Genomic DNA, 41887 nt, shown 5'->3' with positions numbered 1-41887 from the left:
CCAACAGACACCGGCACCCGACATGATCAGCCACCGAAGATCATCCTTGCCCGGACCGCTTAACTAAGCGCCATTGGGCCATGGCGGCAGCGCACGCCTGGGGGTCGAGATTTCAAGCGGGAAGGGGGGCCACTGCGGGGCTCCGGCATGATCGCGGCCTGGCTGGTTCTGGCGGTCTTTCACCCGCCGCCAGCGCAGGATCCGGACTGCCTGGACAGCGTGGACAGCACCGACAGCCGGTACGCACAGCGCTTGTTGTCGGTGGGCGTGCCACCCCTGGTCCTGTCGTTTGTCGGCGCCCGGGGGGGGGGCGGGGGGGGGGGGGGGGCGGCGGGGGGGGGGCGGGGGGGGGGGGGGGGGGGGGGGGGGGGGGGCGGGGGGGGGGGGGGGGGGGGCGGGGGGGGGCCCCCCCCCCCCCCCCCCCCCTCGACCGCTGCGGGCGGCGGCATCAGGTGGCCACGGTGCTGATACTCCCGTTGGTGCCGATGCGCCTGATCCGATGGTTGCCGTAATCGGCGATGAAGAGATTGCCTGCGCGATCGACGGTCATCCCGTCGGGCATCTTCAGGGTCGCGCTCGTCGCTGGACCGCCATCACCGGAGTAGGCGCCCTTGCCCGTGCCTGCGACTGTGCTGATCTCGCCAGCCGTGTTGATGCGGCGGATTCTGTTGTTGTGGGTGTCGGCGATGTACAGGGTGCCGTCCGGTGCCGCCGCAACCCGCCTGGGGCCGTGGAGCAGGGCCCGGGTGGCCGGTCCGCCGTCGCCGGAGAACCCCTCGACGCCGGCGCCCGCCACCGTGGTGATCTTCCCGCCGGTGCTGATGCGACGGATGCGGTTGTTCTGCGAATCCGCGACGTAGAGGTTGCCGGCGGTGTCGATCGCGAGCCCGCACGGCCCGTTGAGGGCCGCCCGAGTCGCCGGTCCGCCGTCCCCGGAGAACCCGGGTTGGCCGGTACCGGCAACTGTGCTGATCACACCGCCGCGGGTGATGCGCCGGATCCGGCCGGTGTCGAACTCCGCGACGTACACGGTGCCGGCAGCGTCGACGGCCACTCCCGTGGGGGCGGACAGGCCGGCATTGATCGCGGGTGCACCGTCGCCGGAGAAGGCCGGGTTCCCGTTGCCGGCCAGCGTCCCGATCACCCCCGTGGCGGAGACAACGCGCACCCGCTCGTTTCCGCCGTCGGCGAGAATCAGGCGGTCGCCGGCGGCGTCCACGCCTACCCCGTCAGCGTCCCGCAGCTGTGCGTGGACCGCCGGGCCGCCATCCCCGGAATATCCCTCCGTGCCGTCTCCCACCGCGCTGTCGACGCGACCGTCCGGACCGATACGACGCACCCGGCCGGAATCGTAGTCGGTCACATAGAGATTGCCCGCCCCGTCGACCGTCACGTCGTTGGGGCCGAGCAGTCCAGCGTTCACCGCGAAACCGTGGTAAGCCGCCGTAGTCCGTTCCGGCCGGAGGGTCGCCGCCGCCGTCGGCCGACCGGCCGGTTCCGCCGATCCGCCGGCACCGAGCGCCTCGAACAGAAGCACGCCCAAAGCCACCGCGGCGGCCGTGCCCGTCACCGCGCCCAGCCGCCTGGCGTGCCGGCCACCGATCAGTAGCCAGTTCCATGACGCGCGCGGATCGCCGAGCGGGTCGCGCCGCGCATGCGGCATCGGCGAAGTGGTGGCCTGCGTTCGGGGCTGTGATGACGAGCCCTGGGTAGCGGGGGGCGCGGCGGCCGAGCGCGGCGCGGGCACCGCGCTCGGCCCATCCCCCACGTCGGACGGTGGCTGACTGATGGCCGCAGGTGCGGCGCTGGCAGGGGCCGCGCTGGCAGGGACCGCGCCGACGGTACGGACGGCGTCGAGGACATCGTCGGGAAGCAGCAACCGGACGTCATTGCTGATCAGCCAGTCGCGGCCGAACACGGCGGCGGCGGCGCGGCCGAGTTCGATCGTGAACGCTCGGGCGGTCGGCGGCCGGTCGGTGGCCTTCTTGGCCAGCGCCCGCAGCACCACCGCGGCGACCGGTGCGGGGACGCCCGGCGGCGCTGCCGGAATGTCCATCAGATGGTGTCGCAACAGCGCCTCCGGCGACTGACCGGAGGGGAACGGCGGCCGTCCGGTGAGCAGTTCGTAGAGCACCGCGCCGAGCGCGTACAGGTCGGTGGCAGGCATCAGTCGGCCGGCACGCCACTGCTCGGGCGCCATGTACGTCCACGTCCCAATCACCGAGCTGGTGGCTCCACCGGAGCCGTCGAACAGCTTCGCAATACCGAAATCGGTGATTTTCGGCAAACCGTCGACGGTCAGCAGGACATTGCTGGGCTTGACGTCGCGATGCAGCACCCCGGCGGCATGCGCGCAGCCCAGTGCCTCCGAGACTGCCAGCGCGATCGCGCAGGACACCATGGGCGACCTGACGATTCCGCGGCGAGCGGCCAGCGTGCCGCCAGCGAGCTGCTCCATCACGATAAGCCGCAGGCCGGCCGACTCCACATATTCGTACAACCGGACGATATGCGGATGGTCGAGGCGGGCGAGAATCCGCGCCTCGGTGCAGAACCGATCCGGATCGCTGCCGGCGATGTCGGCCACCAGGATTTTTATCGCCACCGAGCGATCAAGCCGCCGATGCCGCCCGGCGAGCACCAGGCCGAACCCACCCCGACCCAGCTCGGCGCCGATCTCGTACTGCGGCAGAATCGCCTCGATCAAGGCACGATCAACAATCACCGAGCTCGTCGCTCCCGCGCTTCCCAGATGAGTTTCGCACGGTAGACCATACCCGTCCTTCCCAGCTACCGACACACGGCCGAAAGATTACCTCTCCGCATCCTGTCAAATAGTCGTCACGAACTCGAGTCGCAGCCGTCCGGACCCCGATCTAGGTTGGACGTGACGCCAAGGAAGCCACCTTCCTGACACTTTGATCGACACAGCACTGCCAGGGGAATGGGTGGCAACCAGGCGTCGTAATGCCTCGACAAGCCGTACAACAGATTTTGCTCCCACACCGCGGGAGTCACGTCCCACAGGGAGTTCGCCCGTTATGGCGGAAAATATGGTCGCAACGTTGTACCCGCCCGCAAACTACCGGCCGGTCTCCAACCGGTCGCCGGAGCCGTCGGAACAGAGTCCGATTGTGCTCAACCAGGGGTCCACCGGCTCGTTGTACCGACTTTTCAACCGGCCAAGCCAGAACATAAGCGCGCACCTGTGGCTGTCCCAGAACGGCAGGGTCGAGCAGTACATTCCGTTCGACGAGACCGCCTGGCCGCCGATCCCGGATGGTCCACCGAAGATCTACTGCATACTTGAGGGAGAGCGAGAGGATCTTCTGACCATCAGCCAGCAGTGGCGACTGAGCGAGCTTCTCAGGTGGGGGCAGGCCGAGCTGGGTTGGCCACTGACGAACATAGACGGCTCTGACATCAGCCGCACCGGAACCACCGGAGCCTGCCCCGACGGATTCTACCGCCTCAGCGGAATACAGGCTGGCCAGTACGACGCCGTCGTCAAAGGCGCGGAGAATCCGTGGCAGAGCCCCGATCGTGACGAACCGGATCCGGTGGGCGCTTGGACGACCCTCTATCCCAACTACGGCTCCAATCCCGTCGGCGCGGTTCTTACAATTCAGAGATGGTACAACGAGATCTATGCGAACTCCTCGCCGTCCAATCCAAAGTTCCTACATGTGAATGGAAGATATGATGACGATACCGTGAAGGCGATCAAGTTTCTTCAGGGGGACCCGAACAGGGGATATGCGCGGGTCAAGGTAGACGGCATCTGCGGGGATGCCACGTGGGACAAGGCATACTGGCTCTACACCCACCCCAAGCGCACGCAGCAGGAAAGCTCCACGGCGCGGACCGGGATGCCTGTCGGCGTCTGAGGTTCCGTGCCGGCGACACCATGTGATCGTCCGGGGCATGCGGGTGGGAGATACGGGCCGTACCCCAGCCGGCGCGGTCCCACCGGCATGCCCCTCCCCCGGGGGTCCCGACCCAGCCCAGCACACGACCGATGCTCTCCGCATGTCCGCCGCACATCGTCCCTCACGACTCTGCGTCGCCCACCCAGTCCGCTGACCAGCGAGGCCGGCTCCCCATCCTCCTGGCCCCATGGCTGGCCGCCCCGTCGAGCACATTGGCGCGGCGGGCCGGCTGATCTCATGGACGTCGAGGACGGGGCAATGATCGAGCAGGAACCGTTCGGCGTCACGATGCCGACATCGCAGCGAGCGGGACCGTCGCACGTCGGCGGCTCATGCCGCCAGGCTGCTGATCCACTGCCCAGGTCTCCGGCGGCCCAGGGACCGCGGATGAAGCCGAGCCTGCTCCACGCCTTTCGCTGCTCTCGCGGGCGCATACTGAAGTGATGTCGACGGGCCCGGGTGATCCGCACATCCACGTGGACAACAGGGTGCTGCAGACCGGAGCGGCGTACCGCAACCTGGTCGTCGCGTCGGTCGGCAGCGCACCGGACGCGCCGACCGTCGTCACCACCGGATGCGGTCTGCGCGTTGCCTACGCGATGACGTCCCGCCGGCCGGAAAGCGTCACCTGCCTGCCCTGCCGGAACCACGCCGAACGCGAGCACCTGCGCTTCGCCGAGCACGTGGAGCGCCTGGGCCGACTGCCGGGCAGCCCGATGGCCGCCGGACAGGCGACGGGCGCCGCCCGCTGGGCCCGGGACCTCGCCACCCGGTACTCCAGCCGGTGACCATCAGCGACCCAGATCAGTCGCCACCGCATCGTCAGAGCAGACAACCACGAGTCTCAACGCTTCCTGCCGCGGTACATGATGCCGTGGACGCCTACCTGCTGGCTGCCGATGCCACAGATCCCGATCTCGTGGAAGGCTTCTACGTGATCGGCTCCGCGGCGTTGGGCGATTTCCGGCCCGGGTCCAGCGACATCGACTTCGTCGCTGTCACCACTGTCCCCGCAGACCAGCAGGTCGCGGCGTTGACCCGCATCCACGCCGACCTGACCCACCACCCGCCCCTCGACGGGATCTACACCACCTGGCTCGATCTCGCCCGGCCTCCAGGACAGGCATCACCCGGACCGCATGCTCACGGCCGACGGTTGCATCCGCGCTGCGATCACCAACGCCACCCTGTCACCTGGCACAGCCTGGCCCGCCACGGCGCGGCAATCCGCGGCCCCAAGCCCGTCGAATGCGATATCGCGGCCAATCCCGAGGAACTCGCTCACTGGACGCGCGGCAATCTCGCAGGTCCCTCTACCGCAACCCCCTCACCCGACGAACCGAGGCGCTGGCGTTCGTGGACATGGTCATCGCCGACGCCCCCCCAACCCACGGGAACCAGCTAACCGCCCTGCCGCGCGGACCTCACTGCGCCCACGGAAGAGGGATCTTGTCCTCGCTATCGGGCAGCATCGCCTTGCCGTCGATCATCATGGCGACCAGCGCCTCGGCTGGGCCGCTCACGGCTTTGAGGCGCCGTACCGCGCCAGCGGGCACGACGATGGCCTGACCGGCCTTGGCCCGAGCCGCCTCGCGGTGGACCTCGACCTCGAACTCGCCCGACAGCGGCATCCACACCTGTTCGCGGTCGATGACATGCACGGGGGTGGACGAGCCCGCGGCGAGTTCCACGCGCCAGGTGCTGAGTTCGGCGCTGCCCTGGCTCGGTCCCGCCAGGGCGAACATCGAGCCGGCGGGGGTGGTGGTCGTCCGCTGCTCGCTCTGACTGATCACGTACATGGCGCCTCCCAAGTAAAGTTGCTTTACTACCGATGAGTAAAGTGGCTTTACCTTGAGGTGTCAAGATGTGCGGGTGACGACCCACGACCCACTCGAGCGCACCGAGATCACGTTTCTGCTCGGGATGGCCTTCCAGCTGGTCCTCGGCGAGTTCGTGGGCCGGCTCGACGCCGCCGGTTACGACGATCTGCGCCCGGTGCACGGGCTGGTCTTCCAAGCGCTCGGCGGCGCTGGCGCGACCAGCAGCGAGCTGGCCGAGCAGCTCGGCGTTACGAAGCAGGCCGCCGGCCAGATCATCGACGACCTGGAACGACGGTGCTACGTCGAACGCCAGGCACACCCCGCGGGCGGGCGGCGCAAGCTCGTCGTCCTGACCGACCGGGCCCGAACCCACCTCGCGGTGGCCGGCCAGACCCTGCACGAGCTGGAGGAACGGCTGGCCGCGCAACTGCGCGAGGTCGGCCTGGAGATGCCCCGCGCCGAACTCGCGGCGATGATCCGTGCCCTTGCGGGCGACTCCGTTCCGCCGCTGCGCCCTGTCTGGTGACGCGTGGCGCCACTGCGGGATCGCCGCGCCGGCTCGCGGAAAGGCCGGCTTCCCGCGAGCCGGCGTCGGGTATGGCGGGTCAGTGCGTGGCCGGCGCAAACAGCCGACCGCCGGCAGGATCAGCAGTACACGCGGTAGGCAGCCGGGAAGTAGGCCGAGGCGCAGCTGTACCAGACCCGCGGGTAGCCTTCCCAGTCCACCTGGAGGACACCCTGTGAACTGGAGTACGACAGCAGGGTGATGGTGCCGCGATGGCCACTCGGATAGTCGGTGGTGACCGTTGCGCCCGAGACGCTGTAGGTGAATGGATACGAGGCGGGATACGGCGCGAGCGTTCCCACCTTGACGTGGTCGGTGCGGAAGCCGGAGGGCACCGAGTGGCTGACCGGGTCGAACTTCCACAGCGCCGCCGGGGTGTACTGGTCGGGCGCCGGGCTGTACCAGATGCCCACCCGCCCCGAGCTGAGCGGCGCCGGGCTGCTGGTCGAGGCGACGGTGGTGGCCGTGATCGCGCCGGAGCGGGCCTGACCGGCCGCCGACGCCGCGGGCGTCCAGGTCGGGCTGGCCGGCAGCCTGATCGCACCCCCGGCACCACCCGCCAGGCCGGCCAACAGCAGGGCGGCGGCCAGGACCATCAGCGCCACCGCGGCGGCGACCAACCTCGAGGATTGGCGCGCGCCGACGGCGCCTGGGATCGGGCATGGCTGAGCAGAAGATCTCATAGTTCCCCCGAACGACGTGTTGCGCGATGGGGATCATCGTCGCAGCGGGAGGGCGATCGGGGACCGGTTAGCCGTCTGCGTGACGTGCTGACCGGCTTCCGTGGAGGTTGGTCCCGGTCTGCGCTGAACCGGCCCTGAATGCGCAGGCCCTCGCACCGCCCGACGATCCGGCGGCGCGCGGCCGTCCGGAACTGTCGGTACGGCCTGGCACCATGGCGGGCATGGGCAGCAGACCTGGGTCGGACGAGCAGCGGCTGCGTGACCTTGCCCGGTTACGGCGAGTGCGGGACCGGATCGACCGGGAGTACGCCCAGCCGCTCGACGTGGAGGCGCTCGCGCGCGGGGTGCACATGTCGTCGGGGCACCTCAGCCGGCAGTTCCGGGCGGCGTACGGCGAGTCGCCGTACGGGTATCTGATGACGCGGCGGATCGAGCGGGCGATGTCGCTGCTGCGCCGCGGCGATCTGTCCGTCACCGAGGTGTGCTTCGCGGTCGGCTGCTCGTCGCTGGGCACGTTCAGCAGCCGGTTCACCGAGCTCGTGGGCGTCCCGCCGAGCGTTTACAGACGCCAGCAGGCTCCAGGCAGTGGCGACGACGACGGCGCCAACCCCGTCGCGGAGCCGCCGACGTGTGTCACGAAGCAGGCGACCAGACCGGTCAGGAATCGAGAAGCGCAGGTCAGCGGCTCGACCGTAGCGTGACCGCCATGGACATCGCGATTCACTCCACGTTCCTCCCGCACACCGACCCGGAGGCGTCCCTGCGCTTCTACCGTGACGTTCTCGGCTTCGAGGTCCGCCTCGACGTCGGCGGCGGCACGATGCGCTGGATCACCGTCGGGCCCAAGGGCGAGAGCACCACGGCCATCGTTCTCACGCCGCCGGCGGCCGACCCGGGCGTCACCGACGAGGAGCGTCGCGTCATCACCGAGATGATGGCCAAGGGCACCTACGGCATGCTCCTGCTCGCCACCCATGATCTCGACGGGGCGTTCGAGCAGGTCCAGGCCGGGGACACCGAGATCGTCCAGGAGCCGACCGAGCAGCCCTACGGCGTGCGCGACTTCGCCGTGCGCGACCCCGCGGGCAACATGATCCGCATCCAGCAGCTGCGCTGAGCCACGCCGACGACCGACCGACAGCAGCGCCCGGCCGCACCGCCGGTCCGGGCGGAGGGAGACCACGCGATGAGCACGGCCGCCGACAGCCCCGCCGCGGACAGCCCCGCCGCCCCGAGCCATGCCGCCGACAGCCATGATCTGATCCGCGTGCACGGCGCGCGGCAGAACAACCTCAAGGATGTCAGCGTCGAGCTGCCCAAGCGCCGCCTCACCGTGTTCACGGGGGTGTCCGGCTCGGGCAAGAGCTCGCTGGTCTTCGGCACGATCGCGGCCGAGTCGCAGCGGTTGATCAACGAGACGTACAGCGCGTTCGTGCAGGGTTTCATGCCGACACTGGCCCGCCCGGAGGTCGACGTCCTCGACGGGCTGACGACCGCGATCATCGTCGATCAGAGCCGGATGGGCACGGACCCCCGGTCCACCGTCGGCACCGCGACGGACGCGAACGCGATGCTGCGGATCCTGTTCAGCCGGCTGGGCCAGCCGCACATCGGCCCGCCGAACGCGTACTCGTTCAACGTGCCGTCGGTGAGCGCCAGCGGCGCGATGACGATCGATCGCGGCGGCGCCAGCAAGGCGGTGCGCAAGACGTTCAACCGGCTCGGCGGAATGTGCCCGCGCTGCGAGGGCCGCGGGGCGGTCTCCGACATCGACCTGACCGCGCTGTACGACGACGCGAAATCCCTCAACGAGGGTGCGCTGACGATCCCCGGTTACAGCATGGAGGGCTGGTACGGCCGGATCTTCTCCGGCTGCGGCTTCTTCGACCCGGACAAGCCGATCCGGAAGTTCACGAAGCGCGAGCTCGCCGACCTCCTGCACAAGGAGCCGACGAAGATCAAGGTCGACGGGATCAACCTCACCTACGAGGGCCTCATCCCGAAGATCACCAAGTCGATGCTGTCCAAGGACGTCGACGCGCTGCAGCCGCACGTCCGCGCGTTCGTGGAACGGGCCGTCACGTTCGCCACCTGCCCCGAGTGCGACGGCACCCGCCTGGCCGAGCCGGCGCGCACGTCGAAGGTCAACGGGATCAGCATCGCGGATGCCTGCGCGATGCAGATCAGCGACCTGGCCGACTGGGTCCGCGGCCTCGACGACCCGTCGACGGCGCCGCTGCTCGCGACGCTCGGGCGCACCCTGGACTCGTTCGCGCGGATCGGCCTCGGCTACCTCAGCCTCGACCGGCCGTCGGGGACGCTCTCGGGCGGCGAGGCGCAGCGGGTGAAGATGGTCCGCCAGCTCGGCTCGTCGCTCACCGACGCCACCTACGTCTTCGACGAGCCCACCACCGGCCTGCACCCGCACGACATCGCCCGGATGAACGACCTGCTGCTGCGGCTGCGGGACAAGGGCAACACGGTGCTCGTCGTCGAGCACAAGCCCGAGGCCATCGCGATCGCCGACCACGTCGTCGACCTCGGCCCCGGCGCCGGATCCGGTGGCGGCACGGTGTGCTTCGAGGGCACCGTCGACGGACTGCGGGCCAGCGACACCGTCACCGGCCGTCACCTCGACGACCGGGCCAGTCTCAAGCCGACCGTGCGCACCCCCACCGGGACGCTGGAGATCCGCGGGGCGAACGCGCACAATCTGTGCGACGTCGACGTCGATGTTCCCCTCGGGGTGCTCGTCGTCGTCACCGGTGTGGCCGGCTCGGGAAAGAGTTCGCTGGTGCACGGGTCGATCCCGGCGGGGGCGGGGGTCGTGTCCGTCGGCCAGGGGGCGATCCGCGGCTCGCGGCGGTCCAACCCGGCGACCTACACCGGGCTGCTCGAACCGATCCGCAAGGCGTTCGCGAAGGCCAACGGGGTGAAGCCAGCGTTGTTCAGCGCCAACTCCGAGGGCGCCTGTCCGTCCTGCAACGGCGCCGGGGTCATCTACACCGACCTCGCGATGATGGCCGGCGTCGCGAACACCTGCGAGGACTGCGAGGGCCGGCGCTTCGACGCCGCGGTGCTCGCGTACCGGTTCGGCGGCCGGGACATCAGCGAGGTGCTGGCGATGCCGGTGACCGAGGCCGCGGAGTTCTTCGGCGCCGGCGAGGCCCGCGTCCCGGCGGCGCACGCCATCCTGGGCCGCCTCGCCGACGTTGGTCTCGGCTACCTCAGCCTCGGCCAGCCGCTGACCACGCTGTCCGGCGGGGAGCGTCAGCGGTTGAAGCTCGCGACCCACATGGCGTCGAAGGGCGGCGTCTACGTCCTCGACGAGCCGACCGCCGGCCTGCACCTCGCCGACGTCTCCCAGCTCCTCGGCCTGCTCGACCGTCTCGTCGACGCCGGCACGTCCGTGATCGTCGTCGAGCACCACCAGGCCGTGATGGCCCACGCCGACTGGATCATCGACCTGGGGCCTGGTGCCGGTCATGACGGCGGCCAGATCGTGTTCGAGGGCACCCCGACCGATCTCGTCGCCGACCGGTCCACGCTCACGGGCCAGCACCTCGCCAGCTACGTCGGCGCCTGACACGGCCGCCGGTGCGGGTGCGCTCGGGGACTGTGACTGCGGAAAGTGAAATAGCACTTACTGGCAATAGTCAGGGTTGATCGGACCCGCTACAAATGCCGGGTGATCCGGACACGATGCGTTTTCCCTGTCACCATCCTTTCCCGTTGTGGCGCCGCCTGCGTACTCGGCGTGACCATCGCCGCGGGCGTGCTGGCCATCGGGCCGGCCGCCGGCGCGGCGACCCCCGACGAGCCGGCCGCCGCAGTGGGACGTGCGGTGCAGCCGCTGTTACTCACCGGTGACAACCAGGTCACGCAGGCAACCGACATCTCGCCGGCGGGCGCGGTGGTCGGCACCTCCGGCCCGCTGCCGCCACCGGTGATCACCGGGCCGCTCGGACCGAAGAGCGGCTGGCGCTGGCTGGTGCCGCCGGTGGCCGGGCCGGCACTGGCGCAGCGGCTCACCGTGCCCGCGGGGACGGTCGGCGTGGAGGTCAACGGCGTCACCGACCTGGGTGAGGCCGGTGGTGTGGTGATCGGCCCGGCCAACTACGACCGCCAGCCGGTGCGCTGGTCGGTGGCGGGCACCCGGACGACCGCGCTGGCGCCAGGGCCCGACGAGGGCTCCCAGGTCACGACCGTCGGCCCCGCCCAGTGGGGCGTGTTCACCGGTGACTCGATCAGCGGCGCCTCGGCCATCGTCGCCCGCGACGGGACCCGCACCGAGCTGCACGGCACCCCCGACCTGGCGGACGCGCGGATCATCACAGCCCTGTCGATCGCCGGCCCGCGCACCGCGCTGCTGGGGACGATCAGCGGTGTCGGCCGGGGCTCGCGCGGCCGCACGGTGATCTGGCAGGACGGGGCGACGCTCGCGCTGCCCACGTTCGGCCAGCTCGACCTGCCGCAGCTGAACTGCGCGTCGGCGATCCAGCCGGACGGCACCGTCGCATACAGCGGCATCGTGTCCTACTCGCCGGACACCGGCTTCACCCGGGCGCTCACGGTGCGCCGCGGCGGCCTGGCCGGCGCGGACATCGCGCTGCCGACCGCCGGCCGCGTCGGTTCGCTGAGCTGCTCGTCGTTGGACGCCCTGTCCGGCGACGGGTGGGTCGCCGGCTACCTGTTCGACGCCTCCGCCACCCCGGCCCCGGAGGCCGCCGCGCTCTGGCACGTCGCCGGCGGTGCGACGCCGGCGCTGACCACGATTCCCGTGCGCGCCGGGGAGACGAAGAAGGGGACGCGAGCGGTGGCCGTCGCCAGCCGCGGCCGGGCCGTCGTCGTCGCCACCACCGCGGACGGTGTCAGCACGCCGTGGTTGTGGTCGAACGGCGCCCGCACCCCGCTGGCCCTCCCGGCCGGCTGGACGCTGCGCAACGTCGTCGAGATGACCGACTCCGGCCTGATCCTCGCGAACGTGCGTAACAGCGATGGCGCGGTCCGCCCGGTGGTGTGGCGCACGGGCGGCTGACCAGGACGGGCACCACCCCGATCGGACGGGTCCGCGGATGGCCCTCGTCGAGGCTGGCGAATCGGCGCTAGTTCGCTATAGCTTCCAATGCGGCCCGCAGGATGCGCGATGCTGACTGCGCGGCGGCGCCATCCGGGACGCGGTGCCGCGCGGAACGCGGTGCCGCGCGGAACGCGGTGCTGGCGGGATCACGAACAGGGAGCTGATGTGGACACTGTCCTCAACGAGCTGCGCGCCGAGGTCGCCCGGCTGCACGCCGAGCTGCTGCGGTGGGAGCTCGTCGTCTGGACGGCCGGCAACATCTCGGCCCGGGTGCCCGGCCGCGACCTCATGGTGATCAAGCCGTCGGGCATCAGCTACGACGAGCTGACGCCCGAGTCCATGGTCGTCACCGATCTGGACGGCAAGGTCGTCGAGGGTGATCGTGCGCCGTCCTCGGACACGGCGGCGCACGCCTACGTCTACCGGCACATGCCGCACGTCGGCGGGGTGGTCCACACCCACTCGACGTACGCGACGGCGTGGTCGGCCCGCGGCGAGGCGATCCCGTGCTCGCTGACGATGATGGCCGACGAGTTCGGCGGCGAGGTGCCCATCGGCCCGTTCGCCCGCATCGGCGACGACTCGATCGGCCAGGGCATCGTCGAGACCCTGACCGACCACCGCTCCCCCGCCGTGCTGATGAAGAACCACGGCGTGTTCACCATCGGCAGGTCGGCGAAGGCCGCCGTGAAGGCCGCGGTGATGTGCGAGGAGGTCGCGCGGACGATGCACGTGGCCCGTCAGATCGGTGAGCCGACGGTCATCGCGCCCGACGACGTCGACGCGCTCTACGCCCGCTACCAGAACGCCTACGGCCAGACCGGGAGCAAGTGACATGGCGCCCGCGACCTGCTGGTTCCTCACCGGCAGCCAGGGTCTCTACGGTCCGGAGACGCTCGCGCAGGTCGAGGCGCAGTCCCGGGCGGTCGTCGACCAGCTGGGCGATGCCGGGACGCTGCCCGTCCCGGTGACCTGGACGCCCGTGCTCACCGACTCCGGCGCGATTCACCGGATCATCCTGGCCGCGAACGCCGACCCGGACTGCCTGGGCCTCATCGCCTGGATGCACACCTTCTCCCCGGCGAAGATGTGGATCACCGGTCTGAACGCGCTGACCAAGCCGTTCCTGCACCTGCACACGCAGGCCAACGTGTCGCTGCCCTGGGCGGACATCGACATGGACTTCATGAACCTCAACCAGGCCGCCCACGGCGACCGGGAGTTCGGCTACATCCAGACCCGGATCGGCGTCCCGCGCGTCACTGTCGTCGGCCACGTCTCCGACCCGGTGACGCAGGCGCGGGTCGCCTCCTGGCAGCGGGCGGCGCGGGGCGTCGCCGCGACGCGCAGCCTCAGGCTCGCCCGCTTCGGCGACAACATGCGCGACGTCGCCGTCACCGAAGGCGACAAGGTCGAGGCCGAGCTGCGGTTCGGCGTCTCGGTGAACACCTACGGCGTGAACGACCTGGTCGAACGGGTCGACGGGGTCGGCTCGGGCGAGATCGACGCCCTGGTGGACGAGTACGTCGACGCCTACGACCTCGTCGACGACCTGGCGCCCGGCGGCGACCGGCACGAGTCGCTGCGCTACGGCGCGCGGATCGAGGCCGGGCTGCGCTCGTTCCTCACCGAGGGTGGCTTCGGCGCGTTCACCACCAACTTCGAGGACCTCGGCGGGCTGCGTCAGCTCCCCGGGCTCGCGGTGCAGCGCCTCATGGCCGCCGGCTACGGCTTCGGCGGCGAGGGCGACTGGAAGACCGCGGTGATGCTGCACGCGGTGAAGGCGATCGGCGCCGGCGCCCCCGGCGGCACCTCGTTCATGGAGGACTACACCTACCACCTCGGCCCGGGCACGCCGAAGATCCTCGGCGCGCACATGCTGGAGGTCTGCCCGAGCATCGCGGTCGACCGGCCCCGCCTGGAGATCCACCCGCTGGGGATCGGCGGCCGGGAGGACCCGGTGCGCCTGGTGTTCGACGCCGCCCCCGGGCCGGCGACGATCCTCGGCATCTGCGACCTGGGCGACCGCTTCCGCCTCGTCCTCAACGAGGTGACGGTGGTCCCGCCGGACGAGCCGCTGCCGAAACTGCCCGTGGCCCGCGCGGTGTGGGAGCCCAAGCCCAGCCTCGCCGGCTCCGCCGAGGCGTGGATCACCGCCGGCGGCCCGCACCACACGGTGATGTCCACCGCGGTCGACACCGACCAGATCGCCGAGTTCGCCACGATCCTCGGCGTCGAACTGCTGGTCATCGACGGCGCGACGAACCGCCGGGACTTCGCCGACCGCATCCGCTGGAACCAGGCGTACTACCGCCTCGCCCAGGGCTTCTAGGCAAGGGGGCGGCCGGACCGTGACGACACCATCAGCCGTCGGCGACGACATCGCCGCGGGCCGGACCGCCCTCGGCATCGAGCTGGGCTCGACCAGGATCAAGGCCGTTCTCACCGGCCCTGGCCATGCCGTGCTCGCCGTCGGTAGCCACACCTGGGAGAACCAGTTCGTCGACCGGGTCTGGACCTACTCCCTGGACGCGGTGTGGACCGGCCTGGCGGCGACGTTCGCCGCGTTGCGCGACGACGTGCGCCGCCGCCACGACGTCGAGCTCACCGGCGTCGGCGCGGTCGGGATCTCGGCGATGATGCACGGCTATCTCGCCTTCGACGCCGCCGGCGAGCTGCTCACGCCGTTCCGCACCTGGCGCAACACGAACACCGGGGCCGCCGCGGAGATCCTCACCGCCCGGTTCGGGCATCAGATCCCGCACCGGTGGAGCGTCGCGCACCTGTTCCAGGCCGTCCTCGACGGCGAGGAGCACGTCGCCCGCCTCGATCACCTGACCACCCTGGCCGGCTACGTCCACTGGCAGCTCACCGGCGAGAAGGTGCTCGGGATCGGCGACGCCAGCGGCATGTTCCCCATCGACCTCGCGCGGCGCGACTACGACCAGGCGATGATCGCCGCGTTCGACGACCTCGCCGCCGACCAGGGCGCGGCGCTGCGGCTCCGCCCGCTGCTGCCGGCCGTGCGGCTCGCCGGGCAGCCGGCGGGCGAGCTCACCGACGCCGGCGCGCGGCTGCTCGACCCGAGCGGCGCGCTGCGCCCCGGCGCTCCGCTGTGCCCGCCCGAGGGCGACGCCGGCACCGGCATGGTCGCGACGAACTCGATCGCGCCGCGCACCGGCAACGTCAGCGCCGGCACCAGCATCTTCGCGATGGTCGTGCTCGAACACGAACTCAGCCGCGTCCACCCGGAACTCGACCTGGTCACCACCCCCGCCGGGGACCTCGTCGCCATGGTCCACTGCAACAACGGCGCCAGCGAACTCGACGCGTGGGTCGGCCTGTTCGACGAGTTCGCCGCCGCCCGTGGCCTGGCCCCGGACCGGACGGCGGCCTTCGACACGCTGCTGCGCAGCGCGTTGGACGGCGCACCCGACGGCGGCGGGCTGATGGCCTACAACTATCTTTCCGGCGAGCCGATCACCGGCCTGGCCGAGGGTCGCCCGCTGTTCCTGCGCACCCCCGACAGCACCTTCGACCTCGCCACCTTCATGCGCACGCAGCTGTACTCGGTGCTGGCCACCCTGCGGCTCGGCATGAACGTGCTCCAGGACGCCGAGTCCGTCCAGCTCGACCGGATGTTCGCCCACGGCGGCCTGTTCCGCACCGCCGGCGTCGCCCAACGCTTCCTCTCCGCCGCGCTGCGCACCCCCGTCTCCGTCGGCGACACCGCCTCCGAGGGCGGTGCCTGGGGCGTCGCCCTGCTCGCCGCCTACCGCCTGCACCACGCGGAGAGCGGCGCCGACCTGGCCACGTTCCTCGATACCCAGGTCTTCACCGGCGGGGAGCTGACGACCGCGCAGCCCAAGTCCACCGACGTCGCCGGCTTCGACGCGTTCATCGCCCGCTACGTCGCCGCCCTCCCCGTCGAGCGCACCGCTGCCGCGATCGACCCGACCTGAACCACCCGGCTGTCGCCCCGCCACGGCGCAGGGCCGACCCGGGGGCCCGCCGCCCCCCGGCCCCCCGGGGGCGCCGCCCCCCCCCCCCCCCCCCCCCCCGGCGGCCCCCCCCCCCCGCGCCCGGGCCCCCCGGGCCGCCGGCCCGCGGGCCCGCCGGGCCGGGCCGGGTGCCGCCGTCTGCCACGAAGCCCCGCGCTCGCGTCCTGGTGTCACCGATAGTGAACGTGGCAGCCGACCATGCGTGGCTGGGATGGTCTGTGGGTCCCTCTGGGCGACAGATCGGGCGTGAACCCGACCAGAGGGACCCACATGCCTTCTCTCCCGTGCAGCCGGTCCGGATCCGTCACCGCGCTGCTCTCAGACCGTGACCATCGGCGGCGGAGCGCTCGATCTGATCACCCCGCCAGTGGGCCGCGCCGCCCCACCGCGCCGCCCCACCGCGCTGCCGCGGTGCCGCCCTGGCCGCCTTCCTGGGAAACGTCAGGATGCGGTCGACCGTTGTGGACGGTGCGCTGCCAGCCGGGCGCAGCCCGTCATGGTCAGGGCGCCGCAGTGGGCAGGCGGCCGCTGGCGAGGAGTTCGGCGCGGTTGGCGCAGCCCAGTTTCGCGAGGATGTTGCGGACGTGGCTTTCGACGGTGCGTTCGCTGAGCACCAGCGCGGCGGCGATCTGGCGGTTCGACTGGGCCTTCGCGAGCAGGGCGGCGACCTCGTGTTCGCGGGCGGTCAACGGGTCGACGGCGCGGCGGGTGGCGGCGAGGGTGGTCAGGAGGCGGTCGGCGCGGGCCAGCGGGCCGGGCATGTCCAGGCGGCGGGCCTGCGTCGCCGCCGCGCTCGCGATCGGCACGGCGGCGTCGGCGTCACCGCGGCGGCGCAGCACGTCGGCGAGCGCCAGCTGGCTGAGCACGACATACGGGCGGGCACCGAGGGCGAGGTCGGCGGCGATCGCGCCGCGCAGCGCCGCCTCCGCCTCGGCCAGCTCGCCCGCGTGCGCCAGTGCCCGCCCGTACGGGCCGGCCATCGCGCCGACGAACAGCACCGTCGGCAGGCCCAGCGCCCCCGGGTACGCCGTATACGGGCGGAGCTGGTCCGCCAGCAGCCGGGCGGCGGTCGCGTCACCGAACGCCTCGACGAGGTCGATGAGGTGCGCGAGGACCCCGCTCCAGCGCAGGTCGTCGGCGGGTGGGTCGCGCAGCAGCGGCCAGAGCTGCTCGTAGGCGGCCCGGGACTCCTCGGCGCGGCCCTCGACCAGCAGCGCGTTCGCCCGGAAGGCGGTCATCAGCGGCGCGGGCGGCGTGGCGTCGAGGTTCGGCCAGAACCCGGCCGACAGCTCGGCGGCGTCGCCGCGCAGCAGGGCGAGGTTCGCCTCCAGGGCGTGGCCGAGCCCGACGGCGAGCTGGTCGCCGAAGGCCAGGGCCAGCTCGCCGGCGGCCTGGCTGTGGGCGCGGGCCGCGGCGAACTGGCCTTCGAGGGCCGCGCGGGCCGCCTGGCCGCGCAGGAGGTGCCAGCGGGCCAGCGGGCCAGCGGGAGCCCGCCGCGCTCGGCGAGGCGGGCGATCTGTGCCGTCGCCTCGTCGGCGACGGCGCGCCAACCGAGCTGCAGGCCCGCGCGTAGTCGCCACTGCTCGGCCAGCACCCCCGACAGCGTCTGGTTCAGCTCCGCCGCCCGCGCCGCGGCGAGCCCGGCGAGGCGCAGCCGCTCGTGGACGCCGTCCGGGTCGGTCAGCACCATCTCCGCCGCCCGCGCGGCGTCCAGCAGCGCCTGGCCACCGCCGTCGCCGGGATTGCCGGCCGCCGGGGTGACGTCCCCGGCGGTGGCGAGCGCCATCGCCTCCCGGGCCAGCGCCCGGGCCTGCGCCGCGCCGCCGGCGAAGGCGAGGATGGTGGCGAGCTGGGCCAGCAGCTGGGCGCGGACCGGCGGTGGCTGGTCGACGGCGAGCGCCGTGCGGCACAGGTCGGCGACGATGCCGGCCGCCTCCGGGAAGGTCACCCAGCGCACGACCAGGGCCGCCTGCGCAAGCAGGCCGGCTCGCGCGGACGCCGCCACCTCCCCCGCGTCCGCGATGCCCGCCGCGGCCGTCGCGGCCAGCTCGCAGTGCGCCAGCGCCTCGGTCAGGGCGCCGGCCAGGTAGTGGGCACGGGCCAGGTCGATGGTGCGCGCGGCCAGCTCGTCCGGTTCGGCGCCGGCCCGGCGCAGCGCCGCGACCGCGACGGTCAGGTGCGCGGCCGCGTCGTCGAAGGCCAGCGCCCGGCGGGCGTCGGCTGCGGCAAGGGTCGCCCAACGCGCCACCGATGCCTGCGCGGCTCGGTCGTGGCGGCCGAGCCCGGCCCAGTGCGCGGCGATGTCCGCGGCCAGGCCGGTCTCGCTCCGCGCGCGGGCCTCGAGGGCAAGCGCGGCGCGGCGGTGCACCGCGCGGCGAGGCCCGTCCTCGCCGCCGGCGAGCGCCTCGGCGAGCAGTCCGTGGGCGAGGCGGAAGCACGGTTCGCCCTCACCTGGTTCGCGGGTCATCAGCCCGGTTCGGCCGGCGGCGTCGACCGCCCGGGCGGCGACCTGCTCGTCGACGTCCGCGGCGGCGGCGAGCAGGGGGAGGTCGACCGGGCCGCGCAGCAGCGCCGCCGCGACGACCACGGGGCGGGCCGCGTCCGGAAGCTGTGCCAGCAGCGTGCTGACCAGGTCCGCGACGGCCACCGGTGGCCCGTCGCCCGCGGCGGCCAGGTCGAGCAGCAGCGGCAGTCCCCCGCTGCGCCGCACGACGCGGCGGGCCGCCTCGATGTCCGCACCGGCCCCGACGGCGCTCAGGTAGTCACCGACCGCCGTGGTGGTGAGCGGGGCCAGCGGCAGGTGCCGCACGCCCGGCAGGCGCAGCAGCTCCTGGCGTGGCCGGCCGCCAGGCTCGGTGGGGTCGTCCCGCGAGGTGACGACGAGCGTCAGCGCGCTGTCCCCGATGCCCTGTGCGACCTGGCGGACGAGGTCGGCGGTGTTCGCGTCGGCCCAGTGGAGATCCTCCAGGACGATCACGACCGGACCGCCGGTGGGCGCGGTCGGCGCGGGCGCGAGGGCGAGGACGGCGTCGGCGACATCGGCGAGGACGGCGAAGCGAACCGCGGCGGCGCTCGCGGAGTCGACGCGCGCCTCGGTCCCGACCTCGGCGCGGCCGGCGGCGGCGATCGCCGCCAGCACCCCGCCGGCGCCGTCCGCCAACGCCGGGCGCACCCGGGCCAGCGCGCGCACGGCCTGCAGCCACGGCCACAGCGGCGGCGCGCTGTGGTCGGCCAGACAGTACCCCCGCCCCGCGGGCGGGCGGCCGGGCGCGCCCCGCAGGGCCTCCTCGACCAGACGGGTCTTGCCCATGCCGGCCGGGCCCGTGACGAGGGCGACCCCACCGCGGCCGGCGCCGGCCTCGGCCAGCAGAACACGCAGGACGGCGCTTTCCTCGTCACGTCCGACAAAGGGACGAGCCGGTCCGGACACCGGCCAATCATGGCGGATCGCCGACCCGGCCGGCGCCGAGTGTGCCGAACCCCGCCGATCTGGTCACCAGCGGTCTCGTCACCGGCGGTCTCGTCACCGGTGGTCGGCGCGGGAGTTCCGTGCCGGGAGCAGTACTGGCACTGAGGTTCGCGGGCCCGCCGGCCGGCATCGTCGATCCCGTCCACGTCACGGGCGGCGACGGACCCACCGCCCGGTGACGCCAGACCTCACCCACGGGAGATCCCGATGGACATCGTTCTTCATCCGATCACCGGCGCGCCGCCGCCGCACCTGCGCGCCTGGGTCGACGCTGTGCTCGCCACCGTCCAGGGCGAGGCCGGCGTGCTGGTCAGCCACGCGCTGGGAATGCCGAGCCGGCAGAGCGGCGTGCCCGGATACCTGCTGACCGCGTGGGCCGATCCGGCGGACGCGGACCGCGCGGCCGCCGCGCCACCGGTCGAGGTCGGCGACGGGGTGCGCGTCGGACCCGGCCGCCGTTACCCCGTGACGGCGAGCGGTCGGGGGTCCGCGGCGACCGGCCCGGCCCGTTTCCTCCAGGTGGCGATCTTCGACGGACCACGCGGCGCGGACTGGGTGGCGGCGTTCGCCGCCAGCGGCGCGCGGCGGGTCTGGCCGGTGATGCGCGCCGTCCCCGGCGTCGTGGCCGGCGCGACGGCGGTGGCCGAGGACGGCGCGGCGCTCGCGCTCGTGCTGGCCGAGAGCGTGGACGCGCTGGAGGAGACGCTGCGCCGGACGATGGCCACGCCCCTGCTGCCCGGCGAGGACCCGGCCCTGCTCACCGGCCCGGACCGGGTCGAGATCCACCGCCTGGCGCACGCCGGACAGCCCGAGGCGCTGCTGGCCGGGCAGGAGGTCCAGGCATGAGCACCGGGTTCGGCCACGAGCGCGTCGACGCCGGCGAGCGCCACCTCGACCTCTCGAAGGTCGACGTGGCGGACCTGACACGGGAGGCCCAGCAGGCATTCGACGGCGGGTTCCACTCCGACCCGCCGTTGTGGACCGTGACGCTCGACGACCGCCAGACGCGCGGGCTGGAGGCGGCCCTCGCGGCCGCCACGCCGTACACCGCCACGATCCCGGCGCCGTTCGGCGGCGGACGGCAGTGCCAGGCCGACCGGGGTGCCGTCGGCGACCGGGAGAAGTTCCGCCTGGAACATCTCGGCGGCGGCCGGGTGGCGCTGCGCACGGCGGCCCTCGGCAGATACGTCAGCGTCCAGCCCTGACCGCGTCGCCGCCAGCAGCCGTGGTCCTTCTGTACGGCCTTAACGCCCGTTCTATCCGTACAGAAGGACCACGACGTCCCCCAGGCATCGAGCCGACCGGCACCGGATGTACATCAGCCGACAACGATGCCCGTCGAGATGCGGGCCGCTGCAACTTCGGAGGCCCCTGATCCGTCACCAGAACCGAGCTAGTCCGTTCGAGACCGGTCACCCGCTGCGCGTCAGGCCGTAGGCACGGGCGGCGAACCCTGGCCTGGGCCAGGCCCGACAGCTACTCGCTCGGCTCGTAGCGGGTACGTCACCCGGCCAAAGAGCAGGGCATCGGCCTGAGCGAGGTTCTCGACCGCGTGCCGATGCAGCTCCTCGTCCGCCGGAATGGCACGGTGATCGCAGCACCCGGCCAGGGTGACGTTGATGGAGTACCGAAGGCATCGCATCGCGCGAGGGTACCGCCGCCGCGGCAGACCGCCGACGGTCCGCCTCACCGCCGATCTGTGTGCGGAGGGGATGGCCAGGGCCCGTGCATGGGAAGCCGCCGACCTGTCTGTTCCACAGGGTTCGGCGTCCGTTTCGTCCCAGCGGAAGGGACAGGAAGTCGTTCTCCCGTGCAGTGCGGTGGGGGCCGGAATCGGATCGGACGCGTGCCGGGGAGGGCGGCGTCGGTGGTGCGGGCGGGGGCCTATCGGGGTTGGGCGGCAAGGCCCCCGAAGTAGTGGGTGAACATGCGGATGCCGCCGGCGGCCTGGGTCCAGTCGAAGTGTTCGTTGGGGGCGTGGTAGCCGTGGCTGGGCAGGCTCAGGCCGAGCAGGGTGACGGGGGCCTTGAGGTACTGGTCCATCGTGAGGACGGCGCCGATCGAGCCGCCCTCGCGGACGAACGCCGGGCGGCGGCCGAAGGCGAAGTCGACGGCGTTGGCCGCGAGCTCGGCGTGCGGGCCGGTGCGGGGGCCGAGGTACGGCGGTAGCCCGGCTTCCATCTCGACGCGGGCGTCGGGGTGGCGGGTGGTGATGAAGTCGCGGACCAGCGCGAAGACCTCCGCCGGCTGCTGGTGCGGGACGATCCGGGCGCTGAGCTTCACCGTGGCGCGCGGCGGGACGACGGTCTTCACGCCGGGGCCGGTGTAGCCGCCGGTGAAGCCGTGCACCTCGAACGTCGGCTCGGCCATGATGCGGCGCACGACCTCGCGGGCGTCAGTGACGCGCAGCGCGGTCAGGCCGTGCGCGGCCATGAAGACGTCGACGTCGAAGCCGGACGCGACGAAGTCGTCGAGCTCGTCGGCGGAGACCGGCGCGACGGCGTCGGCGAACCCGGGGACCAGCACCTTCCCGGTGGCCGGATCGACGCATTCGGCGACTATCCCGGCGAGTTCGGTCAGCGGGTTGCGGGCGGGGCCGCCGGTGAGGCCGGAGTGCGTGTCCGCGGTACCGGTCTCGATCGTGACCTCGAAGGTGACCAGGCCGCGCAGGCCGTAGTCGATCGCCGGGCGGTCCGCGGCGATCCAGATCGTGTCGGAGACCAGCACCGAGTCGGTTGCCAGCCGCGGCAGTTCGGCGCGGACGAACGCCTCGAAGTTCGGGCTGCCGATCTCCTCCTCCAGCTCCCAGAGGAACCGGATGTTCAGCGGCAGCTCGCGGGCCGCCGCGTACTGGGCGGCCTGCAGCGCGGTCAGCGCCGGGCCCTTGTCGTCGGTGCTGCCGCGCCCGACGTAGCGGTCGCCGTCGACGGTGAGCTGGAACGGCTCGGTGACCCATTCGGCCGGGTCCGCGGGCTGCACGTCGAGGTGGTTGTAGATCGTCACGGTCGGCCGCGACGGCCCGGCGAGGTACTCGCCGACGACCACCGGGTTGCCGGCGGTCGGCACGATCCGCGCGGACAGGCCCGCCTCGCGCAGCTGGCCGGCGGCGAGCTCGGCGGTGCGGACGATGTCGGGGGCGTGCGCCGGGTCGGCGCTGACGCCGGCGGCCCCGACGAGCTCGCGCAGCCGCCGTTCGAACTCCGGGCGGCTCGCGGCGACATAGTCGTCCAGACCAGCGAGAAGGGCGTCCGGACCGGCGGCGGCGACGTTACGGTCACCGGGAGCGTGGCTGCCGCCGCGGGCAGGGATGTCGTCAGGCACGGAGAGATCGTACGGATGACGACGCGCACGCGGTCCTCAGCTCGCCGTCTTCGCATTTCGGGTGATGTGACAGACTTGTGCCCAACGCGATGGATCTGGCGCTCTCCGGATACGCGCGTCCGGGGCCGAGCTGGTCCGTTCTCGGGACGGACATGGGTGCATCGCGGGAGGACGGGCAGCCGGTGGACACGCCCCTCATCCCGGGTCCGCGTGTCGCGGACACCCCGCCGATCGTCGCGCGGCACAGTCGTAAGGACTACGCCCTGGAGCCGAAGCCCATCGCGGTGGGCGGGCAGGCGAAGGTCACCGGGGCGCGGCATAAAGCGACCGGGCGACGGGTCGCCATCAAGCAGTTGCGGCACCGCGATGCCGCGGCGTTGTCCCGCATGCGCCGCGAGATCGAAGCCGGCCGACGTTTCGGCGAACATCCCCACGTCATGCCAGTTCTCGACTGGGACGACACCTGGCTCGTCATGCCCGTCGCCAATGCCACGGCGGAGGGCCGCGCGGCCGCGCTGACCGACTCGGACGAGCTGCGCTCGTTGGTGACCGCCATCTGCGAGGCACTGCGGGAGCCACACCGACTCGGCTGGATCCACCGTGATCTGAATCCTCGCAACATTCTCGAGCTCGACGGCCACTGGGTGGTGGCGGACTGGGGACTCGGACGCCGGCCTCGGGGCCGCAGCAGCGCACCTCGCCACACCAGGACAGGCACCTCCTTCGGCACGGAGGGATTCGCGGCGCCCGAGATGCGCGACGACGCGCACGACGTCGGGCCGCAGGCTGACATCTACAGCATCGGCCGTATTGCCGCCTGGGCGCTGACGGGCAGCTGGCCACCGCGCAACGAGAGGATGCTGCCGCCGGACGGGCCCTGGCGGACCATCGTGTGGGAGGCGACCCACCCGTCGCCGGACCGGCGACCGGCCACCGTCGACGAGCTTCTCCTGCTGATCGCCGCCGAGCTGGACGCCGCGACCGCCAACCTGGTCGAGCGGGGACGTGACCTCCTTTCCACCGCCCTGGCCGGCGACGACGCCGCTCCCGGGCAGCTGCTCGAACTCATCGCTTACGGCGGTGATGAGCACACGGCGCTGACAAGCATGATCACACGTCTGACCGGCGCCCCGCTGCGTCAGGCGATCCGCACTGAGCCGCAGGCCGCGGCCGAGGCCGTGGCGGCGCTGCGGACATCGCGAGCCTTGGACGCGACGGCCGCCTCGAACGACGAGGTGATCGGCTGGCTGTTGGAGGTGGCCGACCACGCCGAGGGCCTCGAACGATGGGACCTCCTTGACCGGGCCGTTGACAGCCTTGCGGACAGCATCAGCGCCGGGACCGCGCCGCCCGTCAGGCAGGCGGTCACCGCCTGGTTCGCCAGTCGCGAGCTGCACAGCGCGTGGACAGTCGCGGCCGCGTTGCGGCGGCGGCCCGCGGCCGCGGCGCTGTTCGCCGGTCTCGCCCAGATGCCCACCACCGACCCGCGGATCCGCCGGGCGCTGGCCCCGCCCCCGTCCACCATCACCCGCGATGCCCGCGAGAACGCCGGCACCACCGCGAACGCGAACGCCAACGCGGGTTCCGAGGAAACCGCCCCGGCCGTCGAGGCCGCGAACTCCGCCGAGCTTCTGGACGCCGGCGCCAGCCTGGACCGACGCCGGGTATGGCTTCCGCGTCGCGTGACACGATGGCAGATCGCCGCTGGGGTCACTGTTGCTGTCCTGTTCAGCGCCGTCATCGCTGTCTGGGGAGGGCCATGGCGCAACGGCGCCCCCTCCCCCACCGACGCCATCCCGACCTCCTCGGCCACGGCCACCATCACCGGCCTGCCAACGACGCCGAGCCCGCTCGCCGACCTACCGGACCTCCGACGATTCGTCGCCGGCTGGGACACCTACCCAGGCTGGCAGGCCTGCCGGACCGGCATCCGGGACACGATGCTGACCGGCAGCTTCCCGGCCTCCCCGCGGGTTCCGATCACGCCCACGACCAGCCTCTACTGCACCAACGGCGGCAGCCTGACCGTCATGTTCGCCAGCTTCAGAAGGTACGAGGAGGTCGCGCCACGGTACTTCGACGCGCCCGCGCCAGGCAGCAGTCCGGCGGCATCCGAGGTGCCTCCAGCCGGTGCGCACCTCTTCGCGTGGAGTTCCACCGAACGCGCGCTGGTCTGGGCATCGCCCACCGACGGGCTGATCGGCGTACTGATGACCACCAGCGCCGAGACGGATCTCGTCAGGGTCTGGAACGAGTACAAGTCCTGACTCCGGCCTGCTCCTCAGGAGAGCGGATAGGAAAGTCGAACCCAGCCGCACCATTGTCGAGTTGTTTTCCCGGACTTCTTTTCGGCAAGTAACAGTACCCACCTTGTCGACTCCCCGGGCTCCAGGTACGGGCTGGCATCCACCCAGTTGACGAGAAGACGACTGAAACGCGTCGTCGCGGTGACGGCAGGCGATCTGTCGTCCTGCGAGGTCCGCAGCACCGTGGCGCCCTGCGGCCGCACCGGGTGGATCAGGTACCGCGGATCGCAGGTCTCGATCGGTCCGTAGGTAGGCTCGATCCGCACCGGCCATCCATCCCGGACCGCGGCGACATACGTGACGGGCAGCGACCCACCGGTGGCGCAGTCATCACCTCGGATTGCGACAAACGCGCGAACGCGGAAACCCGTCGGTTCGGCGGCGACGGATTCAATGGGCTTGTCACAACGGCTGGTGACAGCGATCGGGCGGCGGACCTGCAGGGGCCGTCCGTCCTGCCAGAGCCACACGGACCAGGAGTCGGCGACCAGCTGCTCGCCCACGCTGTGCAGGCCGGCCGCCGCGTCCTCGTCGCCATCGCCGTCGACATCGGCGTAGACGACCGGACCTGTCATGGTCGAGGTGATCCGCCCCTCCACAACGTCGGCCAACCGTTCGCCCCGGCCATTCGTGAGGCGGATGGTCGCCGAGGTCGCGTCGTCGAACCATTCGAGGTTGCCGAGATTCACCGCGCGGATCGCCCGGTTGATCACAGCTGGTCGGGCCGGGCTCGTAGCTGCCGGTGGGGGTGCCGCCGCCTTCCCCGAGCACCCGATCACCGCGGTGACCAGGGCAAGGGAGAAAAAGGTACGGAAGACTCTTTTCGCTGCACCACCTGCCGGTATCAGTGTCATCCCTCCAACGAATCCTGGCATCTCTCACGTAGCGTGACAGCCCGGAAATTCTCACACACCGGCGCCAACCGGACACCAGTGGGGCGACCCGACGAGTTGCCGGCGGGCTGGACCCTCCGCGCGGCCACGCCCCCTTCGCACCGAAGATCAACAGCGGCATGAGGAGACGTACGGACGCTCCTGCGCACACGGTCCTCACATCGCCTCCGTGATGGTGTGCGTCGTGCAGGCCCATGTCCGGGTTGACCCGGCCGGCGGCCGGCTGGCGTCCCTCCTACCCCCACCACCGGAAAGAGCACCCGATGCCACTGTCCCCGTCCCACCGGGCTCGTCGCCGGGAACCCCTCGCGGCCAAGGTCCCGGAGATCACGGCGCTGTTCTGGACCATCAAGATCCTCTCGACCGGGATGGGGGAGGCCACGGCGGACTTCCTCGCCGGGGTGAACCTGGTCCTCGCCGCGGCGGTCGGCGTCGTCGGGTTCGCCGTCGCCATGGCGCTGCAGCTACGCGCCCCGCGCTACCGGGCGTCGGTCTACTGGTTCGCGGTGGTCATGCTCGCCGTGTTCGGCACGATGGCCGCCGACGGGCCGCCGATCGGCCATGTCGGCTCCGCGGTGTTCTACGCGATCGTGCTCGCCGTGGTCCTGTGGCGGTGGCACCGTGTCGAGGGGACGCTGTCGATCCACTCGATCGTCACCCGCCGCCGGGAGACCTACTACTGGCTGACGGTGCTGGCCACCTTCGCCCTCGGCACCGCCCTCGGTGACGTCACGGCCAGCACCCTGCATCTCGGGTTCCTGCCGTCGGGCCTGATGTTCGCGGCGATCATCGTCGTGCCGGTGATCGCCCGGCGCTGGTTCGGCCTCGGCGAGGTGGCCGCGTTCTGGGCCGCCTACGTCGTCACCCGCCCGCTGGGCGCGTCGTTCGCCGACTGGCTCGGCAAGCCTGCGCACCGCCACGGCGTCGGCCTCGGCGACGGCGTGGTGAGCGCGGTCGCGACGGTCCTCATCATCGGCCTCGTCGCCTACGCCGCCCACTCCCGCCGCGACGTGCAGCGCCCCACGGTCACCGAACCGGCGACCGCCGCCCGCATCCCCCTGCCCACCCGGAGCGACACAGGCTGGCGCGACGCGCGGCGCGTCGCCCCCGGCGGAAACGAGTTCGGCGGGAACGAGACCGGCTGGAACAGGCCGGGCTGGACCGACGACGGCTGGACCGACGACGGGTTCGCCGACGCCGAGCGGACCGGTCCCCTGCGGGTTCGCCCCCTCGACGTCGATCCTGGCGGCCCGGGCCGTCACGGCCAGCAGGGCTGAGGCCGGCATGCCCGACATTCTCGCGCTCAATGTTCTCGACCCGTCGTCGATCGCCTCGTCGGTCGGCCTGCTCGGCCTCATGGTGGTGGTCTTCGCCGAGACCGGGCTGTTCGTCGGCTTCTTCCTGCCCGGCGACTCCCTGTTGTTCCTCGCGGGTGCGCTGTGCGCGGCCGGGTCGGCGTCGTCGGGGCCGCACCTGCACCTCGGTGCCGTTCTGCCGGGGGTCGTGCTCGCCGCCATCGCCGGGGCCCAGACCGGCTATCTGATCGGCCGGCGGGCCGGGCCGCGGCTGTTCGACCGTCCTGACTCGCGGTTGTTCCGGCGGGAGTACGTCGAGCGGGCCCGTGAGGTACTGGACCGGTACGGCTTCGGGCGCGCCGTCGTGCTGGCCCGGTTCGTGCCGGTCGTGCGGACGTTCATGAACCCGCTGGCCGGCGTCGTCGGGATACCCGCGCGGCTGTTCACCGCGTACAACATGCTCGGCGGGGTGCTGTGGGCGGCCGGGGTGACCCTGCTCGGTTACGCGCTCGGCCAGACGATCCCGATCGAGCGGTACATGATCCCCATCTCGCTGGCGATCGTGGCACTGTCCGCCATCCCGGTGGTACGCGAGTACCGCGGCCACCGGCGCGGCGGCCACCGCCGCGGCGACGCTCCGCCGCCGGTGGTGGTGACCGAAGCCGCCCCGGGGACCCCGACCAGCGGTGTCCGGATGCCCCCACCATGATCGGCCGGACACCGGCCAGGGCCGCGGGCGTCGTCGACCCTCACATCGGGCGCACACGCACGGTGTTCTACTGTGCGGTTCTGACCAGACCTCAGCCGGCTTGAGCGGGGGCGGGACGCCGGCGCGGCGGCCCGTGCCCGCCTGCCGCCGGCCTCCGACCGCGCGGGCCTGCCGCCGCGCCTGGACCACTTAGGGTAATGATCGCGTGAGTGTCATCAGCGTTGGCCAGGCCGTTCTCCTCGGCGTCGTGGAGGGGCTGACCGAGTTCCTGCCGGTCTCCTCGACCGGCCACCTGAAGATCACCGAGGGACTGCTGAACATCCCCGTCGACGACAAGGCGGTCGTCGGTTTCACCGCCGTCATCCAGGTCGGCGCGATCGCCGCCGTGCTGGTGTACTTCTTCACCGACATCAGACGCCTTGTCACCGCCTGGTTCCGCGGCCTGGCCCACGCCGAGGCGCGGCAGAACCGGGACTACACCTTCACCTGGTGGGTGATCTACGCGACCATTCCGGTGGTGCTGGTCGGTGTCGCGACGAAGCCGCTGATCGACGGGCCGCTGGCGTCGTTGTGGGTGGTGGCCGCGTCACTCGTCGCCGGCAGTGCCTTCATGTGGTTCGCCGACCGGTACGGCCAGCACAAGCGCGGCGAGGACGACATCACCCGCACCGACGCGCTGGTGGTCGGCGCGTCGCAGATCCTCGCCCTGTTGTTCCCCGGGTTCTCCCGGTCCGGAGCAACGATCTCCACGAGCCTCATCCGCGACCTGGACCGGGTCGCCGCGACCCGGCTGTCGTTCTTCCTGTCCATTCCCGCCCTGACCGGCGCCGGGCTTTACGAACTCAAGGACGCCGTCGGTGGCGGGGTGTCCGTGCTGCCGGTGGTCGTCGGCACCGTCGTCTCCTTCGTCGTCGCCTACGCGTCGATCGCCTGGCTGCTGAAGTTCGTCGCCCGGCACACCTTCGACGCCTTCGTCTGCTACCGCATCGTCGTCGCCGTGGCCCTCGCCGGCATGCTCGCCGCCGGCGTCCTCGACGCCTGACCCTGGCGGCAGCACTCCTGACGTCCTGATCCCGCGGCGCGACCGGCGCGCCGCCAGAACCCCCGGACCCGCGTGGCGCCCAGCCTGGACGCCACGACGGCGGCCGGGGGTTCGCCTTTTCTCGGGCCGCGCCACCCGGCCCGCCGGGCATCATCGCGGGGATGCGCCGGCCGGGAAACCGACGTCCGTCGAGACGTGGACGGTGGATCCGCGAATTCGCACACGGACGGTTTTGAATCCCACGTTCCGGGGCTGCCGCATTCGCGGTCATTCCGCACGGCCGGGCACACGGCGACGTGGCGGCGCCGGCGGAGTTGCCGCCGACCTGCGTTCTTCCTTTGGTCGTTCTTATCGGTGGCCGCCGGGGCGCCGCGGCGTAACGGCGCGGCCGACGACACCCGGACGGCACCCCTTGGTGCCATTTCTACAAAACGTCGAAGGCGCCGGCGTTTACAAACACCACTATCGCTGTCAGTTCGGCGTGAGAATGACCACGGCCCAGCCGGGTGAAGGTCGAGGAGAATCGTTCGGGAGAGGCCGGCCATACCCGGGTTGTGTGGTCTCTTCTGCGGGCCGCCACGACCGGCCGGCGGCGGAAAGGGTGGCTGGAGACGGATCGCGACCATCAACGGCACCCTCGGCCCGCCGCCGAAGTCCCGTCGCGGCCGGCCGCCGCGGATCGCGTCACCCGATCGCGATCTCTTCACGATCCACGATTCCCATCCGAGTCCCGAAGGCGGGCAATGACCCTCGTTGACCACAGCACGTCGCCTGATCTCGTGGGGCCGCCGCACTCCCACGGCCCGCGCCGGGACGCGGCGCCGTTGCTGCCCGACCCCGAGCCGGTCCGCGTCCTGGGCACCGAGGCCGCGGCCGCGTTCGATCCCGAGCTCGCGCGGGACCTCCACCGTCGGCTCGTCCTCGCCCGCCGGTTCAACCAGCAGGCCACGACGCTGACGCGGCAGGGCCGGCTCGCCGTCTACCCGGCGTCGACCGGGCAGGAGGCCTGCCAGGTCGGCGCGGCGATGGTGCTGCGCCCCCAGGACTGGCTGTTCCCGAGCTACCGCGACACCCTCGCCGTCGTCGCCCGCGGGGTCCGGCCGATCGACGCGCTGACGCTGATGCGCGGGCACGCGCACTGCGGCTACGACCCGTACGAGCACCGGATCGCTCCGCTGTCGACGCCGCTGGCCACCCAGGCCGCGCACGCCGTCGGGCTCGCCCACGCCGCCCGTCTGCGGGCCGCCGCGAACCCCGCCGCCGACGAGCAGCTCGTGGCGCTGGCCCTGGTCGGCGACGGCGGCACCAGTGAGGGCGACTTCCACGAGGCGCTGAACTTCGCCGCGGTGCTCCGCGCGCCGGTGGTGTTCCTCGTGCAGAACAACGGGTACGCGATCTCGGTCCCGCTGGCGCGTCAGAGCGCCGCGCCGACGCTCGCGCACAAGGCCGTCGGCTACGGCATGGTCGGCCGGCTCGTCGACGGCAACGACGCGCTCGCCGTGCACCAGGTGCTCTCCGATGCCGTCGAGCACGCCCGGTCGGGCCGCGGGCCCGTGCTGGTCGAGGCGATCACCTACCGGCTCGACGCGCACACCAACGCCGACGACGCGACGCGTTACCGCAGCGCCGGCGAGGTCGAGGCCTGGCGGGCCCGTGACCCGCTCACCCTGCTGGACGCGCACCTGCGGGCGCAGGGCCTGCTGGACGACGCCGGCGCGGCGGAGCTGGCGCGCGCCGCGGAGGAACTCGCCGGGCGGATCCGCGCCGAGTTCGAGGCCGCGCCGGAACCCGACCCGGCCACGCTGTTCACGCACGTCTACGCCGAGCCGACCAGCCAGCTGCGCGCGCAGGCCGCCGAGCTCGCGGCCCGCCTCGCCGACGAGGCGGACGACCCGGGCGACGACCCCTTCCACCTCGACGGCGACGAGTTCGACAGTGACAACCTGACGGCGAACGACCTGACCGCCGACGGGCTGGCCGCCGGTGGTGTCGACGACCGAGGTCCCGATGCCGGCGCCGGCACCACCCGGGGCGGTGCCGCATGAGCCCGACGACGATGGTGGGCGCCCTCAACGCGGCGCTGCGGGACTCGTTGCGCGACGACCCCGATGTGCACGTCCTCGGGGAGGACGTCGGCGCCCTCGGCGGCGTCTTCCGGGTCACCGACGGGCTGGCCGCCGAGTTCGGAGCCGCCCGCTGCCTGGACACGCCGCTGGCCGAGGCCGGCATCCTCGGCACCGCGATCGGGATGGCCATGTACGGGCTGCGCCCGGTCGTCGAGATGCAGTTCGACGCCTTCGCCTACCCGGCGTTCGAGCAGCTCGTCTCGCATGTCGCGAAGATGCGCAACCGCACCGGCGGTCGGGTCGGCCTGCCGATCACGATCCGGGTGCCCTACGGCGGCGGTGTCGGCGGCGTCGAGCACCACAGCGACTCCAGCGAGGCCTACTACGCGCACACGCCCGGGCTGCACGTCGTCACCCCGGCGACGGTCGCGGACGGCTACGGGTTGCTGCGGGCGGCGATCGCCTCGGACGACCCGGTGGTCTTCCTCGAACCGAAGCGGCTCTACTGGTCCGCGGACCCGCCCGGCGGCACCGAGCCGGCCGCGGGTGCGACGTCCGGTGCGCAGGACCAGGTGGCGCCGATCGGCCGGGCGGTCGTGCGGCGGGCGGGGACGTCGGCGACACTGATCACCTACGGGCCGTCGCTGCCGATCTGCCTGGCCGCCGCGCAGGCGGCCCGGGCCGACGGCCTCGATCTGGCCGTGGTGGACCTGCGTTCGCTGGTGCCGTTCGACGACGAGACGGTCTGCGCCGCGGTGCGTGCCACCGGGCGGGCCGTCGTCGTGCACGAGGCGAGCGGGTTCGGCGGGGTCGGCGCGGAGGTCGCCGCCCGCATCGGCGAGCAGTGCTTCCACCATCTCGCCGCTCCGGTGCTGCGGGTCACCGGCTACGACATCCCCTACCCGCCGCCGATGCTCGAGAAGCACCACCTGCCCAGCGTCGACCGTGTCCTCGACGCGGTCGCCCGACTCCAGTGGGAGCAGTAAGCCGGTGGCCGAGGTACGCGAGTTCGCTCTTCCCGATCTTGGCGAGGGCCTGGCCTCCGCCGAGGTGGTCCGCTGGTTCGTCGACGTCGGCGACGTCATCACGATCGACCAGCCGGTCGCCGAGGTGGAGACCGCCAAGGCACTCGTCGAGGTGCCCTGCCCGTATGCCGGGGTGGTGACCTCCCTGGCCGGCCCGGCGGGCACCGCCGTCCCTGTCGGGGCGGCACTGATCACGGTCGCCGTGGGTGACCAGCAGGGCGCCCCGGTGCCGGCGCGCGCCGAGGCGGGCCCGGGCAACATCCTCGTCGGCTACGGCGTGCGCGCCGAACCGCCCCGGCCGCGCCGCCGGCGCCTCGGCGGGGCCGCCATTCCGGCTCCCCGCCCGGAGGCCGCGCCGGCGGCACCGACCCGGCCGGCCGGCGCCCACCCGTCGACCCGCCCGGCCTCCTCGCCGGGTCCCCGGTCCGGCCTCACCGGTGCGCCCGCGGGCCGGGGCGGCGCCGTCGGTGGCGTGCCCACCGGGTCGGGGATGCCGGTCAGCTCCGCCGGGCCCGTACGGCAGGCCGGCGCGGACGGGACCGCCGTCGCGGTCGTCTCGCCGCTGGTCCGCCGGCTCGCCCGCGACCACGGCGTCGACCTGCGGGCGCTGCCCGGCAGCGGCCCGAACGGGTTGATCATGCGCCGGGACGTGGAGGCCGTGATCGACGGCTCCGTCGTCGAGGGTGTCGCGCCCGATCACGTCGGCGGTGGCGGTGGCGACCTCGGCGGGGAGTTCGAACCGTTCGACGCGCCGCGCCGGCGCGCCGCGGAGGTCTTCACCCGCAGCCGCCGGGAGGTGCCCGACGCCACCTGCTGGGTCGACGCGGACGCCACGGCCCTGCTGGCAGCGAAGAACGCGCTCAACGCCGGGGGCGCCGAGCCGCGCATCGGGCTGCTGGCGATCCTCGCCCGGGTGTGCGTCGCCGCGTTGCTGCGCGCGCCCGCGCTGAACTCCTCCGTGGTCACCGACGCCGCGGGACGGGCCGTCGGGGTGCGCCAGCACGACGCCGTCCACCTCGGCTTCGCGGCGCAGACGCCGCGCGGCCTGGCGGTGCCCGTCGTCCGCGACGCCCAGGACCTCACCACCGCCCGGCTCGCCGCCGAGATCACCGACCTGACCGGGACCGCCCGGGCGGGCCGGCTGAGCCCGGCGCAGCTCACCGGCGGGACGTTCACGCTGAACAACTACGGCGTGTTCGGCGTCGACGGCGCCACCCCGATCATCCACCACCCGCAGACGGCGATGCTCGGCGTCGGGCGGATCGTCTCCCGTCCCTGGGTGGTGGACGGCGCGCTGGCGGTGCGCAGTGTCGTGCAGCTGTCGTTCACCTTCGACCACCGGGTCTGTGACGGCGCGACCGCCGGGGAGTTCCTGCGCTTCGTCGCCGACGCCGTGGAGGACCCCACGGCGCTGCTGCGGCATCTGTGACGGCTGTGCCATCTGTGCCGCCCGTGACATCTGTGCCGCCTGTGCCGCCTGTGCCGCCGTGCCGGTGGTGACGTCCATGGCTCCGTGACCCCTGCTCCGTTGATCCCAGCCTCCACGCGGCGCCGGCGGGCGCCGCCCCATTCACCAGGAGGCCAGCTGTGCCCGCCCGGGCCCGTTACACCTACCTCGGCCCCGAGGGGACGTTCACCGAGGTCGCACTGCGGACGCTGCCGGAGGCGGCGGACGCCAGGCTGATCCCGTCACGTACCGTGACGGCGGCGCTGGACGCGGTGCGCAGCGGTGACGCCGCCGGGGCGCTGGTACCGATCGAGAACTCCGTCGAAGGCGCCGTCACCACGACGCTCGACGAACTCGCCACCGGCGAACCGTTGATGATCTACCGCGAGGTGGTGCTGCCGATCAGCTTCGCGCTGCTGGTCCGGCCCGGTACCACGCTCGACGACGTCAAGACGGTCACCGGGCATCCCGTCGCCCAGGCCCAGGTGCGGCGGTGGCTCGCGACGCACCTGCCGCACGCGGAGTGGGAGTCCGCCCCCTCGAACGCCGAGGGCGCCCGGCTGGTGCGCGACGGCCGGTTCGACTGCGCGTTCGCGGGCGCGTTCACCGCGACCCGCTACGGGCTGGAGGCGCTGATCACCGACATCAACGACGTCGCCGGCGCCACCACCCGGTTCGTGCTGCTCGGCCGGCCCGGCCGCATCGGGGCGCCGACCCGGGCGGACAAGACCTCCGCGGTGGCGTGGCTCGCCCACAACCATCCGGGCGCGCTGCTGGAACTGCTGCAGGAGTGGGCCGTGCGGGGGGTGAACCTGATGCGGATCGAGTCCCGGCCGACCGGCGAGGGCCTCGGCCAGTACTGCTTCTCGATCGACGTCGAGGGGCACGCCAGCGACCGCCGCGTCGCCGAGGCGCTGATGGGGCTGTATCGGCTGTGCCCGAAGGTCCGTTTCCTCGGCTCGTACCCGCGGGCCGGGCAGGCCCGGCCGAGCGTGCGCCCGGGACCCTCCGAAGTCCAGTTCGCCGAGTCCGCCGACTGGCTGACCCGCTGCCTCGACGGCGGCGCCCCGGACTGAGCGGGGCCCGCTCGCCTGTTCCGGTACCCCCGACGCCCGGTTCGCGGCGTCGCCTTTCGCACCGCCGGCCTCCCGGCCCGCCCTGACCCGCGCGGGCCGCCCCGGGCCGACGGGCCCCGCACGTGGCCGTGACGCAGGGCCCGAACGGCCCGGCCGGCCGCCCGATCCGGCCATCAGCGGCCCCGTTCGGGCCAGTCACGACGATGCGCCGCCGTGGTCCCACCCGCAGCCGTCACCCGTTCGGGCCAGCCGGTTCCGCACCGCCCTCCCCCATGCCGAACAGGGCGAAGGGCGATATTTCCCCCGGGCCGTAGTCTGCTTGTGAGCCGTGCACAGAGGGGACGCCCGTTCGGCCACAGAGCATTCCCACCATGCCGCGACCAGGCGGACCGCGCACGTCGGGAGGGAGGTTGCGGTGAAAGTCGTGGCGATCGCCAGCTACAAGGGCGGGGTCGGCAAGACCACCCTGACCGCGAACATCGGCACCGCCATCGCCCGGCTCGGCCGACGGGTGCTGCTCGTCGACCTGGACCCGCAGGCGAACCTCACCTTCTCCTTCTACCGGCCGGAGGTCTGGCGCGCGGACCTCGCCGACCAGCGGCGCACCATCAAGGCATGGTTCGAGACCTGGCGGCCCGACACGCTGCCGCCGCCGCTGGCCGGCTACGTGACCACCCCGCCCGACGCGGCGCTGGCCGTGGCCCCCGGCGGCGGCCGCCTGGACCTGCTGGCCTCGCATCTGTCCCTCGGTGACGTCGAGATGGACCTCACCGCCCGTCTCGGCGGGGCGCAGGCCCACCGGTCGACCCGGCACTACTTCGACGTCTACCAGCGGCTGTCGACCGGGCTGGCGTCGTTCGACATGCACGCCTACGACCTGGTCCTCATCGACTGCCCGCCGCACTTCGGGGTGGTCACCCGGGCGGCGATCGCGGCCTGCGACCACGTCCTCGTCCCCGCCCGCCCGGACCTGCTGTCCACGCTCGGCATCGAGCATCTGCTCGGCAAGCTCGGCCGGTTCGTCTGGGAGTACAACCGGGTCGCCGAACTGCAGTCCGGGCTGCATCCGGAGGTCAAGCAGCTCGACCCGCGGGTGCTCGGCGTCGTGCTCATGATGGTCCAGTACTACCGGGGGCGGCCGACGAGCTTCCTGCGCCGCCACATCGACCAGATCGCCGACCTCGGGGTGCCCGTGTTCGCCGCCATGATCCGGTCGAGCAACCGGGCCTTCGCCGGCAGCGCCGACGCCCAGCTGCCCGCGGTGCTCTCCACGGACACCCCGTACGACGTCGTGCGGGAACTGGTGGATCTCGTCGAGGAGTTCCTGCGCCGCATCGGCGCCTCGGGGCTGGGATCCGGTGGCCTCGGCGCCTGGCACGGGGACGTCTGACCTGGGCCCCGGCCCGCCCAGCGTCCGGCGGGCATCGCACGGATGCGGTCATTCCAATCCGGCGACCGATTCACCGCCGCCAGGCAAAAACCGGCAACCGGAAAAACGTGTTTGAAACGCGCTGTTTGCCGGATATAGTAGCGCCGCGGCGGCGAGTAGTTGTTGAGCCCCACCGGGGGCGCGTCCATGCTCGAGCTCCACTGAGACCTCGCGCCAGAACACCTTTGCGTTCGCGCTTGCATGGAAGGATAAAAATTCCTCGGGCCGCAGTCCCGCCGATCGTAGTAGATTCGTAGCAGCCGACGGCGCCTGGAAGGCAGACGCGAGCGCATCGACCTCGAATCCCATCAGCCCGAAACGGTTGGGATTTCCGTCAACTTCGGGTGGATTCGCCAGTAAATTACTGCCGGCAGCCTCGCGTCGCAACCTGATCCGCTCGACGGAAGTCCCCTTCCGAAGAGCCATCGACGCACCCCTCCAGGCGCCCTTCTTAACTAAAATCATACCGATAGGGACAAGAAATGCGGGCGCAAGTATCGGCAGCCCGATTTGCACGACTTTGACAGACCGGTTCGTCTTGCGAGTATCTCCCAGCCTTTCGACCGGAGCGGCAGCCTCTGGCAGCACGACTTTTATCGGTATACTGAAGTTCCAAGTCTTCAACGGAACATCCGTATCAGCCCGGTCGATCTCGACGGAAAGCGTTAGCTCAAAATATCCGGCTTTATTCGCCAGGACCGACCAGACCCAGGTACTGGAATCGTCGAGGCCAATGACGTTCTGAGCCTCCTCCGAATCCAGCCGTACAGCTATCCCTTGACCCATCGGAGAGCTGAGATGAAGACGGAACAGGCCGCCGACTTGGATTTGCCCAGACAAGGCACTCTGCAATTTTGACGCACATGAGATGTCTACCGCCCGACCCTCGCCGCTCGTGCAGGTCACTTTCTCGCCGGCGACCTGTACGGACACCATTTCCGCCGCACCGACATACAGACTGAGATACTCCGGATATCGGACGGATCCGTCGACCAACGCAGCCCTATCGTTTCCGATCTGGTTTTGATACGCCTGCTGAGATGGCGGCGAAATATTTCCGGGAAAGCATCCCATAATGCACACCGAGGCCAGTGGAGTAGCCGCCAAGGCTGCCATCATCAACAAGACACGGCTCGCGCGCACACCGAAGATGCGCCAGCGAGCTGCCCGCGGTTGGCTTTCCGCGGCACCCCAGATCTGCCGGCCCGCGTCACCGCGCGGAGCCAGCTCCTGCGCGGCTTTGATGCGGCGCAGACAGATAGGCAACAACGGACGGCAGCGCCGCCCGCGCATGCGATAGGACAAGTGCGCCGCTCCACGCCACGTCGGAAGATCCACCTATATTGAATAGTAGCAGTCCGTACGGATCGAATCTGGCTGCTGGAGTCGCTGGCCTTCCGACGTGGCGGGTGAGCCAAGACGGATCCGTGAACAGCAATACTGGGCCCGGGGGGGGGCGGGCGAACAGCGATCTGTCGACCTTCCCCGAGCAGGAGGATCTGCGCCGCAACATGCGTGACTTCCAGCGTTAAGATCGTAGTATTCGCCACGAATTTCACCAAGAGCTTCGAATCACTGCAAATCGGACGGCGACCCGGGTGGAATCGTTGGCATGCGCAGCAGTCGGTACCACTGACAACAGGCGACCCCTTCTCGTCCGCTGCGGCACGAACCTTGCTGGTCAGCCCACCTCTCGGCTGGCCGGGACCCTTCGTTTCCCGGGCAGTTTCGCGGGTGCGTGTGTTGATCGGGCCGTCCCCGTTTGGCCCTTCGGGACGGCGTGGGGGTACCGGCTGCGTGCGGGTGGACCCGCATGATCGACGGGTCGATCGACACCTCCCACTCGGCGGGCCCGACGAGTCGTCCTCGGCCACGACACAGCCGACCAGCACCGGGGAGCTCCAACCTTCACCTCCCTGCCGCACGCCTCCCTGCCGCACCGGGCCGCCCCCGCCCCGTGCAGATCACCCGCCCCAGGGCCGATCGGTCCCCAGCCGATCAGCCCGCTCCCACGAGCGGGTGCGCCGCGACATCATCGACGCCACCGGAGAAGCGGAACCCTGACCGAGACGGGGTCACCCTGGCTCTCCAGGCCGGCCGGTTGGGCATATCGGCAACTGGTGATCGACCCGGCGGCCACCGCATCGTCGTCGGCCGGCTCGTGCGCTCGAAGGCCCGGGAAGCGGAGCGCTCGGCCCGCGACGGCGCCGACGTCCCCTACCTGACGTCCCGCGACTCTGCGGTCACCCCAGGAACCTACTGTTCTGGGCACGTGCTGGACTGAGCATCAGCTGGTTACGGTCCGGGGGCCAGGCGCCCGATGCGGTGGCCGGGTGTCGTCGGCCGTCTGCCCGCGTCGGTTCCGTGGTTCGCCGACCGGCGGCCCGCGGAGAAGCGACTGTTCTTGCGTCGCGATCCCGACTTCTCTACGTTGAGGAAGCGCGGTCAGGACGTCCAGGAACGGTCCGGCTCGTGACCGTTGGCCGCGCGTTACGCGAACGCACTGACCGACGCCCGGAGGAGAAGACACGCATTCTGTCCGGGGTTCCCCGCCAACCCGCGGCATGGGCAGCGACGCACATTCCAGGCGGTCTGCGCATCATTCTGTCGTGTCCGTCTGCCGGGCGCGGACAGTGCCACGGAAGGACGGATTCATGCCAGAGGGAACAGTGCCGCTGACCGTTGCCGTCGTCGGCTCCGGCCCGTCCGGCTTCTACGCGGCCAGCTCCCTGCTCGAGCAGACTGCGGTGCCGATCCGGGTGGACATGTACGAGCGGCTCGCCACGCCGTGGGGCCTGGTCCGCTCCGGGGTCGCCCCGGACCACCCCAAGATCAAGACGGTGTCCGGGGTGTATGCGACGATCGCCGCGCACGAGAACTTCCGCTTCTTCGGCAATGTGCACATCGGCCGGGATGTCACCCGGGAGGAGCTGACCGCCCGCTACGACGCGGTGCTCTACGCGGTGGGCGCGCAGAGCGACCGGCGCCTGGGCATTCCCGGTGAGGACCTGCCCGGCAGCGTGTCCGCGGTGGACTTCGTCGGCTGGTACAACGGCCATCCGGACTACGCAGACCTCACGTTCGACTTCAGCGGCGAACGCGCCGTGGTGATCGGCGCCGGCAACGTCGCGCTCGACGTGGCCCGCATCCTCTGCTCACCGCACGAGCGGCTGAGCCGCACCGACATCGCCGACCACGCGCTCGCCGCGCTGAAGGAAAGCTCCACCACCGAGGTGATGGTCGTCGGCCGCCGCGGCGCCGCCCAGGGCGCGTTCACCACGCCCGAGCTGAAGGAACTGCCCGATTTCACCGAGTCCGGCGTGGACGTCGACCCCGCCGAGGTCGCCGACCAGCTCGGCGAGGACGCCCTGTCCCGCCCGGCGAAGCGGAACCTCGCGGTGCTGCGCGGCTACGCGGCCACGCCGACCGCGCAGGGAGCCCGCCACATCACGATGCGTTTCCAGCGCACGCCGGTGGAGATCCGTGGCGACGGGCGGGTCGAGGAGATCGTGTTCGCGCGCAACGCGCTGCGGATCGACGCCGACGGCTGGGTCAGCGCGGTCGACACCGGCGAGCGGGAGACCGTGGCGACGTCGCTGGTGCTGCGGGCGGTCGGCTACCGCGGGGTGGCGATCGAGGGCCTGCCCTTCGACGAGCGCCGCGGCGTGATCCCGAACGACGAGGGCCGGGTCCAAGGAGTGGAGCGCGAGTACGTCGCCGGCTGGATCAAGCGTGGCCCGACCGGCATCATCGGCACGAACAAGAAGTGTGCCGCCGAGTCCGTCGCCCGCCTGTTCGCCGATCTCGAGGCCGGCACGCTGCACCGCCACGAGCGCGGCATCGCCTTCGACCCCGACGGCGAGATCGAGACCTGGCTGCGCGGCCGTCAGCCACACCTGGTCACCGAGCAGGGCTGGCAGCTCATCGATGCCGCCGAGCGGTCCATCGGCAACTCCTCCGGCCGGCCGCGGGTCAAGCTGGTCGCGACCGACGAACTGCTCGACATCGCCCTGGAACGCCAGTCCGCGACGCGCTGACGGCCGGGGGGGGGGGGGGGCCCCCCCCCCCCCCCCCCCCGCGGGGGGGGCCCCCCCACCCCCGCACCGTCCAGCCCCGCGCAATCCAGCCCCGCCGCCCCCGCGGCCACGACCCCGTCGCGGGATCCCGTCGTCCCACCAGCGCATCGCGGCACCGGTGTGCCCGCCGCCGGGGCGACAACCGGTGGCGCCGCCGACGGCGACATCGTCGTCCTGCGCGGAGACAGCCTGTGGACGATCGCCGCCCGGCACCTCGGGGCGAACGCGACGCAGGAGCAGATCTCGGCGGAGTGGCATCGCTGGTGGTCCGCCAACATGGACGTGATCGGCCACGACCCGAACATGATCCTTCCCGGCCAACGCCTCACCCCACCATCCGGGCCCTGACCCCGCCCTCCCCCTCGGAGCCAGCCGTGACCGCCACCTGTACCCAGACCCTGCCGCGCCGATCATCGTCGGCCTCCAGCATGCGGCTGCTCCCCGTTCCCGCAACCGAACCGCCCTTCGACGACGAACGCGGTGCGCAGGCTGCCACGGGCGTCCCTGGCCGGGCGGCGCACAGCCGCCTCGGCCACGGCGCCTCGGGCGGTCGCCACGTCGGCACCGGCGGGCAGCAGGGCTCCTGCCATGGCCCCACCGCGCTGGTGGATCGCACCCCGCGCCGCCTGACCGTGCCGGACCAGCTCCACGCCGACTCCGGACGGCCGGTGCATCCCTCGACCGGTTCCCCGCCAGCCGGCGGTCAGCGGCCGAGGGCCGACGGGCGGCGGATCGCCCCGCCCGGGCAGGCGGCGGTCATCGTCGTCCGCGCGATCGTCGAGGCGCTCGGCGGGATCCGCCCGGTCTCCCACCTCGCCAACTGGACGACACCCCGGCTCCAGAGCGATCTCGAACGCACTGCCGCGCAGTTCGGCCGACGCCGCACACAGGTACGCAGCGTTCGGGTGAGCGAGCCCCGGCCCGGTGTGGCCGAGGTGTCCGCGGTGATCAACCGGGGCACGCGGGTGGCAGCGCTCGCCCTGCGGATGGAGTCGGCCAGTGGCCGCTGGCGGGTGACCACCCTGCAGGTCGGCTGAGCGCCGGCCACGGACCTCTGCCCGCGCGATCGGGTCCGGCCGGCTCCGTCGCCCGGCCGGACCCCACGGTCCCTATTCGGCGTTACGCCGGGCGGGATCACCGTGGCAGCGCTTGTACTTGCGGCCTGAGCCGCACGGGCAGGGCGCATTGCGCGCCGGGCGGTTGTTCGCATCCGTCGCCGAACCACCCAGGGCAGCGTCGCCCACTCCACCGCCCACCGGCCGTCCGGTGGTGGCACCGTTGTCGAGCATGGTGACCGGCCCGGAGCCACCGTCGACCGACGGTGCCGTGTAACGCAGCCCACCGGAAGGCCGCCGCGGCTCCAGTCCCTTGACGAACACCGGCGGCGGGCTGGACGGCGGCGGAATGTCCGGTACCGGCTGCTGTCGGGTGCGCCCCGCGGGGGTGGCCGGCTCGACCTCAGGCGGCGCCACGGGAGTCGGCAGGCTGGCGGCGTCGGCCGGTGCGGCCGGCGCCGCGGGGGGGGGGGGCGCCCCCCCCCCCCGCCCCCCCCCCCCCCGGCCCCGGGGGGGGGGGGGGCGCACGGGTCGGCCGGTGGTCGGGTCGATCGGTGTCGGGCCGGAGTGGCGGTTGGTGGCGTGGGACCGGGCCCCGGC

At 72.1% G+C, this 41887-nt stretch carries 36 protein-coding genes; 27 read left to right on the top strand and 9 right to left on the bottom strand.

The features are described from left to right. The first annotated feature begins 147 nt into the window (after window positions 1–147). The gene (locus MXD60_RS28945) at window positions 148–468 is read left to right on the top strand and encodes a hypothetical protein (protein ID WP_283098677.1); all 321 of its coding nucleotides are present in this window, start codon (window positions 148–150) and stop codon (window positions 466–468) included. Here MXD60_RS28945 and MXD60_RS20055 read toward each other — a convergent pair. Continuing rightward, complete coding sequence (locus MXD60_RS20055; protein ID WP_248820867.1) at window positions 449–2707, bottom strand: protein kinase domain-containing protein; 2259 nt, start codon at window positions 2705–2707, stop codon at window positions 449–451. The two genes, MXD60_RS28945 and MXD60_RS20055, sit on opposite strands and share 20 nt — an antisense overlap. A 346-nt stretch (window positions 2708–3053) precedes the next feature. Here MXD60_RS20055 and MXD60_RS20050 point away from each other — a divergent pair, with 346 nt between their 5' ends. The 3 genes from MXD60_RS20050 to MXD60_RS20040 all read left to right on the top strand — a co-directional run bounded on the left by MXD60_RS20050 (window position 3054) and on the right by MXD60_RS20040 (window position 5334). Then, the gene (locus MXD60_RS20050; protein ID WP_248820866.1) at window positions 3054–3887 is read left to right on the top strand and encodes a peptidoglycan-binding domain-containing protein; all 834 of its coding nucleotides are present in this window, start codon (window positions 3054–3056) and stop codon (window positions 3885–3887) included. A 485-nt stretch (window positions 3888–4372) separates the two neighbouring features. Beyond that, window positions 4373–4717 carry a hypothetical protein gene (locus MXD60_RS20045; RefSeq protein ID WP_248820865.1) on the top strand — a complete coding sequence of 115 codons (345 nt, stop codon included), beginning with the start codon at window positions 4373–4375 and terminating at the stop codon, window positions 4715–4717. Window positions 4718–4803: 86 nt separating this feature from the next. Further along, window positions 4804–5334: a nucleotidyltransferase domain-containing protein gene (locus MXD60_RS20040; RefSeq protein WP_248820864.1), complete on the top strand. Its 531-nt coding sequence runs from the start codon at window positions 4804–4806 to the stop codon at window positions 5332–5334. 19 nt (window positions 5335–5353) lie between these two features. Here MXD60_RS20040 and MXD60_RS20035 read toward each other — a convergent pair whose 3' ends face one another. Continuing rightward, window positions 5354–5728: a cupin domain-containing protein gene (locus MXD60_RS20035; RefSeq protein ID WP_248820863.1), complete on the bottom strand. Its 375-nt coding sequence runs from the start codon at window positions 5726–5728 to the stop codon at window positions 5354–5356. Window positions 5729–5801: 73 nt separating this feature from the next. Here MXD60_RS20035 and MXD60_RS20030 point away from each other — a divergent pair, with 73 nt between their 5' ends. After that, a complete protein-coding gene (locus tag MXD60_RS20030) occupies window positions 5802–6275 on the top strand; it encodes a MarR family winged helix-turn-helix transcriptional regulator (RefSeq protein WP_248820862.1) in 474 nt (157 codons plus the stop codon). A 119-nt stretch (window positions 6276–6394) separates the two neighbouring features. Here MXD60_RS20030 and MXD60_RS20025 read toward each other — a convergent pair whose 3' ends face one another. Further along, window positions 6395–6919, bottom strand: a complete 525-nt coding sequence (locus tag MXD60_RS20025; RefSeq protein WP_248820861.1) for a hypothetical protein — start codon at window positions 6917–6919, stop codon at window positions 6395–6397. Window positions 6920–7218: 299 nt separating this feature from the next. Here MXD60_RS20025 and MXD60_RS20020 point away from each other — a divergent pair, with 299 nt between their 5' ends. From MXD60_RS20020 to MXD60_RS29480, 7 genes are all read left to right on the top strand, one after another. Further along, window positions 7219–7698 (top strand): helix-turn-helix transcriptional regulator, encoded by a 480-nt coding sequence (locus MXD60_RS20020; protein ID WP_248820860.1) that lies wholly within the window; start codon window positions 7219–7221, stop codon window positions 7696–7698. 5 nt (window positions 7699–7703) lie between these two features. Beyond that, window positions 7704–8114, top strand: coding sequence for a VOC family protein (locus tag MXD60_RS20015; RefSeq protein WP_248820859.1), 411 nt, complete (start codon window positions 7704–7706; stop codon window positions 8112–8114). A gap of 69 nt (window positions 8115–8183) precedes the next feature. After that, window positions 8184–10583 carry an ATP-binding cassette domain-containing protein gene (locus MXD60_RS20010; RefSeq protein ID WP_248820858.1) on the top strand — a complete coding sequence of 800 codons (2400 nt, stop codon included), beginning with the start codon at window positions 8184–8186 and terminating at the stop codon, window positions 10581–10583. 171 nt (window positions 10584–10754) lie between these two features. After that, window positions 10755–12035, top strand: coding sequence for a YML083C domain-containing protein (locus tag MXD60_RS20005; protein WP_248820857.1), 1281 nt, complete (start codon window positions 10755–10757; stop codon window positions 12033–12035). Between the two features lie 207 nt (window positions 12036–12242). Beyond that, window positions 12243–12911, top strand: coding sequence for an L-ribulose-5-phosphate 4-epimerase (locus MXD60_RS20000; RefSeq protein WP_248820856.1), 669 nt, complete (start codon window positions 12243–12245; stop codon window positions 12909–12911). A gap of 1 nt (window position 12912) precedes the next feature. Continuing rightward, a complete protein-coding gene (gene araA, locus MXD60_RS19995) occupies window positions 12913–14409 on the top strand; it encodes an L-arabinose isomerase (RefSeq protein WP_248820855.1) in 1497 nt (498 codons plus the stop codon). 19 nt (window positions 14410–14428) lie between these two features. After that, entirely contained in the window at window positions 14429–16039 is a 1611-nt protein-coding gene (locus MXD60_RS29480; protein WP_248820854.1) for a xylulokinase, read from the top strand. 539 nt (window positions 16040–16578) lie between these two features. On the opposite strand, the gene MXD60_RS19985 is transcribed toward MXD60_RS29480, so the two are convergent. Next, window positions 16579–17316: a helix-turn-helix transcriptional regulator gene (locus MXD60_RS19985; RefSeq protein WP_248820853.1), complete on the bottom strand. Its 738-nt coding sequence runs from the start codon at window positions 17314–17316 to the stop codon at window positions 16579–16581. Further along, entirely contained in the window at window positions 17316–19508 is a 2193-nt protein-coding gene (locus MXD60_RS19980) for an ATP-binding protein (protein WP_248820852.1), read from the bottom strand. The genes MXD60_RS19985 and MXD60_RS19980 overlap by 1 nt, the downstream gene beginning before the upstream one ends. Window positions 19509–19549: 41 nt before the next feature. On the opposite strand from MXD60_RS19980, the gene MXD60_RS19975 reads away from it, so the two are divergent. From MXD60_RS19975 to MXD60_RS19965, 3 genes are read left to right on the top strand one after another with little or no spacing between them, the layout of a single operon-like run. Beyond that, window positions 19550–19726, top strand: coding sequence for a hypothetical protein (locus MXD60_RS19975; RefSeq protein WP_248820851.1), 177 nt, complete (start codon window positions 19550–19552; stop codon window positions 19724–19726). Between the two features lie 28 nt (window positions 19727–19754). Next, window positions 19755–20393 (top strand): hypothetical protein, encoded by a 639-nt coding sequence (locus tag MXD60_RS19970; RefSeq protein WP_248820850.1) that lies wholly within the window; start codon window positions 19755–19757, stop codon window positions 20391–20393. Then, a complete protein-coding gene (locus MXD60_RS19965; protein ID WP_248820849.1) occupies window positions 20390–20752 on the top strand; it encodes a fascin domain-containing protein in 363 nt (120 codons plus the stop codon). Before MXD60_RS19970 ends, MXD60_RS19965 begins: the two co-directional genes overlap by 4 nt. A 679-nt stretch (window positions 20753–21431) precedes the next feature. On the opposite strand, the gene MXD60_RS19960 is transcribed toward MXD60_RS19965, so the two are convergent. Next, on the bottom strand, window positions 21432–22868 hold the full coding sequence (locus MXD60_RS19960) for a M20/M25/M40 family metallo-hydrolase (protein ID WP_248820848.1): 1437 nt from the start codon (window positions 22866–22868) through the stop codon (window positions 21432–21434). Window positions 22869–23050: 182 nt separating this feature from the next. Here MXD60_RS19960 and MXD60_RS19955 point away from each other — a divergent pair, with 182 nt between their 5' ends. After that, window positions 23051–25135: a protein kinase domain-containing protein gene (locus MXD60_RS19955; RefSeq protein ID WP_248820847.1), complete on the top strand. Its 2085-nt coding sequence runs from the start codon at window positions 23051–23053 to the stop codon at window positions 25133–25135. A gap of 14 nt (window positions 25136–25149) precedes the next feature. On the opposite strand, the gene MXD60_RS19950 is transcribed toward MXD60_RS19955, so the two are convergent. Continuing rightward, window positions 25150–25863 carry a hypothetical protein gene (locus MXD60_RS19950; protein WP_248820846.1) on the bottom strand — a complete coding sequence of 238 codons (714 nt, stop codon included), beginning with the start codon at window positions 25861–25863 and terminating at the stop codon, window positions 25150–25152. 467 nt (window positions 25864–26330) lie between these two features. On the opposite strand from MXD60_RS19950, the gene MXD60_RS19945 reads away from it, so the two are divergent. The 8 genes from MXD60_RS19945 to MXD60_RS19910 all read left to right on the top strand — a co-directional run bounded on the left by MXD60_RS19945 (window position 26331) and on the right by MXD60_RS19910 (window position 36117). Then, window positions 26331–27344 carry a COG4705 family protein gene (locus MXD60_RS19945; protein ID WP_248820845.1) on the top strand — a complete coding sequence of 338 codons (1014 nt, stop codon included), beginning with the start codon at window positions 26331–26333 and terminating at the stop codon, window positions 27342–27344. Between the two features lie 7 nt (window positions 27345–27351). Beyond that, a complete protein-coding gene (locus tag MXD60_RS19940; protein WP_248820844.1) occupies window positions 27352–28071 on the top strand; it encodes a DedA family protein in 720 nt (239 codons plus the stop codon). 205 nt (window positions 28072–28276) lie between these two features. Next, window positions 28277–29113 carry an undecaprenyl-diphosphate phosphatase gene (locus tag MXD60_RS19935; RefSeq protein ID WP_248820843.1) on the top strand — a complete coding sequence of 279 codons (837 nt, stop codon included), beginning with the start codon at window positions 28277–28279 and terminating at the stop codon, window positions 29111–29113. Window positions 29114–29856: 743 nt separating this feature from the next. Continuing rightward, the gene (gene pdhA, locus MXD60_RS19930) at window positions 29857–31158 is read left to right on the top strand and encodes a pyruvate dehydrogenase (acetyl-transferring) E1 component subunit alpha (protein WP_248820842.1); all 1302 of its coding nucleotides are present in this window, start codon (window positions 29857–29859) and stop codon (window positions 31156–31158) included. Continuing rightward, a complete protein-coding gene (locus MXD60_RS19925; protein ID WP_248820841.1) occupies window positions 31155–32165 on the top strand; it encodes an alpha-ketoacid dehydrogenase subunit beta in 1011 nt (336 codons plus the stop codon). The genes pdhA and MXD60_RS19925 overlap by 4 nt, the downstream gene beginning before the upstream one ends. A 4-nt stretch (window positions 32166–32169) precedes the next feature. Continuing rightward, window positions 32170–33633, top strand: a complete 1464-nt coding sequence (locus tag MXD60_RS19920) for a dihydrolipoamide acetyltransferase family protein (RefSeq protein WP_248820840.1) — start codon at window positions 32170–32172, stop codon at window positions 33631–33633. A gap of 158 nt (window positions 33634–33791) precedes the next feature. Next, window positions 33792–34727: a prephenate dehydratase gene (pheA, locus tag MXD60_RS19915; protein ID WP_248820839.1), complete on the top strand. Its 936-nt coding sequence runs from the start codon at window positions 33792–33794 to the stop codon at window positions 34725–34727. Window positions 34728–35142: 415 nt separating this feature from the next. Continuing rightward, a complete protein-coding gene (locus MXD60_RS19910) occupies window positions 35143–36117 on the top strand; it encodes a ParA family protein (RefSeq protein WP_248820838.1) in 975 nt (324 codons plus the stop codon). 48 nt (window positions 36118–36165) lie between these two features. Here the strand turns inward: MXD60_RS19910 and MXD60_RS19905 are convergent, their stop codons facing one another. Beyond that, window positions 36166–37461 carry an effector-associated domain EAD1-containing protein gene (locus MXD60_RS19905; protein ID WP_248820837.1) on the bottom strand — a complete coding sequence of 432 codons (1296 nt, stop codon included), beginning with the start codon at window positions 37459–37461 and terminating at the stop codon, window positions 36166–36168. A 1349-nt stretch (window positions 37462–38810) separates the two neighbouring features. Between MXD60_RS19905 and MXD60_RS19900 the strand changes: the two genes are divergently transcribed. The 3 genes from MXD60_RS19900 to MXD60_RS19890 all read left to right on the top strand — a co-directional run bounded on the left by MXD60_RS19900 (window position 38811) and on the right by MXD60_RS19890 (window position 41269). Continuing rightward, window positions 38811–40193 (top strand): FAD-dependent oxidoreductase, encoded by a 1383-nt coding sequence (locus tag MXD60_RS19900; protein WP_248820836.1) that lies wholly within the window; start codon window positions 38811–38813, stop codon window positions 40191–40193. A 159-nt stretch (window positions 40194–40352) separates the two neighbouring features. Continuing rightward, window positions 40353–40580, top strand: coding sequence for a LysM peptidoglycan-binding domain-containing protein (locus MXD60_RS19895; protein ID WP_248820835.1), 228 nt, complete (start codon window positions 40353–40355; stop codon window positions 40578–40580). Window positions 40581–40606: 26 nt separating this feature from the next. Then, window positions 40607–41269, top strand: coding sequence for an Rv3235 family protein (locus tag MXD60_RS19890; RefSeq protein ID WP_248820834.1), 663 nt, complete (start codon window positions 40607–40609; stop codon window positions 41267–41269). 72 nt (window positions 41270–41341) lie between these two features. On the opposite strand, the gene MXD60_RS19885 is transcribed toward MXD60_RS19890, so the two are convergent. Then, on the bottom strand, window positions 41342–41887 hold a 546-nt coding region (locus tag MXD60_RS19885; RefSeq protein ID WP_248820833.1), incomplete at its 5' end, for an SEC-C metal-binding domain-containing protein.

The sequence above is a fragment of the Frankia sp. AgB32 genome (assembly GCF_023243045.1).
Lineage (GTDB): Bacteria > Actinomycetota > Actinomycetes > Frankiales > Frankiaceae > Frankia.
This window is presented reverse-complemented; position numbering and strand designations above follow the sequence as displayed.

Bases quoted from the DNA above. Each gene is read 5' to 3' on its own strand.
- MXD60_RS28945 (WP_283098677.1), top strand. From the start codon at position 148: ATGATCGCGGCCTGGCTGGTTCTGGCGGTCTTTCACCCGCCGCCAGCG.
- MXD60_RS20050 (WP_248820866.1), top strand. From the start codon at position 3,054: ATGGTCGCAACGTTGTACCCGCCCGCAAACTACCGGCCGGTCTCCAAC.
- MXD60_RS20045 (WP_248820865.1), top strand. From the start codon at position 4,373: ATGTCGACGGGCCCGGGTGATCCGCACATCCACGTGGACAACAGGGTG.
- MXD60_RS20035 (WP_248820863.1), bottom strand. From the start codon at position 5,728: ATGTACGTGATCAGTCAGAGCGAGCAGCGGACGACCACCACCCCCGCC.
- MXD60_RS20020 (WP_248820860.1), top strand. From the start codon at position 7,219: ATGGGCAGCAGACCTGGGTCGGACGAGCAGCGGCTGCGTGACCTTGCC.
- MXD60_RS20015 (WP_248820859.1), top strand. From the start codon at position 7,704: ATGGACATCGCGATTCACTCCACGTTCCTCCCGCACACCGACCCGGAG.
- MXD60_RS20010 (WP_248820858.1), top strand. From the start codon at position 8,184: ATGAGCACGGCCGCCGACAGCCCCGCCGCGGACAGCCCCGCCGCCCCG.
- araA (WP_248820855.1), top strand. From the start codon at position 12,913: ATGGCGCCCGCGACCTGCTGGTTCCTCACCGGCAGCCAGGGTCTCTAC.
- MXD60_RS19985 (WP_248820853.1), bottom strand. From the start codon at position 17,316: ATGACCGCCTTCCGGGCGAACGCGCTGCTGGTCGAGGGCCGCGCCGAG.
- MXD60_RS19970 (WP_248820850.1), top strand. From the start codon at position 19,755: ATGGACATCGTTCTTCATCCGATCACCGGCGCGCCGCCGCCGCACCTG.
- MXD60_RS19965 (WP_248820849.1), top strand. From the start codon at position 20,390: ATGAGCACCGGGTTCGGCCACGAGCGCGTCGACGCCGGCGAGCGCCAC.
- MXD60_RS19945 (WP_248820845.1), top strand. From the start codon at position 26,331: ATGCCACTGTCCCCGTCCCACCGGGCTCGTCGCCGGGAACCCCTCGCG.
- MXD60_RS19940 (WP_248820844.1), top strand. From the start codon at position 27,352: ATGCCCGACATTCTCGCGCTCAATGTTCTCGACCCGTCGTCGATCGCC.
- pdhA (WP_248820842.1), top strand. From the start codon at position 29,857: ATGACCCTCGTTGACCACAGCACGTCGCCTGATCTCGTGGGGCCGCCG.
- MXD60_RS19925 (WP_248820841.1), top strand. From the start codon at position 31,155: ATGAGCCCGACGACGATGGTGGGCGCCCTCAACGCGGCGCTGCGGGAC.
- MXD60_RS19900 (WP_248820836.1), top strand. From the start codon at position 38,811: ATGCCAGAGGGAACAGTGCCGCTGACCGTTGCCGTCGTCGGCTCCGGC.